Here is a 55,956-nt window from a genome sequence, read left to right on the forward strand (position 1 = left end):
TTCGAACTCGACCGATTATGGGCTGTCGTCCTCGGTATGCACGAATCGCATGGACTATGTCACGCGTTTCATCTCCGAACTCGAAGTCGGCAGCGTCAACGTGCGAGAGGTGCCCGGCTACCGGCTCGAACTGACACCGTTCGGCGGCATCAAGGATTCGGGCCTGGGCTATAAAGAAGGCGTACAGGAAGCAATGAAGAGCTTCACCCACGTGAAGACATACTCTTTACCCTGGAGCTGAAGGGCCACCCTCCCAGGGCGATTCCGTGGCGGCCCCGCCGGCGCCGTCCCTTGCTCAGGCCGCGGCCGGCGCCGGCACCGGGCGCGCGGCGAACCTGGCCACCCACAAGGCCAGCAGCGCCGCCGCGACGAAGCCCATGGCTGCCCCGAGCCAAGGCCCCTGGGTATAGCCGGCATCCAGCAACACCCCAAAACCCACCGGCCCCAGCGAAGACCCCACGTCCATGCCCGAATACACCAGGCCGTAGACCGTGCCGACCGCACCCTTGGGGGTGACTCTGCGGATCAGCATGTCGCGCGACGGCGATGACACCCCCGAGCAGAAGCCCGCCAGGGCCACTACCGCCACCGCCCACGACGAAGCCACCGTTCCGGAAGCCAGCCACACCAGCAGCAGCCCGGCCAGCACCAGCGACACGGCAATCGTGCGTTCGGTATTGGGCGTGGCCGCCACCAGGAAACCCCCGGCCAGCATGCCCAGCGCCGCGGCCAGCATATACGCGGACAGCGCCGAGCCGGCCAGCACCTTGTCCAGGCCGTACACCTGCCCCAGCATCGGAATCGTATAGTTCTGCACCGCCGACAGCGCCATCGCGGTGCAGGCGAAGAACAGGAAGGCCCCCCACAGGGCCGGGCGGCTGGCGAGCGTGGCCAGCGTGCGCAGCGCCGGCTCGCGGGCCGGCGCAGGACGAGCCTGGGCCGCACCCGCACCGTTCCCGTTCGCCGCGCCTTCAGCGGCGTCACCCGCAACACCACGCGCAGCCGCAGCGGCGTGGGAATCGTCGCCCCCCTCGAGCAGGCCGCGCCCCAGCCAGGTCAGCAGCAGCACGCAGGCCACCAGCGCCGCGGCGGCGAAGGCCGCCACGCGCCAATTGGCCACATGGATGATCCCCGCCATGAACACCGGGGTCAGCGCCCAGCCCAGGTTGCCCGTCAGGCCATGCGCGCTGAAGGCATGGCCCAGCCGGCGCATACTGACCCGATGGTTGATGATGGAATAGTCGACCGGATGGAACACCGAATTACCGGCCCCGCCCACCAGCGCGGCCAGCATCAGCATGGGGTAGCCCGCCGACGCGCCGATCAGCACCCCCGACAGCACGAAGCAGGCCAGGCCGAAACGCAGTACCGGCGCCGGGCCGATGCGATCCACCACAAAGCCCGAAGAGGCCTGCCCCAGGCAGGAAACCAGGAAAAACGCCGAGGCCAGCAGGCCCAGCTTGACGAAGTCGTAGCCGTACTGCGCCGCCAGCGACAGATACAGGGTGGGCAGCACCAGCTGGAAAAAATGCGAACACGCATGCGCCGCGCCGATCAGCCCGATGGTGCGCCAGTCCCGGCGCCGGAGATCGGCGCTGTCGAGCGGCACGTCGAGTGCCGGGGCGTTCATGTCAGCCTCCGCAAAACTGCCCGGCGAAGACTGAAACTCTCGTAGAGGGCAGCGAACGTGGTAAGCGTGAGGGCCATTTCATCAGCCTCCGCGGCTGCGGATTTCCGGCCACGCGCGGCGCAGGTAATAGCACATGGACCAGACCGTGAGCACGGCGGCGATGATGATCAGCACCCTTCCGACCCATTGCAGCGACACCCCGTGAATGGGCTGCCAATACAGCAGGCAGGGAATCGCCACCATTTGCGCGGCGGTCTTGAACTTGCCCAGCCAGTGCACCGCCACGCTGCCGCTGGCGCCGATTTTCGCCATCCACTCGCGCAGCGCCGAGATCGTGATTTCCCGCCCGATGATGATAAGCGCGATGAACGAATCGACGCGATTCAGATCCAGCAGCACCAATAGCGCCGCGCACACCATGAGCTTGTCGGCCACCGGGTCGAGGAAGGCGCCGAAGGCCGAGGTCTGGTTCCAGCGCCGCGCCAGCCAGCCATCGAACCAGTCGGTAAGCGCCGCCACGATGAAAGCCACCGCGGCGACCGCGTCGCGCGCCGGCACCCAGCCGCCAGGCAGGTAGAACAGGCCCACCACCAGCGGAATCATGGCTATGCGCAGCCAGGTAAGAAAAATCGGTACGTTCAAGGGCATAATGGGCACCATACTACATTATCTTCGGGGCTTATTGCCTGGCCGTGTCGCCGCGACGATAAGGGGCGGGCCACTCCGGGCCGCACTGGCTACCTGCCGCACGGCAAGCGCCGTACGGATACCGAATTCCCGCTTGCACATCGAACAAGCCAGACGCCAGACAGGGCATTGGCGGGATCTAGCGCAAAGCCTGGTAGATGCGCTCGGCCAGCTCGTCGGAAATCCCTTCCACCGTGCGCAGGTCGTCGACGCTGGCGCCGACCACCCCCGAAAACCCGCCGAAGCGCGCCAGCAGTTTCTGGCGCCGCTTGGCCCCGACCCCTTCGATTTCTTCCAGGCGCGACACGTTGCGCGCCTTGGCGCGACGCGCGCGCATGCCGGTAATGGCAAAGCGATGCGCCTCGTCGCGCACCTGCGCCACCAGCATCAGCGCCGCCGACTCCGGCCCCAGCGCAAGCGGCGCGCGGCCGTCGGCAAACACCAGCGTCTCCAACCCTACTTTGCGCCCTTCCCCCTTGGCCACCCCGACCAGCGTGTGGATGTCCAGGCCCAATTCCGCGAATACCTGGCGCGCCACCTCCACCTGGCCGCGCCCGCCGTCGATCAGCACGATGTGCGGCATGGGCGACTGGCCGTCGGCCACCCGGGCGAAACGCCGGTTCAGGGCCTGGCGCATGGCGGCATAATCGTCGCCCGGCGTGATGCCGGCGATGTTGTAGCGTCGGTACAGCGAGGGCTGCATCTCATGGTGCATGTACACCACGCAAGAGGCCTGCGTCGCCTCGCCGGCCGTGTGGCTGATGTCGAAGCACTCGATGTGCATGGCGTCCAGCGCCGCTTCGTCCGTGTCCATGTCGAGCAGGCTCGCCAGCTCCAGCGTGCGCGCGGCGCGCGCGCTGGACTCCGACAGCACGCGGGCGAGCGCCAGCTCGGCATTCTTCAGGGCTTGCTCGAGCCAGGTCTTGCGCACGCCTTGCGGCCGCAGCAGCACACGCGCCTTGACCCCGGTCTGCTCGGCCAGCAGGCTCATCAGGTCGGGATCCGATAGCGCGTGCGAACACACCAGCACGGCCGGCATGGCGCTGTCCAGATAATGCTGGCCGACGAAGGCGCTGAGCACGTCGCCCGGCGTATCGTCCTGGGCGTGCGACGGAAAAAAGGGCTTGTCGCCCAGATGGCGCCCGCCGCGCACCATCGCCAGGTTCACGCATACGCGCCCGCCCGAGCTCGCCAGCGCGATCACATCCACATCATCGTTGCCGGTCTTTTCCATGGTCTGCTGCTGCAGCACGCGCGCCAGCGCGCCCATCTGGTCGCGCAGCGCCGCCGCCTGCTCGAAGCGCAGCTCGTCGGAGGCCCGCTGCATGCGCTTCTCGATGTCGCGCAGCACTTCCGTGGCGCGCCCGTCCAGGAAGCGCAGCGCGCGATCCACGTCGGCCAGATATTCGTCGGGCGCGATCAGTCCCACACAGGGCGCCGAACAGCGCCCGATCTGATACAACAGACAGGGCCGCGAGCGATTGGCGTACACGCTGTCCTCGCAGGTGCGCAGCCGGAACACCTTCTGCAGTATCTGGATGGTCTCGCGCACCGCCCAGGCATTCGGGTACGGGCCGAAATAGCGCCCCTTGCCCTTGGTGCTGCCGCGGTAGTAGGCGATGCGCGGCGCGCGGTGGTCGGTAACAGCCAGGTAGGGGTAGGACTTGTCGTCGCGAAACAGGATGTTGTAGCGCGGCTTGAGGCTCTTGATGAGATTGTTTTCCAGCAGCAGCGCCTCGGCCTCGGAGCGCGTCACCGTGACTTCCAGCCGCGCCACGCGCGAAACCATCTGCGCGATGCGCGGGCTGGCCAGCGTCTTCTGGAAATACGAAGACACGCGCTTCTTCAGGTCGCGCGCCTTGCCTACGTACAGCACCTCGCCGGCGGCATCGATGTGCCGGTACACGCCGGGCAGGTGCGGCAGGTCAGCCAGAAACGATTTCAGATTGAAGTCTTCGGGCATATTGGTAGCGTTCATTGGCCTGCAGCTCGTCCCAGCCGGGCGCCGCCACGCGCGGCATCAGACGCCGCAGCCGCGCGATCGAGGCGGCCTGCGGTTCGATGCGCAGCCGCTGCAGCAGCTCGTCGGCCAGGTCTGGGCGATTGCACACCAGTACCATGTCGCAGCCAGCCCCCAGCGCCGCCTCGGCACGGGCCAGGATGTCGCCCGCCACGGTGGCGCCCTGCATGGTCAGGTCATCGGAAAACACCACGCCGTCGTAGGCCAGGCGCTCGCGCAGCACCGACTGGATCCAGTAGCGCGAAAAACCCGCCGGCTGCGGGTCGACTTGCGGATAAATGACGTGCGCCGGCATCACCGATGGCAGTACCATGTCGCCCAGCCAGTCGTAGGGCGCGGCGTCCTCGGCCAGAATCTCTTCCAGGCCGCGCGAGTCCACTGGAATTTCGTGGTGCGAATCGGCCTGCACCGCGCCGTGGCCCGGGAAGTGCTTGCCGCAGGCTGCCATGCCGGCCAGCGCCAGGCCCTGCACCAGGGCGCGCGCCAGTACCGCGACCACGCGCGCATCGCTATGGAAGGCGCGGTCGCCGATGACGCTGCTGACGCCGTAGTCCAGATCCAGTACCGGCGTGAAGCTCAGGTCGACCCCGCAGGCGCGCAGCTCGGCGCCCAGCACATAGCCAGTTTCGCTGGCCAGCCGCAAGGCGCGCAGCGCATCGCGCATCCACAGCTCGCCCAGGCGGCCCATGGCCGGAAGCGGCGTGAAGCCGTCGCTGCGGAAACGCTGCACGCGGCCGCCTTCATGGTCGACGGCGATCAACAGGGGTTCGTCGCGCAGCGCATGGATATCGCCACACAGCTTCTGCAGCTGCGCGCGGCTCTCGAAATTGCGCGCGAACAGGATCACGCCCCCGACCAGAGGATGGCGCAGGCGGCGCTTCTCGTGCGCGCTCAGGCCGGTGCCGGCCACATCGACCATGACGGGCCCGGGCGGCAGGATGGTGCGTTTTCTGGATTGGGGCATCGCTTGCTGCAACTCCTGGGTGTGCGGGAAAACTTGGGCAAAGGCGCCGCGGTAAAGGCCGCGAAGCAATAAAAGCTATGGCGTAAATATATAGAAAAAAATGAAAATATAGAGGGAAGAGCCCATGGAAGCGGCGCTCCAGGCAGGCGGCCAGTATAGCGGCCACCGCCGACCGGGGCCCACCCACCGCGCCGCGCAGCATCGGCCGAATCACGGATTTTCGCAGCTGGCGAGCCGGCACCCGCCTGGCTCGCCGCGCAACACCCGCCCGGAATCACCCATCGGCCGGCGCGGCGCGCGCCTCGACCACCACGAAGGCCGCCACCATATCACTTTCGTCGGTCATGGATACATGGGCCGCGCCGAAACGCTGCGCGTACCAGCCCGCCAGGGGCTCGGACAGGCTTACGCCCGGCTTGCCGCCGGGGCGATTGAGCGTCTGCATCAGCGTCCAGGACATCGGCGCGTGCATGCCCAGCCCTATGGCCTTGGAAAACGCCTCTTTGGCGGCGAAGCGCGTGGCGATGTAACGGATGCCGCGCTGGCTGTCGCGCTGGTAGCGGCGCTGGAAGACTTCGAGTTCCTGCGGGCCGAGAATGCGCTGGGCGAAACGCAGGCCGTGGCGCGCGTAGGCGTTCTCGATGCGCTGCACACGCAGCAGATCGACCCCTATGCCCGCCACATTACCCGTTTGCCCCAGCATCAGCCTGTTCCGTCCGGCATCACGCCGCGCCACCGCGGCGCAGCCGAATTCGCATCATACCGTGAGCGGAACAGAAACGGCCCCGCGCTGCGGCGCCTGCCGGCTGCCGGAATCCGCCGGCAAGCGCGGACGATATCTCCTTCCTACGCTCAAATGGTCTTGGCGAACAGCGCCACGCCGGGCAGGCCTTTGAAATGGGCATCGCAGGTGAGCAGTTCCGCTCTCTGACTGCGCGCCGTCGCGTAGACGACAGCGTCGGCAGTGGCGAGCTTGTATTCGCGGTGCAGATCCGCCGCGAACAGGGCGATGGCTGTATCCAAGGGCACGACGACGCACTTCTGCGTATAGGCGATCACCCCGTCGGCTTGATCCTCGCCCGCTACGCGCACCAGCCACTTCGACAATTCCAGCTGCACTATGGTCGGAACAATGCACTGCGGCTTGTCCGGGAATTGCTTGCCCAGCTTTTTGCCCAGCGCACTACCCGTAAGCCATTCGATCCAGGCCGAGGTATCGACCACACGCGACGGCGCCGCCATCAGTAGCGATCCTTGCGGTCGCGGTAGCCGTCCTTGTGAGCCCCCTTGGCGATACCGGCCAGTTCATCGAGCTCGGGCACGGGCATTACCAGCACGCCCTTGCCCTTGGGAATGAACACGAACTCCTGGCCGGCCTCCCAATGCTGCTTTTCCCGCACAGCCTTGGGAATGGAAATCTGGAATTTGCTCGACAGCGTGGCGGTAGCGGTCATTTTCGTACCCAATATTCATCGATATCAATTTGGTAAGAATAACTCCTTGCGCCCGCCAGGTCGAGCCGTGATCATCGACACCACCCCCTCCCCGGCTGCCGAAGACACTCTTTACTGCCCAGATTCGGCTGCGGCCTCACTTCAGGACGATATTGTTGGATTTGATCAGTGCCGCCCATCGCTTCGCCTGATCGGCCAAAAATGTCCGGAACTCCTCGGGCGTACTGCCAACGGCGCCAAGGCCCAGAGTATCCAGGCGTTCTAATATTGGCTTTTCGCGCGCGACCTGCTGAACGGCCTTGGACAGGCGCTGGACAATACCCTCCGGCGTCTTGCCCGGTAGGAAGAAACCGTTCCAATCGGAAATCACGAATTCCGGAAAACCCAGCTCTACGAAACTGGGAATCTTCGGCAGGACTGAAAGGCGTTCATTCGACGTAACCGCCAACGGCCGAAGTTTCCCCTGCCTGATGTATCCAATAGCCGAGGAGATGTTGCCGAAATAGGTGTCGACGCGCCCGCCCAACAAATCGACCACCGCAGGCGCCCCGCCTTTATAGGGCACGTGTATCAGTTTGACGCCTTCATACTTCATGAGCATCTCGCCGCAAAAGTGCGCGACGCCACCGATGCCGCCGGAGGCATAAGTCATCTTGCCCGGACGAGCCCGCGCCGCCGCCACAAATTCCTGTACTGATTTATAAGGCGACTTGGTCGATACCAACATCACGCTCGGCGCATTGACCGCCTGCGATACGGGCCGAAGATCCTTCTCGAAGTCGTAACTGAGTTTGTGCGCAATCGAATTAATGACAGAGGCGAAGGTATCGTAGAGCACCGTGTAGCCATCGGGCCTCTCATGCACCACCAGGTTCGAGGCGATCATGCCACTGGCTCCTCCCCGGTTTTCAATGACCAAGGATTGGCCCAGTGGCTCGTACATTGCCCTCGCGAACAATCTTGCCACGGTGTCAGCTCCGCCTCCGGCGGAAGAGCCGACAATCACATGAACCGAGCGATCCGGCCACGCTTCGGCGCTCATTGCCCGGGGAAGGACGGCGCCGCACGCCAGGCCCATCAAAAATCTGCGTCGATTTGTAGTCATCTTGTCTCCTTTTTTCCAATAACGATCAATGCGGGGATCGGATCACGAACGAGCGCTCGGCGTCGCGATAGCGGCGCTGCAACTCTTCCTCACTGAGCACGCTTCGTTCCAGCGCGTCGATGAACTCGTAGCCCATCAGCTCGGTGACGTCTTCAATGCCGGCCAGCAGATCCGGCCGATCGTGTATCGTGCCGGTCGCCGAACAATCGGCCCATAGCCCAAGCGCGATGTCCATGGCCTTGATGGCGGCCGCCGGCAGCATGCGAGCGCAGCTGACGCGCGCGACCCCCATCTTCTCGAGCTCGAGCGGGCTGATAAGCGGGGTTGTCGGCCGGCTACGCACGCCAAAACCCATGTTGACGTTAACGGGTGCTTGCACCGCATCGACGAAGCGCCGGATGTCGTCCGCCGAGGCGATCGCATCGGGGTAGACCATGTCGGCGCCCGCAGCGAGGTAAAGTTTGGCGCGCTTGATCGCACCCTCGAGGCCTTCGACCGCGATTGCATCGGTTCGCGCATTGATGATGAAGTTGGAGTCGCGCCTTGCCCGCACCGCCGCTTCGATCTTGGCCGCGGCATCTCGCGGGTCGATGACTTCCTTGCCACGCATGTGTCCGCAGCGCTTGGGGATCACCTGATCCTCGATGTTGATACCGACGATACCCGCCTCCTCGAAATACTGGACTGCGTGGTAAACCGTCACGGCGTTGCCGTAGCCGTTGTCAGCGTCGGCCATCATCGGGATCGAGACCGATTGCGCCAGGTGTTTGCAGCCGTCGACATTCTCGAGCAAGCCCATGATGCCGACGTCGGGTTGTGAAAACCGTGAATTGCTGAGGCCGGCGCCACTGACCGCGCATGCCTTGAATCCTTTTTTTTCAATAAGTCTCGCGCTGTAGCCGTCATAGCAGCCCGGCGAGACGATGATCTTGCCGGACTTCAGCATAGCGCGCATGGTCGCCATTTTCTGGGCTGCGGACGGCCTCTGAGGTAGATTGGATGTCTCGTTCATAGTCTTTTGGGCAGAATGATGAAGGGTTGGAAAGTCACGCGGTACGCGTGGAGAAATAGAGCCTTTCAGGATTGGCGACGAGAATCCGATGGCGAACCGACGCATCGGCCGTCCAGTAGGCGAGTATGTCCAGCAGCGCCGCATCGCTAGGCATGGCGCCTTTGAATGACGAGTGCGGCCAGTCGGTTCCCCACAGCAGCCGATCGGGCGCAAAAGCAATCAATTCCTGAACCGCGGATCGCAGCGAGGGATACGGCGGCGTTGGGTCGTCGAAGCGATTCACCGCCGACAACTTGACCCAGCAATTCTGCTCAGACAACATACGCAACAGCACCTCGTAGCCAGGATCCTGTGCAGCCCTTTTCAAGTCGACCCTGCCGAAGTGGTCAAGCACCACCGGCACAGGCAGGCCCGCTACCCACTCGCGCAAGCCCTGCAGCCGATTGCCGTGTACGTGAAGCTGCAGATGCCAGCCGAACGGCCCGATACGCTCAATGAGCGGATCAAGCTGCTTCATGATCCGGGCATCTTGACCTCTTGGTACTGAGGCCTCGCGCAAATGGATGCGCACGCCACGAATGCCAGCTGCGTCGAGGCGGGCGATCTCGGGCGAATCCACCGCTGGATCGACAAGCGCGATGCCACGGGCGTCGATACCCGCTGCACGCAAGACATCCATGCCGTCGAGGGTCACCTGGTTGTCCCGATAAATCGTGGGCTGCACCAATACCGCTCTCTGTATACCCAGAGACTGGAGCATGCGTACATAGTCCTGAACCTGGCTGTCCGCGGATGGGATATAGCGCTTATCGCCGCCGGGCTCATAGTGCGGTGGAAAACCGTAGACATGCGCATGGCAGTCGCAGGCACGCGGCGGCACCTCGAACGACGGCCGCACGGATGGCGGAATCGGCGAGACACAAGTGATTGCTTGCGGCGAAATAGGTTTGAACATTCAATTCATTACCCCAGCGAGCGGAGCACTGGCTCCGCAATCGCTGCTGGAGGATGTCAAAAATCGATTGTGTGATAAATTTATCTATATATCCAATTGGATTTTTTATTAAAAATTGATAAGAAAATTCGATGCGTCGCTTCTCCTTGGCCCAGTTGGAGGCTTTCCGCTGGATTTGCAGATTGGGCACTTTCCACGCCGCGGCCGAGCGTTTGAATGTGACTCAGCCCAGTGTGTCGCAGCGAATCCGCGAACTTGAATCGGCGATCGACGCGAAGCTTTTCGAGCGGCGCGGCAGCGGCGTTCGTCTGACGGCAGAAGGAGAAATCCTGCTGCGCTACACCGAGCAGGGGCTTTCGCTGTTTGACGAAATGGAAGATCGTTTGCGCACGGGCGATCCCTTGCAGGGAACTCTGCGCGTCGGCGCATCCGAAACCGTGGCCATGACATGCCTGCCGGACATGATCAGCTCGTTGGAGGCGCACTACCCAAAGCTGCGTGTCGAGCTCAACGTGCGCAACAGCACCATGTTGTGGGATTTATTGATGCGCAAGAAGCTCGATGTCGCGTTTCTTACAGATGCACGCCAGCACCGCAGCATCCATATCGAGCCGCTCGGGCGTACGGAGGTCGCGTGGTTTTCAAGCCCGGGCCGGCGCCTGGTCGAAGGCAGGCCATTGCGCCCGAGCGATCTGGAAGGCGTCAGCATTCTGAGCATGCCGGCCCCTTCACCGCTAAACGATATGCTGGTCAACTGGTGCACATCGAACGGCGCGCCGCCGCCAGCCTTTAGCACCTGCAACAACATCGCCGTCATCGCCCGGCTTTTGATCGCCGGCGTGGCGGCAAGCATCTTGCCGGTATGCACCGTTCAGAGTGAAGTCGATTCCGGAGCCCTGCTGCGCTACGACCCACACCCTACTCTGCCACCGCGAACGCTGTGCGCAGCCTACCCGGTATCCGCACGCGGCCCCGGCATGGACGCGCTGCTGGAAAACGCGCACCGCGCGCTCGCCGATACCGGGCTGTTCTATTCACCACATTAAGGACAGACGAAAAGGCTTGAGTCCGGTGCAGTACTGAACTCAGACCTCGATCAGCCAGCTTTTAACGACTCAATTTGGCGTCAGTCGCGCAAGCCTCTTTTTCGCCGGACTTTGGCCTTTGTCAGCCGCGCTTGTCGATGACGCGGCGCGCCTTGCCGGCGACGGTGCGCTCGATGCCGCCGGCGCCTTGCACGCTGATGCGGGCGCTTACGCCGATATAGGTCTTGATCGCGTGCCGCAGGCGGCCGGCCAGCGCGTCGCGTTCGGCCGCGCCCAGCGCGTCGTGCTCGGGACGCAGCTCGGTGATGACCTCGAGCTCGTCCAGATTGCTGCTGCGCGTAAGCACCAGCTGGTATTGCGCAGCCAGCTCGGGCGTTTTCAGCACCAGTTCTTCGACTTGGGTCGGGAAAAGATTGACGCCGCGCACGATCAGCATGTCGTCGCTGCGCCCGGTGATCTTGTCGATGCGGCGCATGCTGCGCGCCGTGGGCGGCAGCAGGCGCGTCAGGTCGCGCGTGCGGTAGCGGATCACCGGCATGCCTTCTTTGGTCAGCGAGGTGAAGACCAGCTCGCCGGGCTCGCCGTCGGCCACCGGGGCGCCGGTGGCCGGGTCGATGATCTCGGGCAGGAAGTGGTCTTCCCAGACCACCGGGCCGTCCTTGGCTTCGACGCACTCCATGGCCACGCCCGGGCCCATGACTTCGGACAGGCCGTAGATGTCGACGGCGTCGATGCCGCAGCGCGCCTCGATGTCCTGGCGCATCTGCCCCGTCCAGGGCTCGGCGCCGAAAATACCGATGCGCAGTGAGCTTTCATGCGGATCCATGCCCTGGCGTTCCATTTCCTCGATCAGGTTGCAGAAATACGAGGGGGTCACCATGATGATGTGCGGGCCGAAATCGCGTATCAGCTGCACCTGTTTCTCGGTCTGGCCACCGGACATGGGCACCACCGAGCAGCCCAGGCGTTCGGCACCGTAGTGCGCCCCCAGGCCGCCGGTGAACAGCCCGTAGCCGTAGGCCACGTGCACGATGTCGCCGGGCCGTCCGCCACCCGCCCAGATAGAGCGCGCCACCAGCTCGGCCCAGGTGTCGATGTCCCGCTTGGTGTAGCCCACCACCGTCGGCTTGCCGGTGGTGCCGCTGGAGGCATGGATGCGCACGATGTCCTCGCGCGGCACGGCAAACATATTGAACGGATAGTTGTCGCGCAGATCTTGCTTGGTGGTGAAGGGAAAGCGCGCCAGGTCGCCGAGCTCTTTCAAGTCGTCGGGATGAACCCCGGCGGCATCGAACGACTTGCGGTAATGCGGCACGTTATCGTAGGCGTGGCGCAGCGACCATTTCAGGCGCTGCAGCTGCAGGCTGCGCAACTCGTCCTGGCTGGCATGTTCGATGGCGTCGCGGCCTGCATGGTTTTTTGTGGTTACGGACATTTCGGGCTCCTGCCTGTTTCTATTCTGGGGTCGTTTCTATCGCGTCCACCACCTGACCCTTGATGCGGTAGGAACGCCCGCGGAACAACGCAATGCGCCGGCCTTCCTGGTTGGTGACGAGTATGTCGTAGACGCCGGTGCGGCCGGCCAGCGACGACTCGGCCGCCTCGGCCGTAAGCACGTCGCCCTCGAAACCGGGCGCCAGAAAGTCTATGGTGCAGCCCGAGGCCACCGTCGCCTGGTTGCGCGAATTGCAGGCAAAGGCGAAGGTGCTGTCGGCCAGCGCGAAGATGAAGCCGCCGTGGCAAGTCTGGTGGCCGTTGAGCATGTCGGCGCGCACTGTCATGCTCATGCGCGCATGGCCCGGGCCCACGTCCAGCAAGCGTACGCCCAGCGCCTGCGTGGCGGGGTCTTTCGCGTACATGGCGCGGGCGGCGAGTTCGGCCAGCTGCTGCGGATCGTCGGGCAATACCGCGGCGCTGGCCAAAGCCTGAGAGGTACTCATTACTTGCCCCCGAAAACCGGGGCGCGCTTGGCGAGGAACGCCGCCACCCCTTCGGCATAGTCGGCGCTGCGGCCCAGTTCGCGCATCAGGTCGCGCTCCATGTCGAGCTGCTGGTCGAGCGTGTGGTCGAGACTGGCGTCGATGGCGCGCTTGGTGGCGGCCAGGCCCTGGGTGGGCGCCGTAGCGAAATGCCGCGCCAGTTCGTCCAGGCGCGCCTCGAAGGCGTCGTCGTCCACGCATTCCCAGATCAAGCCCCACTGCTCGGCCTTTTCCGCGGACAGCTTGTCGCCCAGCAGCGCCAGCCCCATGGCGCGCGCGCGCCCCACCAGGCGCGGCAGCGCATAGGTGCCGCCGGTGTCGGGCAGCAGGCCGAGGCGGCAGAACGGCTGGATGAAACTGGCCGAGCGCCTGGCAATGACAATGTCGCCGGCCAGCGCCAGATTGGCGCCGGCGCCGGCGGCCACGCCATTGACACCGACCACCACGGGCATGGGCAGCGCATGCAGGCGCCGCACCAGCGGCGCGTAATAGGTCTCGACGGTATGGCCGAGATCAATGGGAGCGGCGCCCGCGCTCATTTGCCGTTCGGACAGATCCTGGCCGGCGCAGAAGCCGCGGCCGCGGCCGGTCAGCACCAGCACCCGCGCGCCCTGCGATTCGATGCGCGAGAGCGCGTCGGCCAGTTCGCCGTGCATGGCGGCCGTGAAGCTATTGAGCTTTTCGGGGCGATTCAGGGTGATGCGGGCGATGCCTTGTTCCAGCCCGAATTCGATACTCTGGTAGTCCATCGATCCTCCTCTGATCGAAGCTGTGCGGGCCCCGGCCTTTTCGGCCAGGGCTCCAGTGTCGCAAGTCCGGGCGCCTTGCGGCGCCGGATAAATAATATCCCCGCGCTGCCCGGTTCTGAAGAACGCGGGCTTGCGCCGGGGGGATTCAAGCGTGCCAGCGCGTCTGCACCACGCGATAACGGTTGGCCACGTAGGCGGAATCGGACAGCGCCGCATTGGCCGCCGGATTGGCGCCGGTGCCGTGGAAGTCGCTGAAGGCCGCGGTCTGGTTGACGAACACCGGCCCGGTCAGGTTCAGGGACAGCGACACGCCTGCCCGTTCCGCCGCGCGGCGCAGTGCCTGCGCCACGCCGTCGTCACTGGTATAGGCCGACATCGACAGCGCGCCGTGGCGCCGCACCGACGATTGTGCCAGTTCGATGGCCTGCGCGGTGGAATCGACCGCCACCAGGAAGGCGATCGGCCCGAACCATTCGCGCTCGAGGCTGGGATCGCCGGCCTCGGCGCGCAGCAGCAGGGGCGTGCGCACCACTGCCGATTCGAACTGCGGATGCGCCAGGCTGCGGCTGTCGCACACGACGGGCAGGCCCAGGCCGCGGGCCTGTTCGATCCGCGCCAGGGTGGCGGCGTTCTGAATGGCGCCGGTCAGTTCGACCGCCTTGGCCGCGTCGGCGCTCAGCTTGCCCAGGGCGCCGGCCAGGGCCTGCGCCACCTCGTCCAAGCTCAAGCGGCCCTCGGCGGTCTGGATGCCGTCGCGCGGCACGTAGATGTTTTGCGGCGCAGTACACATCTGCCCCGAATACAGCGTCAGGGAAAAGGCCAGATTGCGCGCCACGCTCTTGAAGTCTGCGGCCGAGTCGATGATGACCGGATTGACGCCGGCCTTCTCGGCATACACCTGGGCCTGGCGCGCATTCGACTCCAGCCACTCGCCGTGGGCGCTGCTGCCGGTGAAATCGATGAGCCGCACGGCGGGATCCAGCGCCAGCGCCTGCGCGGTGTCGTCGTCGGCGGCATGCGCGGCCAGTTGCACCACGTCCGGATCCTGGCCGGCCTCGGCCAGCACCTGGCGGGCGACCTGCACGGTGATGGCCAGCGGCAGGATCGCGCCGGGGTGCGGCTTGACGATGACGCTGTTGCCGGTGGCCAGGCTGGCGAACAGGCCCGGATAGCCGTTCCAGGTGGGGAAGGTCGAGCACCCTATCACCAGCGCCACGCCGCGCGGCACCACGGTGAACTGCTTGCGCATGCGGATCGGGTCGTGCTTGCCCTGCGGCTTTTCCCAGTCGACCAGGCCGGGGATGCGCGCCATTTCCTGCCAGGCATAGGCCACGGCCTCCAGGCCGCGATCCTGCGCATGTGGGCCGCCCGCCTGGAACGCCATCATGAAGCCCTGGCCGGTGGTGTGCTGCACGGCATGGGCGATCTCGAAGCTGCGCCGGTTCAGGCGCTGCAATATTTCCAGCGCCACGCCCACCCAGACACGCGGGCCGGCATCGCGCCAGGAGTCCAGTGCGGCCTCGGCGCGCGCCACCAGCGTCGCTGCGGGCACGCGCGGATACGTGATGCCCAGGGCCGGGCCGTAGGGCGACACCTCGCCCCCCACCTGGCCCTGCGCGCCTTGCTGATCCAGGGCGAAAGGCTTGCCCTGCAGGGCCTGGAAGGCCGCCAGCCCATCCTGCGCGGCGGTTTCGCCGTAAGCCCTGGGGCTGGGCGATTCGGAATACGGGCTCCAGTAGCCGCGCTCGGCCGTGGCCGCCACCGCGCGCTCCAGGACTTCCTGGTGGGTATCGAAGAAATCTACAGGCACTCTTGTTGCTCCTGGGGGTTGCGGGGCGCGGCCGGCCTGGATGCTGGAGGCCGGCCGCGCCATGGGTTCATACGGACTTGCAATCGAATACGGAATTGAAATCGAAAGCGGCAAGTCGATCGGGAAAACGTCGACTGGAAAATAGGCAAATCAGGAAATCGGGCAAGTACATGGTCGGAAAATCAGGTTTCCTGGTCGAAGTCTATGACCAGGCGGTCGCTGACCGGGAAGCTCTGGCAGCTGAGCACGAAGCCGCGCGCCACCTCGTAGTCTTCCAGGGCGAAGTTGGCGTCCATGTCGACCTCGCCCTCGATGACCTTGCAGCGGCAGGTGGAACAGACCCCGCCCTTGCACGAATACGGCAGTTCCACGCCCTGCGCCAGGGCCGAGTCCAGCACGCTGTCCTTGTCCTTTTCTATGGTCAGGGTGCGGGTGAAGCCGTCCTGGATGACGGTAAGTTCGCATTCATGGCGCCCCGGCGCCTTGCGCGCTTCCTGGCCGGTGCGCAGCGCGCGCGGCCCCTTGGGCGAGCCGAACAGCTCGAACTTGATCTGCGATTTTTCCAGGCCGGCGTCCTGCAGCGCCTGGTTGACCGACTCGATCATGTCTTGCGGGCCGCAGATGAAAGCCATGTCGATGTCTTCGGGGCTGAGCCAGCTGGCCAGCAGGCGCTCGACCTTGGCGCCGTCGAGGCGGCCGTTGAACAGATCGATGTCTTGCGTCTCGCGGCTCATGACATACACCACCGAGAGCCTGTCCATGTAGCGGTTCTTCAGGTCTTCGATTTCTTCGCGGAACAGCACCGCCGACGAGGCGCGGTTGCCGTAGAACAGCGAAAAGCGGCTGCCGGGCTCGGTGTCCAGCGCGGTCTTGACCAGCGACAGAATGGGAGTGATGCCACTGCCCACGGCAAAAGCCGCGTAGCCGCGGCTTTGCTGCGGCGCGAAGTCGACCGTGAAGTGGCCGTCCGGGGGCATGACCTCCAACGTCTGGCCGCTGGCCAGGTGTTCGTTGGCCCAGCTGGAAAACGCGCCGTCGTTCAGGCGCTTGATGGCCACCCGCAGCTCGCGGTCGTGCGGCGCGGCACATATGGAATAAGAACGGCGCAGCTCTTCGCCTTCGACCTGCGTGCGCAGCGTCAGGTACTGACCCGGGCGGAACGCGAAGGTATCGTGCAGCTCGGCGGGCACGTCGAAGGTAACCACCACTGCATCGCGGGTATTTCGGGCGACCGCGGCCACCTTGAGGGGATAGAACTGAACCATGGATCGTGTCGTCTTCTATATGCTTCTGGCCGGCCCCGGCTGCCTGCCGGCCCCGGAGCCTGTTGCGTCCGTCGTTGCCACGGCCAGCACACCTGGCCCACGCGCCGATTACCTATCTAATCTACTAATGCGCTAATGCGCCTTGAAATAATCGAAAGGCTCGCCGCAGGCCACACAGCGGTACAGCGCCTTGCATGCGGTGGAGCCGAACTGGCTGATGAGGCGCGTGCGCGGCGAACCGCAATGCGGGCACTCGGGCGCGGGCGCAGCGCTGCGGCGCGACAGGCCCGAGATATCCACCGCCTGCTCGCGCGGCGGCGCAATGCCGTAGCCCTTGAGCGCCGCCTTGCCGGCCGGTGTCATCCAGTCGGTGGTCCAGGCCGGCGCCAGCCGGGTCTCGATGCGCACATCGTCCACGCCATGGCGCGCCAGCTCGGCGCGTATGCCGGCAGAGATTTCCTGCATGGCCGGACAGCCCGAATACGTGGGCGTGATAGTGACCACGCAGCTCGCGCCATCCCAGCGCAGCTCGCGCACGATGCCCAGGTCGAGCACCGACAGCACCGGAATCTCCGGGTCGGGCACGCCGGCCAGCCAAGTGCGCAACTGCTGCGTGGAGGGGCGCTCGAGGGTGTCGGGCAATGTGTTCACCATGAGGCCCCCGGATAAGTGCGCTGCAGATGCTGCATTTCGGCCAGGACATAGCCCAGCGCCTCGGTGTGCCGGCCCGAGGGGCCGCCCTGGTAGGCCGGATGGCGGGCGTCCGCCGCGTCCGGCAGGCGCAGCGTGGCCTCTTGCAGCACCGCCGCCACATGTTCGTGCCAGGCCGGCCAGAGCGCCTCGTGCGACACGGCGATGCCGCGCCCGGCCAGATCGGCCACCACATCATCGTCGACGAACAGCTCGCCCACGTAGAACCAGATTTCTTCCAGCGCGGCCTGCATGCGCCCGTGGCTGAGCTCGGTGCCGTCGCCCAGGCGCACCACCAGGTCGGCCGAACGGCGCGCATGATAGGTGACCTCCTTGAGCGACTTGGCGGCAATCGCCGCAACGCGCTCGTCGGCCGAGCTCGCCAGACCCTGCAGCAGAAAATAATGCCAGACGTCGAACAGGAACTGGCGCGCGATGGTGTCGCCATAATGGCCGTTGGGCCGCTCGGCCAGCAAGTAGTTGCGGTACTCGGGCGCGTCGCGCAGATAGGCCAGGCGGTCTTCGTCGCGGCCGGCGCCCTCGACTTCCCCGGCCAGCGTCAGCCACAGCCGCGCCTGGCCCAGCAGGTCGAGCGACAGGTTCGTCAGCGCCAGGTCTTCTTCCAGCGCCGGGCCGTGGCCGCACCATTGCGACAGGCGCTGCGACAGAATCAGCGTGGTGTCGCCCATGCGCAGCGCATATTGGAACAGGGAACTATCCATGGCCGCCCTCTTTACATGTGCTTGACTTCTTCCGGCATGGGGAAGAAGGTGGGATGGCGATAGACCTTGCTATTGGCCGGCTCGAACAAAGGCTCTTTGTCGGCGGGGCTGCTGGCCACGATGTCGGCGGCGCGCACCACCCAGATGCTCAGGCCCTCGTTGCGCCGCGTGTAAACGTCGCGCGCATTATTGATGGCCATTTCGGCGTCGGATGCCCGCAAGCTGCCCACATGCTTGTGGGCCAGGCCGTGCTGGCTGCGGATGAAGACCTCCCAAAGAGGCCATGCGTCCTGTCTCATTGCTTTGCTCCTGGGCGCGGCGCCTGCGGCGGGCGCGCCGTTCATGTATCAGTTTCTGCTAGCCGTGCCCTGCATCGGGAATACGCGGCAGCACATCTATATTGCCGTTCGAATACCGCCGGCCTACAACGACGGCCGAGCCATCACGAGGCTGGGCCTCTGGCCTGGCGCGGCCGGCAAGGCTGGTAGCGCCGCCACGCGTACGCAGATGACGCAATTTCATGAGTGCGAATTTCCGAGACACCACGCTAGGCCGCGGCCGGCACCCGTTCCTGCTTGGCGGCATAGGCCGACAGCGCCTCGCGCACCCAGGCGCCCTCTTCGTGGGCCGCCACCCGCGCGGCCAGCCGATCACGATTGCACGGGCCGTGGCCCTTGATCACCGCATGGAACTCGGCCCAGTCGATCTCGCCGAAATCGTAGTGGCCGCGCTCTTCGTTCCACTTCAGGTCGGGATCCGGCACCGTCAGGCCCAGGTACTCGGCCTGCGGCACGCTTTGATCCACCATCTTCTGGCGCAGATCGTCGTTCGAGAACAGCTTGATGCGCCACTGCATGGACTGCGCGCTGTTGGTCGATTCCGCATCCGAAGGGCCGAACATCATCAACGCCGGCCACCACCAGCGGTTCAGCGCATCCTGGCACATGGCCTTCTGCTCGGGCGTGCCGTGCAGGCACATCTGCATCAGCAAATCGTAGCCCTGGCGCTGGTGGAAAGATTCTTCCTTGCACACACGCACCATGGCGCGCGCATAGGGCCCGTAGGAACAGCGACACAGGGGAATCTGGTTGATGATGGCCGAGCCGTCGACCAGCCACCCTATCATGCCTATGTCAGCCCAAGTGAGCGTCGGGTAATTGAAGATGCTGGAATACTTGGCGCGGCCCGAATGCAGATCATCGACCAGATCGTCGCGCGACACACCCAGAGTTTCGGCAGCGCTGTACAAGTACAACCCATGGCCAGCCTCGTCCTGCACCTTGGCCAGCAGTATCGCCTTGCGCTTGAGCGTGGGCGCGCGGGTGATCCAGTTGCCCTCGGGCAGCATGCCGACGATCTCGGAATGCGCATGCTGCGAAATCTGCCGCACCAGCGTCTTGCGGTAGGCCTCGGGCATCCAGTCTTTGGGCTCGACGCGCACGCCCGCGTCGATGCGTTCCTGGAATTCGCGTTCCGGGCCGCTGAGTTCGTCGGTGCTGCGCACGCGCTTGACGCCGGTTTCGACTAATTGCGCATACATGGCGGGCTCCTGTGGTCGGGGTTTAGGTTCTGCCGGCGCCGGCCCGGCACCAATCACCGGGCCGCCGCAACGGCGCACTTCTTTACTCATGTCGCCTATACCGAGTATTATTTATTACAGAAAAATTGATGTCAATCAAATTTCAGTATCAAATAGGGCCGATACGGGTTAATCCGGAGGCCGCAAGCGCAAGTCGACGCACTGCGCCGGCTGCCGGCCTTGGAACACCTATGATCCAGCGAACCAGCCGCCACGTCTGCCCCACCCTCCACCCGTTTAGAGACCGAGCGGAGAGAACGGGGTGCCTCCTGGAGGCGAGTGGGTCATCGAGCCGGAAGGAGGTACCCCGTTCTAGGCCGCGCCTCAAGAACCCAACCGCCGACGCACAAACCGCAAATTCATTCCAGGCCACACAAAAAAACCAACCCGCCAACGCACCAAATCGAATATTGCCCCAATCCGCGCTACATCTTAGGTCTGGTATAAGATGTGCCCCGAACCTGTGTATCAACCCGATCAGGAGACCTAACCCGCCATGCCCCAAGCCTCGAGCACGCTGCCCAGCCTGCTCCACGCCTTGTTGGAACGCGACCCGCCGCGCGCCAAATCGCTCAGCGTCACCCTATTGGGCGACGCCATAGGCCCGCACGGCGGCAGCATCTGGCTTAGCGACCTGATCGAACTCGTCACCCCGCTGGGCATCAACGAACGCCTGCTGCGCACCAGCGTATTCCGCCTCGTGGCCCAGGACTGGCTGCAGTCCGAGCGCCACGGGCGGCGCAGCCTGTACCGCCTTAGCCAATCCGGCCTGGCGCAGACCCAGGGCGCCTCCGAGCGCATCTACAGCGGCCCACGCGAAGACTGGGACGGCCACTGGACACTGGTGGTACTGCCGCGCTTCGGCAACAGCAGCCTGGACGGCCGCGGCCAACTGCGGCGCGAACTGATCTGGGCCGGCTTTGCCGCCATCGCACCGGGCGTATTCGCCCTGCCGCGCAACCAGGCGGCGCGCGCGCGCAAGGTACTGGACAACGTGGGAATACGCGACAAGGCACTGATCCTGGACGCCAGCGACCTGGGCCTGGATCAAGAATCGAGCCTGGCCGGCCTCGTGCCGCAATGCTGGAACCTGGACGAAGTCGCGCAGCACTACCGCAACTTCTCGGCCACCTTCGCCCCGCTGCTGCGCGCGGCGGGCCGCAACGCGCCCCCCGGCCTGGCTTTCGCCCTGCGCGCCCTGACCCTGCACGAATGGCGCCGCATCGTGCTGCACGACCCGCAGTTGCCCGCGCAGATGCTGCCGGCCGCATGGCCGGGAGTGGCCGCGCGCGAACTCTGCGGCGAGCTTTATTGGACGGTATTCGAACGGGCCGAAGAACACCTGGTAGCCGTCATCAGCCGCGACCCGAGCCACTACAGCGAGCTGGATCCGCAGGTTTACCAGCGCTTCGCCAGCCACAGCCCGGATGGCGCGCGCCGCCCGGCCGCGGCCTGAGGCCCGAAATCCGCAACCCGAACCACAAGCGCCTTGCAGGGCCTGGGGCCTGCCCACCCTAAAAGGGCGCGCGACCGCGGGCAATCCCAGCGGCAGGCGCCCCCGGCGAGCTTTCCAAGCGCAGCCGCATCACAGCTTGATGAAGTGCTCGCGGTAGTGCTTGAGTTCGTCGATGGACTCGTAGATGTCGGCCAGCGCCTCGTGCCGGCTTTGCTTGGTGAAGCTGCGGTAGACCTCGGGCTTCCAGCGCAGCGACAGCTCCTTGAGCGTGCTGACGTCCAGATTGCGGTAGTGGAAATAGGCCTCGAGCCGCGGCATGTACTTGAACATGAAGCGCCGATCCTGGCTTATGGTGTTGCCGCACAGCGGCGACTTGCCGGCCGGCACGTAGCGCGGCAGGAATTCCAGCAACTGGTCTTCGGCCTGGGCCTCGGTCAGCGTCGAGGCCTTGACCCGGTCGATCAGGCCGCTCTTGCCATGGGTGGATTTGTTCCATTTGTCCATGGCGTCCAGCAAGGCGTCGTCTTGGTGGATGACCAGCACCGGGCCTTGCGCCACCAGGCTCAGGTCGGGCTCGGTCACGACCACGGCCACTTCGATGATGCGCTCTTTTTCGGGATCCAGCCCGGTCATTTCCATATCGAGCCACACCAGGCGCTGATCATTAACGGCCATATATAATCTTCCTCAAAAAAGAGATTTTCGCACACACGCCCGCGACTCGGCTCACGGCGCAGCCTTCGGGCGGCCCCGCCAGCGCCGCGCCGGCCACTCAGGTATCCGCTACTGCCCTATCCGTTTATGTTCACCCTGCTGTTCATTGCCTTTCTGCTCGCCGACGTCGCGGTGCGCCTGTGGCTGGCCACGCGCCAGATCCGCTACGTGCAGGCGCGCCGCGGCGAGGTGCCCGCCGAATTCGCCGCCAAGATCGGCCTGTACAGCCACCAGCGCGCCGCCGACTACACCGTGGCGCGCATGCAGCTGTCCATTCTCGAGCGCGTGGTCGACGCCGCCGTGCTGGTCGGGCTGACCCTGCTGGGCGGCCTGCAATACCTGAACGTGGCCCTGGGCCGCGCCATCGCCGGCGACATGTGGCGCCAGCTGGCGCTAATCGGCTGCGTACTGGCGATACTCGGGCTGATCAGCCTGCCGTTCTCGCTGTGGCGCCGCTTCCGCCTCGAAGCGCGCTTCGGCTTCAACCGCATGACCCCGAAGCTGTTCGCGCTGGACGCCTGCAAAGGGCTGCTGCTGGGGCTGGTGCTGGGCACGCCGCTGGCCGCGCTGGTGCTCTGGCTCATGGCCCATGCCGGCGCCTATTGGGGCTGGTGGGCGTGGCTGGTGTGGGTGGCCTTCAACGTGCTGATGCTGTGGCTGCTGCCCACCGTCATCGCGCCCATGTTCAACCGCTACACGCCGCTGGACAACCCGGAAATCTCCGAACGCATCGGCGCCCTGGCGCAGCGCAGCGGCTTCACCCTCAGCGGCCTGTACGTCATGGACGGCTCGAAGCGCTCGGCCCACGGCAACGCCTACTTCACCGGCTTCGGCAAGTCGCGCCGCATCGTCTTCTTCGACACCCTGCTGGCGCGCCTCGCCCCCGAAGAGATCGAGGCAGTGCTGGCCCACGAGCTGGGGCACTTCAAGCACCGGCACATCATCAAGCGCATGGTGCTCAGCTTCGCGCTGGCCCTGGTATTCTTCCTGGTGCTGCAGTGGCTGTCGGGCAGGGTGTGGTTCTACACCGGCCTGGGCGTGCTGCCCCAGATCGGCCGCGCCAACGACGCGCTGGCGCTGATCCTGTTCTTCCTGGCCACGCCGGTGTTCACCTTCTGGGCCGGCCCGCTGGCCAGCCGGATGTCGCGCCGCGACGAATTCCAGGCCGACCGCTACGCCGTGCAGCAGTGCACCGCCGCGCCGCTGGCCAGCGCCCTGGTCAAGCTGTACGACGACAACGCCGCAACACTCACCCCCGATCCCCTGCACTCCGCGTTCTATGACAGCCACCCGCCGGCCATCCAGCGCATCCGCCAGCTGCAACACGGCTGAAGGGCGCGTCGTCGCCGCCCATGGGCGCCACTACGAGGTCGAACTGGCCGACGGCCGCCATCTGAAGTGCTTCCCGCGAGGCAAGAAGGCGCTGGCCACGGTGGGCGACCGGGTGCGCATCAGCCTGCAGGGCGCCGATGAAGGCGCCATCGAGCAGGTGCTGGAGCGCAGCAACCTGCTGTACCGCTCGGACGATATGCGCAGCAAGCAGTTCGCCGCCAATGTCGACCTGCTGCTGGTGGTGGTGGCAACAGAACCCGCCTTCTCCGACGATCTGACTGGACGCGCGCTGGTAGCGGCCGGCAGCGCCGGCATCGATGCGGCGCTCATCCTGAACAAGGCCGACCTTGCGGCCGGGCTCGACGCGGCGCGCGCGCGCCTGGCCGGCCTGGCGGCGCTGGGCGTACCGGTGATCGAACTAAGCGCCCTCGACCCGGCCCAAGTTCATGCCAGGCTGCTGCCGCTGATCCGCGGACGCACCTGCCTGCTGCTGGGCCAGAGCGGCATGGGCAAGTCTACTTTGCTCAACGCCCTGGTGCCCGAGGCCCAAGCGGCCACCCGGGCCCACTCGCAGGCACTAGGCACCGGCCGCCACACCACGACCAGCACGCGCCTGTACCGGGTGCCCGAGGCCGATGCCGACCTGATCGATTCCCCCGGGTTCCAGGCCTTCGGCCTGAACCACCTGAGCGCCCACGAGATCGAGCAAGGCTTTCCCGAATTCAAGCAGGCCATCGAGCACTGCCGCTACTACAACTGCACGCACCGCCACGAGCCGGGTTGCGGCGTCCTGGCTGCCTTGCAGCGCGGCGAAATCTCGCCCGAGCGCCACGCGCTGTACCAGCGCATCCTGGCCGAAAACGAATCGAAGAACCGCTATTGATATAAGGCCCCTACACATTAAAAGGGGAACCACAACGGCGGCCAAATGGGCGCCGGGCAAGACCGCCAGGCAGCACACCGGCCGCAACCGCGTTTCGCGTCTTGACGGGCGGGTTCTCTTTGTAGCCATACGGCCCCCTTTGACGTGGACACGCCCCGATCCGCTGCGGCCAGCGTCGAGCTGGCCAACTCCCTGAATGCCCTGAACCTCTTCATCAGCAAGACGCTGATATTCATTTCCTGGTGGCGCAGCCGGCACATCGAGCCGGCGATCTACTTCGCCGCCTTCATCATTCCCGCCGCCAGCTCCCTGATAAACACGATGCCGAACCAGGGGCTGCTGCCGCGCAACGCGGCGCCGCCAATTTCTACCAGCCCGCCTCCGCTGGTTCGCGTCGTGGTCATGTGCTTCGGCCCCGCGCAAGAGGGACAGCAAGCCGAGGTATTCCTGCCATAGGGCCAACAGGCCACAGGAAAACAGTGGATAAAAACAACAGATAAAACACTTGCGCCAACTACTGTTTTTTTGTACAGTTCAACAAACGAAAACTGTGTTTATAACCAGTGTTCGATTGCGGCTCGCCCTAGGCGCGGCCGCCTCCAGAGGCGCAAGGGGCCAGCAGGCTTTACCAGCTCCATGTTCCTCGTCCACTGTCGCGAGGCTCTCATGCATAGGCAACACGCTCAAACTGCTCCGGCCAAATGGCCTTTCCCGCCCATTCCCGGCGGCGGGAAAAAAACTCCCAAGCTTACCCGCGGCGCAATGCTGGCCGACATCTGTCTGGTACTGGTCTGGGGCGCAATGATCCCAGGCATGATGTGGCTGGGGGTCGCGGTGGGCTTCTAAGGCCTGCTTTTAAGGGCTGCTTTTAAGGCCTGCTTCTAAGCCCGGTTTCTAAACCTGCTTCTAAGATCTGTTTCTAAGATCTGCCTCCAGGGCTTGTTTCCAGGGCCTGCCCACACCAAAAGGCCAGCCCCATTCCAGGCCAAAATCGGAACGCTCAGGCGTGCAGACACGCCATACATACGGCGACCACACGCTTCCAGATTTCAGTGTAAAATAGCAGGCTTTGCAAACTTCATCCTCTGGCGCCAGGCCAAGAACATGACGGGTGCGCAGCAGGGTAGGCCTTCTTACCCAGCAAGCCGCGATGCGGCGGCGTACTCAGGCAGCAGCCTACACATCAAGGTGGATGCATTCCGGTCTTTGTTTCCGGCTTCATCCTTCCTGGCGGATCACGATGACACTTGGAGTTCACCATGAACCTTATCGCTCTCATCGAGCAAGAAGAAATCCAGCGCCTCACCGGCGGCCAGGCCAAGCCCAGCTTCGGCCCTGGTGACACGATCGTCGTCAACGTGAACGTCGTCGAAGGCAGCCGCAAGCGCGTGCAGGCCTACGAAGGCGTGGTCATTGCCCAGCGCAACCGCGGCCTGAATTCCGCTTTCACGGTACGCAAGATCTCTTCCGGCGTGGCGGTGGAACGCACCTTCCAGCTGTATTCGCCCCAAATCGCCTCCATCGAGGTCAAGCGCCGCGGCGATGTACGCCGTGCTAAACTTTACTACCTGCGTAATCGCTCGGGTAAGGCTGCTCGCATCAAAGAGAAGCTGGTTCGCAACACGGCAAAAAAGGCTAGCGCCAGCGCCGAATAAGCAGTTCCTGCTGATCCTTGGCAAGCAATAAAATAAGGGCACCCGCAAGGGTGCCTTTGTTGTTTTATGGATGCTCATGTCGCATAGCACCGATACGCCCCCGCAAGCCCGCCCTCCCCGCAGGCCCAGTTTCGATCCGCTGACGCAGCCCGTCGTTGCCGTTGCCGATATTCCGCCAGCCCTGCTGCCTTCCACCCTCGAGCTCGATTTCATACGCTTGGCATTCGGGCAGACCGTGCCATGGCAAGTCGAGCCGGTCTTCGCCGACTCGTTCGGCAGTGATTTTTCGCATTTCACGAACACCGTGCAGGCAGCGGTATTCATCCCGCTGGTACAACGCCCCAAGGGCCTGCAAGTGATTTTTACCCGGCGCGCGTCGCACCTGCACGACCATGCCGGGCAGATCAGCTTTCCCGGCGGCCAGGTAGACCGCCTGGATCGCGATGCGATAGCCGCCGCGATCCGCGAAACCCATGAAGAAATCGGCATCGCCCCGCGCTACCTCGAGCCCATCGGCACCCACCCCGTATACCTGACTTCCACCCGCTACACCATGCTGCCGGTCATAGGGCTGGTGCTGCCGGGCTTCAGCATCGCGCCCAACAAAACGGAAGTGGCGGAAGTCTTCGAAGTACCGCTGGCGGTGCTGATGAACCCCGGCGCGCACCGCCTGCACAAGGCGCAGCTGCCTGACGGAAACTACCGCTATTATTTCTCCATCACCTGGCAAGGCCATTTCATCTGGGGCGCCACGGCCGCGCTGATCCGCAACCTGTACCACTACCTGGCAGCCGCCCAGGCCTGCCAGGCCATCTCCCGGCCATAGGGCCTTGTGGGCATAAATACCAGACACTAGCCCTGCCAGATCGTGCGCGCGCCGTATCGCCTCGGGAGCCGTGGGCACCTGGTTTCGCAGCCGACCCTTAGCGCGACATCGTCTCCGATGGCGTAGCGCACCGCACGCGCCGGAAGAAACAAAAAACGCACATACGAAAAAGGCGCCAGGCTCGCACAGAGCCGGGCGCCCTACAGGCATAGTCCACTACGCCGGGGGTGCGGGCCGGAGGCGTCGGCACCCTGCCCGCAACGGCCCCAAAGCCGTCTACAAGCCGCGCATATGGACGATTACAGATTGGGCTGGGGCGTGGTGCGCAGGTACGGGCGCACTTCCTTGTAGCCCTTGGGGAATTTTTCCTTCAGGGTAGCTTCGTCCTTGATCGCCGGGGAGATGATGACGTCTTCGCCGAATTCCCAGTTCACCGGCGTGGCCACGCTGTAGTTGTCGGTAAGCTGCAGCGAATCGATGACACGCAGGATCTCGTTGAAGTTGCGGCCGGTGCTGGCGGGGTACGTGATGGTCAGGCGAACCTTTTTGGCCGGATCGATGACGAACACCGAGCGCACCGTAGCGGTGACGCTGGCGTTGGGATGGATCATGTCGTACAGCGTCGACACCTTACGGTCGGAATCGGCCAGAATCGGGTAGTTCACCGTGGTGCTTTGGGTGTCGTTGATGTCTACGATCCAGTCGTTGTGCGACTTGGCGCTGTCCACCGACAGGGCCAGCACTTTGACATTGCGCTTGGCGAACTCGTCGGCCAGCTTGGCCGTGTAGCCCAGCTCGGTGGTGCAGACAGGGGTGAAATCGGCGGGATGCGAAAACAGCACGCCCCACTTGTCGCCCAAGTACTCGTGGAACTTGATCTTGCCGATGGAAGAATCCTGCTCGAAATCGGGGGCGGTATCGCCCAGACGCAAAGTCGTCATATTAAGCTCTCTTGACAGTCGTTCAAACGAATGACGTGCCCATATGCCCGCGCCGCGCAACCGCCGCGCGCTATATAAGCACACCATATAAAGGTTGGAACTCAAATTGTGTCAGCAAAGCCTACGGTACGGAAATACCGTTTATGAATATCCTTATTCGGCGTTTTCCGCGGCCCGGGCGTAGCGCGCCGCAACGCCGCCTTCCAGTATCGATGCCGACAGCGCCTGCGCGCGCGGCAGCAGGTGCGCCGCGTAAAACACCGCCGTGGCCAGCTTGCGGGCATGGAACGGCTCGGCATCGCCGTCTTGCAGGCGGGCGACGCATGCCAGTGCCGCGCGTGCCATCTGCCAGCCGGCCAAAGTAAGGCCAGCCAGCATCAGGTAGGGTACGCTGCCCAGGAATACTGCGCGCTGATCCTCGCGCGCGTGGGCCACGATATAGGCCACGGCCTGCTCATAGGCCTCGACCGCCGCCGCCAGCCGGCGCGCGATCAAGGCCAGGCCAGCGCCATGTTCGCCGGCCTCGGCCTGGCGCGCCTCGAGTTGCGCAACCGTGGCGCGCACCTGCTCGGCCAAGGCGCCGGCCACCGCGCCCGCGTCGCGCAAGGTCTTGCGTCCGACGAAATCGTTGGCCTGGATCGCCGTCGTGCCTTCGTAGATGGGCAGAATGCGCGCATCGCGGTAATACTGCGCGGCCCCGGTTTCTTCGATGAAGCCCATGCCGCCGTGCACCTGTATGCCCAGGGACGCGACCTCTACCGCGCTCTCGGTGGAAAAGCCCTTGACCACGGGGACCAGGAAGTCATAGACGGCCTGGTGGCGCGCACGCGCCTGCGGGTCGGCGGCATGGCGCGCGCGATCGCATTCGCCCGCGGCCACGTAGGCCAGTGCACGCGCGCCCTCGGTCAGCGCGCGCATGGTCATCAGCATGCGCTGCACGTCGGGATGATGGACGATCGCCACCGGGCCGTCCGAACCTTCCAGCGCGCGCCCCTGCAGGCGCTCGGCGGCATAGGCGCCGGCCTGCTGCAGGGCGCGCTCGGCCAGCGCAATGCCCTGTATGCCCACCGCGAAACGCGCGGCGTTCATCATGATGAACATGTATTCCAGGCCGCGGTTTTCTTCGCCGATCAGGTAGCCGACGGCGCCCGGCCCGGCCTCGCCCTGCCCGGAACCATACAACAGCACCGCGGTCGGGCTGCCATGTATGCCCAGCTTGTGTTCGAGCGAGGCGCACCACACGTCGTTGCGCTTGCCCAGCGTGCCGTCGTCATTGAGCAGGAACTTGGGCACGAGGAACAGCGAAATGCCCTTGACGCCGGCCGGCGCCTGCGGCGTGCGGGCCAGCACCAGGTGCACGATGTTCTCGGCCAGATCGTGCTCGCCGTAGGTGATGAAGATTTTCTGCCCGGACAGCCGGTAGCTGCCGTCGTCCTGCCCGACGGCGCGGGTCTGAACCAGGGCGAGGTCGGAGCCGGCTTGCGGCTCGGTGAGGTTCATGGTGCCGGTCCAGCGGCCCTCCAGCATGGGCGGGATGTACAGGTCTTGCTGGGCCTGGCTGCCCACCATCGCCAGGGCTTCGATCACGCCGTCGGTCAGCAGTGGACACAGCGAGAACGCCAGGTTGGCGGAGTTGATGTTCTCGCCGGTGGCGGCGGCCACCAGCTTGGGCAGGCCCTGGCCGCCCCAGCGCGGCTCGTGCTGCAAGCCTTGCCAGCCGCCGGCCGCGAATTCACGGAATGCTTCCTGGAAGCCGGGAGAGGTACGCACTTTGCCGTCGTCCCAGGCGGCCGGCGTGGTGTCGCCGGCGCGGTTCAGCGGCGCCACGGCCTGTTCGACGAAGCGCCCGTTCTCTTCGAGCACGGCGTCGACCAGTTCACTATTGACCTCTTCGAAGCCGGGCAGCGCCAGCACGTCATCCAGGCCGGCCAGCTCACGGAATACGAAACGGATGTCCTGTGTGGGGGCACGATAGTTCATGGAGTCTCCATAGCGATGTAGCTATCGCGGCTGGGCCGCGGCCGAGCGAGGCGATGCCGAAGCTTTGAGAATAGCAGCTATCGAGCGTGGATGGGGGACGTGGAGCGCGGGGGCAGGAGGCCATGAAGCGTCACGGTGCGGGATTCTTGATCCGCTGGCGGATTTGCTATTTATGCGTCGTCGGCCGGGTTCTTGATCCGCGGCCTAGAACGGGGTGTCTCCTTCCGGTTCGATGGCCCACTCACCTCCAGGCACCCCGTTCTCTCCGCTCGGTTTGTAGACGAGTGGACGGCGTTTGGCTCTTGTAGGGTGCCGGTTTTTTGTTTTTCGATCCGCCGGCCGCTCCCGCTGCAGGCGGGTGAGAGCCTGGTATCAGCTTGTCGCACCGGATAGGGGCTCGCACAGCCACGGCCATCGGCTGTGGCCACTTTCCAAATTCCGTGACTGGCTTCACGCTGCGAGCACGGCATATACAGGCTCAAGTCAATAACGAATGGTCAGGAGGCGCTCTTCCATCATTTCCTTGATCGCATAACGCGGGCCTTCGCGGCCAAAGCCACTGTCCTTGACGCCGCCAAACGGCATCACGTCGACTCTTGCCGAAGACGCTTCATTGATGTGAACGGCACCGAAACGCAACTTTCGCCCAGCCGACAGCGCAATGCCGACATTGGATGTGAACAAGCCCGCCGCAAGCCCGAACGGCGTCGCATTCGCTGCGTCATAAGCCTGCTGCAAGTCGTCGAATTCGTTCAAACACATCACGGGCGCGAAGATTTCTTGGCACATTACCTTCATGTCGTCTCTGACGTTTGCCAACAAGGTGGGCGCAAGCACGGCTCCTGTGCGAGTGCCGCCACATAGAACCTCGGCGCCGGCCGCCTGGGCCTCAAGAATCCAGTCCAAGGCTCTTTGCGCATGCTCGACCGACAGCATCGGGCCGACAATGGTCTCTGGCTTTGACGGATCCCCATACGGCAGGCTGCGCACCGCCGCCACAAGCTGTTTCGTAAAGTCGGATGCGATGCCGCGTTGCACATAAAGGCGCTGCACCGATGTGCAAACCTGCCCGGCCTTTCGAAAACCGGCCGACACGCACTTGGCGACAGCCGCGCGCAAGTCCGCATCCTCGCAAACGATCGTACTGGCGATGCTGCCGAGTTCCAACTGAGTCCGACGCAAGCCGGCACCAGCCTGGATTTCCTTGCCAACGCGGGTACTCCCGGTGAAGGCATAGAAAGCAATACGCGGATCAGCCACGAGCGCACGACCGATCTGCGGCCCGCCATGCAGCAGCGTTATGAGCCCTGGAGGAAGCCCGGCTTCTATCAATACCTTGCACAACTCGACCGACGTCAGCGGCACGTGCTCCGACGGCTTGAGAATCACCGCGTTGCCGGCAGCGACCGCAGGCGCGACCTTATGAACAACAACGTTGAGCGGCGAATTGAAGGGCGTAATGGCGCAAACGACCCCTAACGGAACCATTACCGTAAACCCGATCCGGTCTTTCAGCCCTGGCGCCGCGTCCATCGGAACCATCTCTCCAACTACACGGCGCGCCTCTTCGGCGCAGAGCTGGAGCGTCTGGACTGTGCGGCCGACCTCGTTCTCGACGTCGACGCGCGGGAAACCCGTCTCGGCAGACACGAGGCCCATGAATTGCTCTCGACGCTCTTGCACCAGCGCGGCGGCGCGACTGAGTATATGGTATCGGTCGCTCGGAGTAAGCGCGTTCGCGTCAAATGCCGCCTGTGCTGCCGTGACGGCAGCGGCCACTTGTTCAACGCTGGCCACGGCCATTTTGTCGAGCGCCTCGCCCGAATAGCGGTGCGTCATTTGCTGCTCTGAACTGCCGTGAACCCACTGCCCGGCGATCAAAAGTTTAGCCACGTTGGTTCCTTCGCGTTGGACGCGCTTTTACACGTGTGATTTCCATGGAATCACTTCTTGATTACGGACATTGTGATTACGGATATTGCAAGTGTGCAGCGCGGCTTCGATCGCAGAATTGGCGCTTCGCCCACCCACTCGGCGGGCACACCCATCCACGCTCTACCGATGCAGCGCTATTTTTTCGCCCCACGCCAATGCATGGCCCGGCCTCATGTTGAGGATAAGCCCTGGTACTTAAGTACGAGATTGGAGTAGTCGTCAACCTGCCCAGACCAGCCAGGAGGAACGACGGCCGTGCTTTCCTTCTCTTCGACCACCGCCGGCCCTTCCAATGTAAACCCGGGCGCCATGGAATACCGGTCATATACCTTGGTGTCGATAAACCCGCCAATCTCGGGAAAGTACGCCGGGCGCGAGCCCTTGAGCGCAGGCTTTGCATCGCCTTCAAGCATCGAATGTGAAATGCGAATGTTGCCAGCCGGCCCGGACACCACGACCCGCCATTTCACGGTTTCGATGATCTTCGATTTCTCGACCCGGCCGTACAAACGTTCATACTCCGCCTCGAACAAATCGACGATCGCGGTGCGCAGCGCGTCATCATTTATGCCCGCGGGAAGCATGACCCCAACCTCGTACCCTTGGCCCGCGTACCGCAGCTCAACGAAGCGCGTCACGTGCACGGCATCCGGCGCGACCTGGGCCGCACTCAGCAATTGCCTGCCGCGCACTTCCGAGTCGTGAAAAAATTTCTGCACTTCGTCCAGATTGCAGTCGGACAAATGAGCCACATCGGTGTGGACGAAGTCAAACGCCGTTGGAGCCAGCAGCAGTCCAAGTGCGGACAGGGTGCCGGCCCCCAAGGCGCAGATGACGGTTTTGATTCCCAAATTGCGCGCAACACGGCACGCGTGGACGGGGCCCGAGCCGCCGAAGGCAAACATCGCGTACTTGCGGGCATCACGGCCTTTTTCAAGCAGGTGAGTACGCGCAGCCGCGGCCATGCTTTCGCTTACCACTTCGTGGATGCCCCAGGCGGCTCTTATCGTGTCCACGCTGAGAGAGCCGGCGAGCCGGCTGATCGCGCCCTGCGCCAGTTCGGTGCCCAGCTGCATTTTTCCACCCAGGAAAAAGCCGCCATCGAGATATCCCAGAGCCAAATTCGCGTCCGTGACGGTCGGTTCTGTGCCGCCAAGGCCATAACATGCCGGCCCGGGATTCGACTCCGCGCTATCCGGCCCCACCTTCAATAGCCCGATCTGGTCAATGCGGGCAATACTCCCGCCACCCGCACCGATCTCGATCATGTCGATCGAAGGGGCCTTGAGAGGGATGCCGCTGCCCTTCTTGAACCTGTGAACCCGTGCCACCTCGAAATGGTCATAGTTGATAGCCGGCTTGCCGTGGTCGATAACGCAGGCTTTGGCGGTCGTGCCGCCCATGTCGAAAGCAATGAGATTATCTATCCCACACAGGGTGCCGTAGTAAGCGGCGGCTATCGCGCCCGCAGCGGGGCCTGACTCGATCAAGCGGATGGGCAATTCACCCGCCTTTTTGAAATCGGCGGTGGCGCCGGTCGAAAGCATCATGTCACACGCCGGCTTGAGGCCTTGGCGCTTGAGTTCGGCCTCCATTTCCCTAAGGTAGTTTTCGACCCGCGGGCGAATATACATATTGATGCTGGAAGTCGCAAATCGCGTGAACTCACCGAGATCGGGGCTGATGTCCGATGAACAACTGACGACCAGGTTCGGAAAGGCTTTCTTGAGAACAGCAACGGCTTGCTGCTCATGCCCCGGCTGAGAATAGGAATGTAAAAAGCACACCAGCAGTGCACGGGCGCCCTTCTCGACCAGATGATTTCCCGCCGCAATAACCTGATCCTCGTCCAGGGGAGCCAGAACCTTGCCGTCCTTCGTGACGCGTTCGTCAATTTCCACCCGCATATGGGGCGGAATCAAGGGTTCCGGGTAGTCGATGCCCAAGTCATAGATGTCGTATTTGACCTTTTCCTGAATATCCAGAGTATCGCGGAAGCCTCTGGTGGTCAGCATCCCGACCTTCGCGCCGCGGCGCGTCAGAATAATATTTGTAGCCACCGTCGTGCCATGCACGAAGGCCTGCAGGTCTTGCGCGCTATGGCCATTATTTTTAAGAATGTCTTCGGTTCCGGCCAACACACCTTGAGACGGATCTTCTCCTGTCGTCAGGCTTTTGCCGATGTGTACCTGGCCATCTGAAGAAACCATCAGGAAGTCAGTGAATGTCCCGCCCACATCAACGCCAAGCTTGATGCCGGATTTATCTATGCTCATGTCAGTATCTCGGGTTAGGTTGATCAGGCGTACACCGCACGCAGCTCAGCCGTTTCTTCGACGTCGATCTGCATAGTTTGCGGATCGATCTTCACTCCATACACATCACGGGCCGCATCGACGGAAACCCAGCCATTCAATACATCGCTCAAGACCGCTTCCGGCGCCCTTAGGCGTGGCTCCCCCACCCCGCCGCCTCCTGCAGTCTTGAAAACAATCCGCTCGTTGGGCGCGAGTTCATGGATTTTGTGGGGATCGAGTATGGTGCCGTCGGCCCGGCCCACATAGCCCCGAGAACCGGGCAAGCCACCCTCGAGGCCTTCGGCGGGGTTTTCAATGCGTTCGCACCTGAGCGAAGCCATCATCGTCGTGCCCGACACGTTTTCCGCCTCGAATTCAAAACCCATACCACCCCGATACTGGCCGGGGCCGCCCCCATCTTTCACCAGGCACCAGCGGCGGATCAGCAACGGAAAGCGATGCTCTTGAATTTCCACGGGAACGTTGACAATCACACTGGGGAAATCGATGGCGGAAATGCCATCTTTGTCTTGCCTTGCACCCATGCCGCCGGTCATCATCGGCGTGTGGGATATATGCCGCCCGTCTGGCTCGGAATACTTGAAAGAAGAGCACCAAAGCGGGGCAGAACCGCTATCCGCAATCACTTTTTCAGGAATCATCTTTGCCAATGCGCGCATCACCGGAATCGGCAGGAACTTGCCTATCTGGGAACGCGCGGCGACCGGCGCCGGATAAACGGGGTTGACGATCGTGCGCTCTGGCGCATTGATCTTGATAGGCCGGGTGCAACCCTCGTTGTTGGGGATTTGCGGCGCAATGACACACTTGATCGTATAGACGGTATAAGCGTAGGTGTAATTCAACACCGAGTTGATCGCCCATCTCGACTGCGCATCCGTGCCGGTGAAGTCAGCGAAAATCTCATCTCCCTTGACCGTGAGAGTGACTTTGATCTTGACCTCCTCTTCCACGCCATAGGTAATGGATTCATGGGAATAGCTACCGTCCGGAATCGCCGAAATTGCCTTGCGCATCGCTATCTCGGAACGATCCTGAATTGCCGTGGCAAGTTCATTGAAATCGTCGATATTGCTTTCTTTCATGAACTCCACCAAGCGGCGCGAGCACACCTCGTTGGAGGCCACCTGGGCATGTATGTCGCCCATCACCTGGTCGGACATACGCACGTTCTGTTCGATCATGCGATAAATGTCTACCTTGGGAACGCCTTTTTCGTGCAGCTTGAGTATGGGAATCTGAATCCCTTCTTCGTAAATCGAAGCGGCCTGCGTACCCATGCCACGCCCGCCAATGTCGGCCACGTTAGCGGCATTGGCTGCGAACGCAACCACTCTTCCGCCAAACCAGATCGGGGTAATGATGACGACGTCGTTCAAATGCCCGATCGCGATCCATGGGTTATTGGTGATCAGCACGTCACCCTGCTCGAGCTTTTCGATCGGGTATTCCTTCAGGCATTCGCGCACCGTATAAGGCATGGTCGCAGCGAATGCGGGCAAACTATGCGGCGCCTGCGCGAGCAATTGCCCGGTTGAGTCCGTCATGGTGCAGGTAAAATCGCGCGAATCGCGCACGATGGCAGAGTAGCACGTGCGCAAAAGCGTAGTCGCAGCTTCTTCAATAATGGAAATCAGCTTACTGTTGATAACTTCGAGCGAGACTGAATCAAATCGAGCCATAAGATTCTCCTGCCTGTTGGAATGTTCTGATCTATGTTCTGCCCGATAAGATCGAGCGGATTGGATATTGTTGGATTGTCTTCAATGCGGCCTGGGATAAAGATCTATCTTGTATTGATACTTTTTCGGGTTGTACACGGCCACGACAACCGAAATTGGCCTGGAGTCCGAAATCAGATACGTCCTGACAACCTCGAGAATGGGCGTACCCTTTTCCACATTCAGGCACCGGGCAATTTCGGAACTGGCAAGAATCGGAGCGATGGTTTGCTCTGCCTTTTCCACCCGCACGTTCAGAAGAATTTCCGCCGCGTTGATCGGCACTACCGATTCCCTTACCGCCTGCTGAATCTGCACACCAATGTCAGCCGGGAAATACATCCGCGAATGGGAAAAAACATCGCCCGCAGAAGCGTGAAGGGATTCAAAGCAGATGACATCGCTATCTGACTGGAAGCGTTCCGCCACCACGTCAGGCGGCGATACAATTTCAGTCCCCAACAGCTGCCTGGTCGATTTCTCAACCGGCGCGAGCATCTCTTCGAGCGAGCCAGTCAGCCTGACGGCCTTGGACGGCTGTGTGCGGTCGGACACAAAGCTTCCGACGCCACGCTTGCGATGGATCATGCCATCCCTCACCAAGGCATCCAGCGCCTTCCCAACCGTAATCCGGCTGACCGAGAACTCAGCGCACAATTGCGCTTCGCTGGGCAGCGAATCACGCGGCTTCAACTCTCCATTTAATATTCTCGATCTCAGTTTTTGCTGAATCTGAAAATAAAGAGGCGTCGGCTCTAAAGTTAATTCCATGCGGGCGATTCCTTGTTTTCCAAACGTATAGCCTTGAATCATGTAGCATTCGAGTTGTCATGATAGCATGTTGACATGTCAATTACATAGATACATACCCTAGGAAGCAAGGGCGCAAGGCCAGTTGAAAGGCCGCTTCGGCTATTGCTCGTTCAGCTCGCACATTTCACGCGCCGGCGCCGGCTCGCTCCACTGTGGACATGACCCAATCATTCAATGCTATTGCAGCCTGCTCCCTACCTATAAAGAACGGATTTCGGCGATCCGCCAACACTTTGCCCAATGTCCTGGCATCCACTCCTTCCACGGCGGCTCTTCGGCGCAGCGTTGCCCTGCGTAGGCACATCTGGCCCTAAATTTGCACCCCCCCGTTCCAAGAGAGGTAAAGGCATCGCCCTGGAGCACAATCCGATTCTTGGGCGCGTCCGGATCGGGCTTCGGGCTGGCGGCAAGCAGCGCCTCGGTATAGGGATGCAACGGCTTGTCGTAGATCTCGGGATTGGCCGCATACTCTACAAGCTGCCCGAGATACATGACGACGACTTCATCGCTGATGTGCTGCACGAGATTCAAATCGTGCGATACGAACATATACGTCAAACGCAATTCGTGCTGAAGATGGAGAAACAAATTAATGATCTGTGCCTTGACCGACACGTCAAGCGCGGAGACCGGCTCGTCGCAAACGAGAAAATCCGGCTGTAGCGCCAATGCGCGGGCAATGCCTATCCGCTGGCGCTGCCCGCCACTGAATTGATGCGGGAAGCGTTTTCTATGCGCACTCGGAATACCGACGAGGTCGAGCAATTTCGTGACGCGCTTTTCTCGTCCCGCCGAGGATTCTCTTTCGTGAATGACGATAGGCTCCTCTATGATGCTCTCGACGGACTGTTTCGGATCGAGGGAGCCATACGGATTCTGAAACACAATCTGCATTTGGCTGCGCAAGCGTTTCATTTCCGAGGCATCAAGGGCGAACACATCTTTCCCCTTGAAAAAGACTTTTCCCGCGCTCGGTTGGATCAAACGCATAATCAAGCGACTCAGAGTCGTCTTGCCACTTCCACTTTCGCCTACGACGCCAAGCGTTTGGCCCGGCATTATGGTGAAACCCACACCGTCCACCGCACGCGTAACATGAGCGGGACGCAAAAACGCGCGTTTGACGAAATGCTTCTTCAGCCCTTCGACACGCAGCAAAGGCAAATCGGACTCAGACATTGGAGAGCGCTCCTGCCTCGGCGCGAGGTTCGACCCGCATGGGCGAGTTTTCGACATGCAGCCAGCAGCGAACCAACCGTCCTGGCTCAAGCTCTTCGAGCGGCGGCCGATGTTCCTTGCACAACATCGTGGCATGCCTGCAGCGGTCAGCAAAGCGGCAGCCGCCTGGCAACTGCCCCAATCCCGGAACCATCCCACTGATAGCAGGCAGCATCGTCTTTCTATGCACGGCCCCTTGACCTATGGACACCGACTCCAGCAGCCCGATCGTGTACGGGTGCAATGGTTCGCGAAAAATGCAGCGCACGGGCGCGCGCTCGACAATTTCCCCTGCGTACATGACGCAAACATCATCGGCCATTTCAGCCACGACACCCAGATCGTGGGTGATGAGTACGATCGCAGTCCCGGTGCGATCCCGCACATCCCTCATTAAATTGAGAATCTGTGCCTGGATCGTGACATCCAGCGCTGTCGTCGGCTCGTCGGCAAGCATTACCTTGGGCTCACACGCCAGCGCCATGGCGATCATGACCCGTTGGCACATACCACCGCTCATCTGATGGGGATATTCTCTGGCGCGAAGCTCCGGATCTCCGATACCGACAAGCGTGAGCATCTGAATCGCGCGATCCCGGGCCTCTCTGCGGCTTATCCGCCGGTGGAACCGCAGGCCTTCCACAATCTGTTCGCCAACACGCATCACGGGGTTGAGCGATGTCATCGGATCCTGGAAAATCATCGCGAGATCCCCACCTCGAATACTTCGCATTTCCCGTTCGGGGATCGATCCGATATCCCCATGGCCGTCCAGCTCAATGACACCGCCGGCCAGCCTGCCCGGGGCAGGCACCAGACGCATGATAGAAAGGGCCGTCATGCTCTTACCACATCCGGACTCGCCGACGAGGCCGACGATGCGGCCACGTCCGACAGTAAAACAGACCCTATCGACCGCATTGACCATGCGGTCGCCGAACGGAAACGCCGTTTGCAGATCATCGACGCGCAGGACGTCCCCTGCCGCACTAGAATCCGGTCGGGCCGCCGACTCACATTCGGACATCGAGCGAATCACGTAGCCAGTCTCCAACAAGATTGACACTAAGCACCACTACGGTAATGGCAAGCCCCGGTACGGTCGTAAGCCACCATGCGACATCCAGATAGGAGCGGCCCTCACTGACCATTGAACCCCACGAGGGCGTGGGCGGCTGCACCCCCAAACCGAGAAAACTCAAAGAAGCTTCCATCAAGATAAGGCGTGGAATCTCGAGTGTCGCAACCACGATGATTGGCGAGGCGACATTCGGCAATATATGATGCCGCACGATGCGCCACGCCCCGGCGCCCAGGGCATGTGCCGCTTCTATGTAGTTCAATTCACGGACGACCAGCGTTTCCGCGCGCACGACTCGCGCGAATCGCACCCAACTCGTCAGGCCCAGAACAATTATGATGTTGAATAGACTCGGGCCAAGCGCCGCTACAAGCGCGATCGCCAGAATAATGAATGGCAGGGAAAGCTGTATATCGGCGAGACGCATGATCAAGGCGTCGACCCTCCCGCCGATGTACGCGGCGATGATTCCCAGCATAGTTCCCACGGTTCCGGCGATGAAAGTACACACGAAACCGACAAGAAGCGTGATCCGGGCTCCGTACAAGAGGCGAGCCAGAACGTCTCGACCGAGCTGGTCGGTGCCGAGAAAATGCGCGGTCGAACCTAATTTCTCCCAAAAAGGAGGGAGCAGCCGATGGCTCAAGTTTTGCGCGAGCGGATCCGCGGGGCTCAGATACGGGGCCGCCACCGCAGCAACTATCACCGCGAGCACAATCGCAACCCCGACCATCGCCTCGACATTTGAACCCAAGCCTCGAATGTAGCGGGCAACGCCGATAGGCTTCTCGTCGACCATCATCGCAACCTAATCCTTGGATCCAGCGCCATATATAGAATATCCATCACGAAATTGATCGCGACGAATAGAACGGCGATAGTGAAAACGGCGGCCTGGATCAGAAATATGTCCCGGTTGTAGATCGCTTGAACGACAAGGCGGCCGAGTCCAGGCCACGCGAATATCGACTCGGTAATCACGGCTCCTCCAAGTAGAGTGCCAAACTGCATCGCGACGAGCGTCACCACAGGCAACAAGGAGTTGCGCAGGACATGACGCAACGTGACGACCAGAGCCGAAACGCCCTTGGCCCTCGCGGTGCGCACAAAATCCTGCGTGAGCGTGTCCAGCACGCTTGCCCGCAATAGTCGTGTAATGCTCGCAGTGGAGTATGCGGATAGAGTTAAAGCCGGGAGGGCAATACTCATCCAGCCATTGTCCCGGCCCGAACTGGGAAACCACCCTAGCTGAACCGCAAAAACCTGTATAAGAAGGATGCCGATCCAAAACACCGGCGCCGACTGTCCCAGAAGCGCGATGATGCGTAGTAGCGCATCCCTCCAGGTACCTCTCAGGATGGCCGCAAACAGACCCGTTGGAACGCCGATGAGCAGCGCCACGCCCATCGCCGCAAAAGTCAACTCCAGGGTTGCGGGCAATCGTTCCAGAACAATAGGAAGAGCGGGTTCTTGATACCGTAACGAGTTGCCGAATTCAGCATGCAATAACACGCCCCGGGCAAAACTCAGAAACTGGATCCATAGCGGACGATCAAAACCCATGTCATGGCGGAACGCGACGATTTCCTCGTGTGTACTATCGGTGCCCAACGCCAGCGCCGCCGGGTCGCCAGTGAGATGCACGATCAAGAAGACGAGGATCAACAGTGCTGCAACCACGAGCGCGGCGTGAAAAAACCTCCCCATAACGAAGCGCATCATAGATAGCCCCTCTTGCCGGCTGTGGCTGCAACAGAACTAGACTCTCTTTTGTCAATGACCAACTACAGTGATCTGATCCAGATCGATTTTTTCATCGATCGTCGGCTTCCACTGTATGCGGTCACTTCGAATGCCATAAATGTTGGGCTGCTGGTACAAGGGCAGAATCGGCGCGTCTTCCTGGATAATGTGCTGTATGTCGCTATAGATCTTCATCCGGGCCGCGACATCGGTCGTCTTGCGGCCGGCAAGAATCAGTTTGTCCAGTTTGGGGTTGCTGTAGAAGCCGCCGTAATTCGCATTCGTGATCAAGCGCGACGTCAGCAACTGGTCGGCGTCAAACATTTCATCTCCCGCCCCGAGAATGGCAAGGCCGGAGAATTTCCGAGCGGCCCACCGCTTGACGAAACCGCCCCACTCGTAGCGATGGATTTTCGCTGTCACTCCAACTGCAGCGAGTTGACCCGCGATAGCCTCCGCGATTTCGTCGATCTTCACATAGCGGCCGCTCGGAACATCGAATCCGACTTCGAATCCTTTGGGGTAGCCCGCTTCAGCCAGCATTTTTTTCGCTAGCGCCGGGTCGTACGACAAAGGCTTGACGGTCGGATCGAATCCAGCCGTTTCCGGAATGAACAATGTTGCGATACGGCGGCCATGCCCGCCAAGGATGTTCTTGATCAAGCCATCGACGTCGACAGCATGCGTCAGGGCAACGCGGACTCGCCGGTCGGCCAGCGGGCCGCCGTTGAGGGGGTTGAAAACTATGTGGATATTGCGCGAGCTCATCATGACCTTGACGCTCACGTTTGCAGTCTCTCTCAAGGATTTGATCTGATCCGGAGGCACATCGCTGATAATATCCGCCCTGCCGAGCTTGAGATCCGCAATACGCGTCGTTATTTCCGAAACCGGCTTGAATGTGACGCGCTCGATTCCCGACTTCCTTCCCCAATACTGGTCATTAGCCTGGAGCACAAGACTTTCGTCCTTGTCCCATCGCACAAATTTATAGGGGCCAGTACCGACCGGCTTGGTCTTCAGGATGTCATTGCCGTATTTTTTTATGTATTTGGGAGGAAGCATCACTCCGAACAGGCCCGTAAGCCTTCGGATGACGATAGGATCCGGCTCTTTGGTCTTAATCCGAACCGTGTAAGGGTCGACCACCTCGACATCAGCGAATGTCGTGTAGTACGCGGCGAGACGCGGCCGCGGCTTGATACTCTGATCACGAGACCGCTCGATACTGAACTTTACAGCCTCCGCGTTGAAATCCTCGCCGTCATGGAATTTCACACCGTGCCGCAAATTGATTTCCCAAGTCAGCGGATCCACCAATCGATACGACACTGCGAGATGCGGCACCGGATTGCCGTCCGGGCCAACGCGAAACAGCGAGTCATAGATATTCTGCGTGACTCGGCCTGTGGCCGTGTCGATTTCAAGCTGAGGATCCAACGATACAATGTCCGACCCCTGCTCAATAACGAGATTCTTCAGCGTCGGTTGAGACATTGCGGGCTGCGCCCCGAAACCGACTCCTAATAGCAAAACTGCCAAACTTAGCCAGTGCTTCATTTGGAACCTCCTCCTATTGAACCTAGATTATTAGGGCCGCCAGACGTATCTCTTGCGAATCACCTTCAGTAACCCGCGGCCCAGCAGCCATGACGCGCAGGGCCTGAAGCAGAAACATGCCGGCTGCCTTGATGATCGAAACGGCTTTTCTATTTAAAGTTTCGAAATCAACCGTGTCATAGACGGCAAAGACATTTGCACCTCCTTTGAATTTATAGGTGGCAGCGCCAAGACGGAAAAACTCAGGGGCTGGGCAGCAGGAGTACTGAATATCTAAAGCGCTGCGGGTGATACCAAGCGACAACAGTTGCGATAGGTTGATCGCTGTCCACGAAGTAAGTGCGCGTAACGCGTAACAATGGCGTCCCCGCTTTTATTTCGAGGTGGCTTGCAACGGCGCGGCTTGCCCGATCGGGATCTATCGCTTGTTCGGCTCTGCCAATCTGACGGTTGAACACGTCCTCTGCGACACAAACAGCCGGGCGGCCCTCCACTAGGCGTTTGGGATCCAACTGCCGCCCTACGTCGGGCGTGACGTACATGAAAGAAAAACTGAACGGCCCCTCGCGGCCGCAATGCAACATGTTGCAAGCCATGACTGGCTCATCTTCGGCCAGCCGCAACCCTGCCGCGATCTCTCCCGTTGCCTTGACGATCTCCATTCCCAACACAACCTGAGACAGCGAAGGCGCAGGCGCGAGCATAGTTTCAAGCGATGCCGTCAACTGCACGAGCTTCGATGGCGCATGGCTGACGAAGGTGCCAACGCCTTGCTTCCTTACTACCACCCCTTGACTAACAAGGCGTCCCAAAGCACGCCTGACAGTAATTCGGCTGACCCCATATCGCTTGCAGAGCTCGACCTCGGTTGGCAACTCTGCTCCGGGAGCGATCAAACCGTCATCAATTGATTGCCGTATACGCTGCTCCACGCGGAAATACAGCGGTGTGGGGCTGGCTGGCAAGGCGGATTCTGGGCTCATGAAAAGAAGTTCACATGGCTACATATCTTTGTGTTGTTATGACAATATAACTCTTGTAAGGCCTTAACAATAAGTAGAAACGCTAACCATGGGCTGCGCCAAAGGGCGCAACAGGCGAGTGCCCGGCCACGTCCTTCCGCCCATGGGAAGTACCGGGAAGTACAGGCAGCGGCGGCCGCTGACGAGCCCTCCGGCCCGACAATAAGGGGCGGCAGCGCTATCCGACGCCGCGCTAGGCTGTGCTTCCGTGTTCTACTTGAGGATCTCGGCGGCCAGCCCACTGCTGGTGGGCGCCCGACAGAATTGCGCTTTCCCGCGCAATCCTAAGCCGCTAGCCCTCGGGCTGGCCAATTAGCGGCTGCGCGGCAGCCAGCCACGGGAAGGCGCAAATGACAATCACAAACCTTGGAATACCGACGATGGAAAAGACGGCTAGCGGGTGGATCAGCGGTTTTATCGGCGTGCTGATCTTTGCCGGCTCATTGCCGGCGACGCGCGCCGCGGTCATCGACCTCGAGCCCGTGTTCGTGACCTGTGCGCGGGCCAGCATTGCGGCGCTGCTCGGCCTGACGCTGCTGCTGGCCTGGCGTCAACGCCGCCCGGACAAGTCGCAGATACCCTCGCTGGCGATCATTGCGCTGGGCGTGGTGGTCGGTTTTCCGCTGCTGACGGCGCTGGCCTTGCGTCATATATCGTCCGCCCATTCGATCGTTTTCCTGGGGATGCTGCCGCTGTGCACCGCCGCTTTCGGCGTGCTGCGCGGCGGCGAGCGCCCCCGGCCGGCGTTCTGGCTGTTCGCACTGCTGGGCAGTGCCTTCGTGGTCGGCTACGCCTTGTCCAACGGCATGCGAGGATCCGCATCCATGCAAGGCGATTTACTGATGCTGGGCGCGATTATCGTGTGCGGCCTGGGCTACGCCGAAGGCGCCAAACTGTCCCGCAAGCTGGGCGGCTGGCAGGTCATCAGCTGGGCGCTGGTGCTGGCGCTGCCGGTCATGCTGCCGCTGGGCCTGTACACCATGCCGGCATCATTCGCCGGCGTAGGCACCTCGGCCTGGGTCGGGCTCGCGTATGTGTCCATCTTCAGCATGCTGATAGGCTTCATGTTCTGGTACCGCGGCCTGGCCCTGGGCGGCATCGCCGCAGTGGGCCAGCTGCAGCTGTTGCAGCCCTTCTTCGGCCTGGGCCTGGCCGCCCTGCTTTTGCACGAAACGGTAAGCTGGGCCATGCTCATCGTGACGCTGGGCGCAGTCATTTGCGTCGCCAGCGCCAGAAGGTTCGCTGCCTGAGGCGCAGTGGCTATCATGCTCTCGATGGCCCGTTGCGCAGGGCACGATAATAGTCACCAGCGCGCCCACGCATGCCCGGATTGTGCGATGCCTCGGCGCGGCCCGTCCGGGGCGAACGGCCCTCGCGGCCAGATGGAATTCGACCGCAAGGATCGGAGTTTCATCAAAGCAGCCTATCCCTAGACTGATGGTATGTCAACGACTTCGGCAGATGCCTTCATGAGCCTCCACCGGCAATCCGCTATCGATTTTCGCTTCCCCTCTGCTGGCCCTACCACCGCCGGGCTCGCGCAGGACTGGGACGGCATCGAGCGATCGCTGGACGAGAGCGGGCTTGCGCTACTGCCGGGCCTGCTGAATCGCGCCCAGTGCGAGGCATTGGCCGCGCTCTATGCGCAGGAAGACGGCTATCGCGCGCGCATTGTGATGGCCCGCCACGGTTTCGGGCGCGGTGAATACAAATATTTCGCCTACCCTCTGCCGCCCCTGGTCGACAGCCTGCGAGTTGCGCTTTATCCCCGTCTGGCCCCCATCGCCAATCGCTGGCGCCGGCAACTGGGCAGCGACGTGCGATACCCCGCCGGCCTGGATGACTTCCTGGCGCAATGCCACGAGGCAGGCCAGACGCGGCCTACGCCTTTGATTCTGGAATACCGGAAAGGCGACTACAACTGCCTGCACCAGGACTTATACGGCGAGCACGTGTTTCCGCTGCAAGTCGTCATTCTGCTGTCCGAGCCCGGGAAGGATTTTTCCGGAGGCGAGTTCGTCATGACCGAAACAAGCGGTTCCGGCCAGCGCGCCGAAGTGATTCCGCTGCGCCAGGGCGACGCGGCGGTCTTCTCCGTACACCGGCGGCCGGCGCCGGGCAAGCGGGGTGGCATACGCAAAGCCGAGATGCGCCATGGCGTCAGCCTCCTGCGCAGCGGCACGCGCCATACCGTAGGCCTGATCTTCCACGATGCGCGTTGAAGGAATCAGGACGGCCTCATGTTCGAACACGGCTTGCCCATGACCCCATCGACGGCCTCATTCCGGGCCACGCTGAAAAACCTGGATTGGCCGGGCATCATCGCCCAGCTGGATGCCGAAGGCTATGCCGTGCTTCCCGGTTTGCTCGAACCCACACAGGCACAAGGCCTGGCGCATCGGCTCAACGGCTGCGCCTGCGCGGCTCTGCGCCGCGTGTCTTTGGCTTCCTGCGGCCTGGGGCGCGGCGAGCTGCATTTTTTCGGGAACCAGCTGCCCGAGCCTCTGGCGGCATGGCGGGTGGCGTTCTATGAACACCTGACCCCCATCGCCAACCGCTGGAACGAAACACTGGGCCTGGATTACCGCTACCCGGCGACATTGCACGAGTTCCAGCAGCGCAATCGCAAGGCCGGCCAGACGCGGCCCCTGAGCCGCTACGACCGACTGGGCGAATCGGACTTTGTGGCACTACATCAGCAAAGCAAGGGCGCACATGTGTTTCCCATGCAAATCGTAGTCCTGCTGGGGGTACCGGGCGCAGATTACACCGGCGGCGAATTCGTGATGACTGAACAACGCCCGCGCATGCAGTCCCGCCCGATAGTCGTACCGCTGCGGCTGGGCGATGCCGCCATCATCGCTACGGCGCAGCGGCCGTTCAAAGGCAGCAAAGGCCATTACCGGGTCAATCTCAAGCATGCGATCGGCCGCGTGCGCAGCGGGCAGCGGATCGGCCTGGAACTGTCGTTCCACGACGGCCCGTAGAGCGGGCTCACGCAGGCATCGGCCAGGCATGCGCGCGCCCGATGCTGGGCAATATGGAATGAAAAACCCCGCCCAGGTATTTCCGGGGCGGGGCTTGTCGTGCGCGCGGCGCGACTGCCGCGCGGGACTGCGGTATTACAGGGCGGAGACCAGTTCCGGCACGGCCTGGAACAGATCGGCCACCAGGCCGTAGTCGGCCACGCCGAAGATCGGCGCCTCGGCGTCTTTGTTGATGGCCACGATGACCTTCGAGTCCTTCATGCCGGCCAGGTGCTGGATCGCCCCCGAAATACCGATGGCCACGTACAGCTGCGGCGCCACGATCTTGCCGGTCTGGCCCACCTGCCAGTCGTTGGGCGCATAGCCCGCGTCCACCGCGGCGCGCGATGCGCCCAGTGCCGCGCCCAGCTTGTCGGCCAGCGGATCGAGAATCTTGAAGTTCTCGGCGCTGCCCATGCCGCGCCCGCCCGACACCACGATCTTGGCCGCGGTCAGTTCGGGACGGTCGCTCTTGGCCACTTCACGCCCGACGAAAGACGACAGGCCGGAATCGGCCACCGCCGCCACGGACTCCACCGCAGCGCTGCCGCCTTGGGCGGCTACCGCGTCGAAACCCGTGGTGCGCACCGTCAGCACCTTGACCGGATCGGCAGACTGCACCGTGGCAATCGCGTTGCCGGCGTAGATCGGACGCTGGAAGGTATCGGGCGCATCGACCGCGATAATGTCGGAGACCTGCGCCACGTCCAGCTTGGCGGCCACGCGCGGAGCCACGTTCTTGCCCGAGGCCGTGGACGGGAACAGGATGTGGCTGTAGTCCTTGGCCACCGCCAGCACCTGCTCGGCCAGATTCTCGGCCAGCCCGTCGGCCAGTTGCGGCGCGTCGGCCAACAGCACTTTGGAGACGCCGGCGATCTGCGCAGCCTGCTCGGCCACAGCCTGCGCGCCGCTACCCGCGACCAGCACGTGCACGTCGCCGCCAATCTTTGCCGCCGCGGCCACCGTGTTCAGCGTAGCGCCTTTGAGCTGGGCGTTGTCGTGTTCGGCTATTACCAGATTCGTCATGATCAGATCACCTTCGCTTCGTTCTTGAGCTTCTCGACCAGAGTAGCCACGTCGGGCACCATCACGCCCGCGGAGCGTGCCGGCGGCTCGGTGACCTTGAGCGTCTTCAGGCGCGGCGCCACGTCCACGCCCAGGTCGGCCGGGGTGTAATTGTCGAGCTGCTTCTTCTTGGCCTTCATGATGTTGGGCAGCGTGACGTAACGCGGCTCGTTCAGGCGCAAGTCGGTGGTGACGATAGCCGGCAGCTTCAGCGTGATGGTTTCCAGGCCGCCGTCCACTTCACGCGTGACGGTGGCACTGTCGCCGGAGACTTCCAGCTTGCTGGCGAAGGTAGCCTGGGGCCAGCCCAGCAACGCGGCCAGCATCTGGCCCGTCTGGTTGGCGTCGTCGTCGATCGCCTGCTTGCCCAGGATCACCAGTTGCGGCTGTTCCTTGTCGACCAGCGCCTTGAGCAGCTTGGCCACCGCCAGCGGCTGCAGCTCGGCATCGGTCTGTACCAGGGCGCCGCGGTCGGCGCCGATGGCCATGGCGGTGCGCAGGGTTTCCTGGCATTGCGCCACGCCGCAGGACACCGCCACCACTTCCGTGGCCGCGCCCTTTTCCTTCAGGCGTGTGGCTTCTTCGACGGCGATCTCATCGAACGGATTCATCGACATCTTCACGTTGGCAATGTCCACACCGCTTTGATCGGACTTGACGCGCACCTTGACGTTGTAGTCGACGACGCGCTTGACGGGTACTAAAACCTTCATCCAGCATCCTCCAGGGAATTGTCAAAAGTCAAAAGAAATCTGTCGCTCTCTTGCGGCGCCGCAGCATCCTTGTTGTGTCGGGACAGGCCCGGCTCGGATCGCATAAATTGCTGCGGCGCAATGCCGTAAACGACCATTCTACAACTTTGCCAGCGCGCGCACGTGCGCGGCAGCGCTGCGCCCCAGTGCCGACAGGTTGTAGCCGCCTTCCAGGAAGCTGGCGACGCGCCCTTGCGCCGTTACATCGGCCAATGCAACCACCTGTTCCGTGATCCAGGCGTAGTCGGCATCGCTCATGGAGAGCTGGCCCATATCGTCTTCGCGATGGGCGTCGAAACCCGCCGATATGAAGACGAATTCGGGCCGGAAGGCCTCGAGGCGCGGCAGCCAGACGTCGCTGACGATTTGCCGCAGCATATCGCCACCGGTATAGGCCTGCACCGGTATGTTGAGCATATTGGGCGCCGCCGGCGGCGCCCCGCTGCCCGGGTAGAAGGGGTGCTGGAAAAAACTGCACATCAGCACTCGCTCGTCGCCGGCGAACATTTCCTCGGTGCCGTTGCCATGATGCACGTCGAAATCGATCACCGCCACGCGCTGCAAGGCATATTTATCCAGCGCGTAGGCCACCGCCACTGCGATATTGTTGTAGATGCAGAAACCCATGGCCTGGCCCGGGCGCGCATGATGCCCCGGAGGCCGCACCGCGCAGAAGGCCGTGGCGGCCTGTCCCTGCATGATGGCATCGACCGCGGCCAGGCCGGCACCGGCCGCCACCTGCGCCGCTTCCAGCGTGTGCGCATTGAGCAGCGTGTCGGGATCCAGCTCGAAATAGCCCTGCGCCGGCGCATGGGCCTGCAGATAGTCGAGATATTGCGCGGTATGCACGCGCAGCAGATCGGCGCGCTGCGCCTGCGGCGCCTGAACCTCGCGCAGGAAGTCGAGCAGGCCGCTGGCCAGCAGCTGGTCATTGATGGCATCCAGGCGCGCCGGACACTCGGGATGCCATTGCCCCATTTCATGCAAACGGCATGCCGGGTGGGTAATATATAGGGTCTCCATAAGGATGATTATGTTCAGACCCTTTCGTATTTTGCAAGCCGCCGCGCTGGCTCTGGCCCTGAGCGGCTGCGCAACGACGAAAACCCGCCCCGCCACCGCCCCATCGGCGCCGGCGCAGCCCACGGCCGGCACGGGCACGACGGCAACGCCATCCATCCAGGCAGGCAGATCCATCAGCGGCTCCACCAGCTTCCAGGATGCCGGCGGCCGCTTGCGACCCGACATCCAGGCCTATGCGCGCGAAGTCTCGCAAACTCGCGGCGTGCCGCTGCCGCGCGTGGAAACCGTGCTCAAGGCCGCCCGCTACAACGCCACGGTGGCGCGCCTGATGCGGCCGTCCAATATCCACGTGCGCCGCAGCTGGGTTACCTACCGCAAGCGCTTCGTCGACCCGATACGCATACGCGCCGGCTCGCAGTTCTGGATGGAAAACCAGGCCACCCTGGACGCCGCCGCCCGCCGCTACGGCGTGCCGCAATCCATCATCGTCGCCATCATCGGCGTCGAAACCATTTACGGCAGGCAGACCGGCGGTTTTGCGGTCATCGACGCGCTGGCCACGCTGGGCTTCAGCAATCCCGATGACGCGCGGCCCGAGCGCAGCCTCATGTTCCGCAACCAGCTGGCCGACCTGATCCAGCTCGACCACGAAAAGAAGCTCAACGCGCTCGAAGTCGAAGGTTCTTATGCCGGCGCCATCGGCCTGCCCCAGTTCATGCCGGGCAGCATCATGCGCTACGCCGTCGACGGCGATGGCGACGGCCACATCGACCTGCTCTACGACCCGAAAGACGCCATCCCGTCAGTGGCCAACTACCTGCGCCAGCACGGCTGGGTGCCCGGCCTGCCGGTCTTCGCCCCGGTACTGCTGCCGCCCGACGCCGGCGCGCTGGTGGGCGGCGGCATCGTGCCCAGCACAGACTGGGCGAAACTGCAGGCGCGCGGCGCCCGAGTGCGCCCCGGGGCGGCGAACACCGCCTGGGAGCAGTATCCGCTGGGCGTGGTGGACTTGGTCGACGAGCCTCGCAATCTCAAGGAATACCGTACCGGCACACCGAATTTCTTCGCCATCACGCACTACAACCACAGTTATTTCTACGCGGCGTCCGTTGCCGACCTGGCCCAGGCCATCGCCGACAACCTGGGGCTGCCCGGCCCGAACTGAGGCACACGCATCAAAACCTCGCCAGCAGCCCCAGACTGGCAAGGCTCATTAGCCGCAGCCGTAAACGATGTAGCGGTGCGGCGATATTGCGTTGCGGCGTTGCGGCGCTGCGGCGATGTAGCGATGTAGCGATGTAGCGATGTAGCGATGTAGCGTTGCGGCAGGATGCTAATTGAACACGCCGGTCGACAGGTAGCGGTCGCCGCGATCGCAGACGATGAAGACGATGGTGGAATTTTCGACCCGCGCGGCCACGCGCAGGGCCGCCACGGCCGCGCCGGCCGACGAGATGCCGCCGAAGATGCCCTCTTCGGCCGCCAGCCTGCGGGCCATTTCCTCGGCCTCCGACTGCTGGATCAGTTCGAATTCATCCACCTTGCTGGCATCGTAGATTTTGGGCTGGTAGGCTTCGGGCCACTTGCGTATGCCGGGGATCTGCGAGCCCGGCGCGGGCTGAGCCCCCACCACGCGGATGCCGGCATTGCGCGAGTGCAGATACGTGGCCACACCCATGATGGTGCCGGTGGTACCCATGGCGCTGACGAAGTGCGTGACCTGGCCGTCGGTCTGCTGCCAGATCTCGGGGCCGGTGGTCTCGATGTGCGCACGCGGATTGTCGGCGTTGGCGAACTGATCGAGCACCTTGCCCTTGCCCTCGGCCTGCATCTTCAAGGCAAGGTCGCGCGCGTATTCCATGCCGCCCTCGCTCGCCTTGGTAAGAATGAGCTGCGCCCCGTAGGCCGTCATGGCCGCCCGGCGTTCCTGCGTCAGGTTGTCGGGCATGATCAGGATCATCTTGTAGCCGCGTATGGCGGCGGCCATGGCCAGCGCGATGCCGGTGTTGCCGCTGGTGGCTTCAATGAGCGTGTCGCCCGGGGCGATATCGCCGCGTTCCTGCGCGTGGCGGATCATGGAGCTGGCCGCCCTGTCCTTGACCGAGCCAGCCGGGTTGTTGCCTTCCAGCTTGGCCAGAATGACATTGCCGCGGGCCTCGCCAGCCTGGCCGGGTATGCGTTGCAGGCGCACCAGGGGAGTTGCGCCTATGGTGTCTTCGATGGTCGGGTATTTTTTCATGCGGAAATCATACACCGATAGCCGCGCGCGACGCAGGCTTGCGCGACGGGCAGCGCCCACCCCGTGCAGATGTGCAGATGAACGCGCGGCGGGCGACAAGCCTGCACCGCATGGGGTGCAGGCCTCATCACGCGCGAGGCGACGGAGCGTCAGCGTCCGGCGGACTTGCCGGATCGACCCGAAGCCTTGGCTCCGCCCTGCGCCTTGCGGCCTGAAACCGCTTTGGCCTGGGCCGAAGCAGCGGCCGCCTGCGCCGTGCCCGCGGCCGCTCCGGCCGCCCCCACCGTCAGCCCCGAGGCCTGCAGGGTCACGGCTTTCTTGGGCCCTATGCCCTTGACGCGCTCGGCCAGGTCGTCGAAGGATTCGAAACGCCCGCCGCGCGCCCGCTCTTCCAGTATGACCTGGGCCGTCTTGGGGCCTATGCCGCGCACGGTTTCGAGCTGTGCCTGGGTGGCGGCGTTGACATCCACCGCCTGGGCCGCCGGCGCCAGCATCAGGCCCGCGGCCAGGCCCAAAGCGCCCAGAGCGGGACGCCAGAAAGGCCTGCGGCCGCGCCGCACGGCGCCGCGCACGGGCGCGCATTCGCTCGCGTCCAGCGGACGCGCGACAGTCGATTCGGTAAAGGGATTCATGGGATCTCCTGGTGATGGAACAAGCATGAAGGCCCGGTGCCCCGTTCGGTTAGTCCGTGGGATTGAATTCGAATGAACGCGCCGTCCAGACGAGGCGCAAACCGCGGCGATAATCGATAACTACCGCAAGGGTTTGCTACGCCGCAGGGACGGCGCGGGCGCCGAATTCATACATGGGCATCAAGCAAACAGGGCACCGCCCTTCATGGCTTCCATCATGGGCGAGCCGGCCGCCCCGGTCGAGGGCGCCGGCACCACAAGATCCATTGGTAAAGCTACCGCCGCGCCGGCTTCACAGCCGGCCCTGCTCCAGCAGCGCGCGCACATAAGACGCAACCCCGTCGCCCACATCGCGGAAGGGCTGCGTGTAGCCGGCGGCGCGCAGCTGCGTGAGATCGGCCTGGGTGTGGCTCTGGTAGCGGCCCTTCAGGTCGTCGGGGAAGTCGATATAATGTATCAACTGCTGCTCGACCATTTCCTGCAGCGACAGCACAGGCTGGTTTTCCGCGGCACGCAGCGTGTTGACCACGGTGTGCGCCACATCGTTGAAGGGCTGGGCGCGGCCCGTGCCGCAATTGAAAATGCCCGATTTGTCGGGGTGGTCGAGGAAGTACAGGTTGACGTCCACCACGTCGTCGATGAAGACGAAATCGCGCAGCTGGCCGCCGTCGGCATAGCCGTCCCAGCCGCCGAACAGGCGCACATGACCTTCTTTGCGGAACTGGTTCATGTTGTGGAAGGCCACCGAAGCCATGCGGCCCTTGTGCTGCTCGTTGGGGCCGTAGACATTGAAATAGCGCAGGCCGGCCACGGGCGCCGCCAGCGCGTCCAGATGGCGGCGCAGCACCTGGTCGAACAGATATTTGGAATAGCCGTACACATTCAGCGGCGACTCGTACACCGGGTTTTCCGCATACACCGGGCCCGCGCCGTACACCGCGGCCGAGGACGCATACACCAACGGTATTTTCTGCGTCTGGCAGTATTCGAACAGCTCGCGCGTTACGGTGTAGTTGTTGTCCAGCATGTACTGGCCATTGCGCTCGGTCGTGTCCGAGCAGGCGCCCTGGTGCAGCACCGCCTCTATGCCCGACAACTGGCGCCGCGCCACCCGCTGGCGGAATTCGTCTTTGTGCAGGTAGTCGGCGATGCGGCAATCGACCAGGTTGACGAACTTGTCGCCCTGCGTCAGGTCGTCGACCACCATGATGTCGGTATAGCCGCGGCGGTTCAGGCCCGCCACCAGGTTGCTGCCTATGAAGCCGGCGCCTCCGGTTACTATGATCATGCCAATTCTCCTGCCGTCACCACCGACGTTCCAAGTTTGCCCACCACGATGCCGCCGGCGCGGTTTGCCCAGCGCATGGCATCTTCCCAGGACAAGCCCGCGGCACGGGTCACAGCCAGGGTGGCGAGCACGGTGTCGCCTGCCCCCGACACATCGAACACTTCGTGCGCCAGCGCATCGACATGCGCGCGCCCGGCCTGCGTGAACAGCGTCATGCCCTGCTCGGAGCGCGTCACCAGCAAGGCCTCGAGCTGCAATTCGCCGCGCAGCGCCTGGGCGCGCTCGGTAAGTTCGTCCTCGGTCTGCCAGCGCCCCACCGCCTCCTGCATTTCGGCGCGGTTGGGGGTCACCAGGCTGGCGCCGCGATAACGCCGATACAAATGCCCTTTGGGATCCACCAGCACAGGCAGGCCGGCCTGGCGCGCGGCGGCTATCAGGCCTTCCACCTGGCCCAGCACGCCCTTGGCGTAATCGGACAGCACCAGCACGTCGTGGTCGCGCAGCAGCGCGGACATCTCGGCTTGTACCCGCTCCAGGCTCTGCGGCGCCGGGCCTTGCTCGAAATCTATGCGCAACAGCTGCTGCTGGCGCCCCAGCACGCGCATCTTGGTGGTGGTGTGCAGGCTGGCGTCATCGACCAGCTTCGTGCCGATGCCGGCCTCGGCGGCCAATTGCGCCACCTTCTGCCCGGCCTCGTCCGTGCCGACCACGCCCAGCAAGGTGGCCTGTCCTCCCAGGGCGACAATATTGCGCGCCACGTTGGCCGCGCCCCCCAGGCGGTCTTCGCGCCGCGCCACGCGCACTACCGGCACCGGCGCCTCGGGCGAGATCCGTTCCACCTCGCCGAACCAGTAGCGATCCAGCATCACGTCGCCCACCACCAGCACCCTGGCCCGGCTGACTGCGTCCAATGGGAATTTCATTATGTCAGCTCCGCCGCGCCAGGCGCCATGCGGGCCACGAGGCAAGCAGGCCCAGGCACGGCATGCCCCGCAGGGGCTGTGCCATGCCTGGCGAATCCGAACGGCATGCGGGCAGCCAGAGCCAGGCGGGCAGCGCGCGTCAGCGGAGGCGGGAATCGTTTCACTTCAGCTCCTCGAGACGGCGCGGCTCGTAGGTTTCCCAGGAATTGCAGCCTGGGCATTGCCAATAGAAATGCCGCGCCTGGAAACCGCAGACGCGGCACGCGTAGCGATCCAGGCGCTGGGTATGCTTGTGGATCAGCGAGCGCAGCAGGCTCAGGTCGGCGCCCTGCGGCGCGCCCGGAGGCGCTGCGGCATCGCCGCTGGCGAGTTCCGCCTCGAGCAGGCGATCCAGGCCCAGCAGCGAGGGATGGGCGCGCAAGGCCTCGCGCGCAAAGGCCCAGGCAGGTGTATAGCCGGACTGGTTGCGCAGCTCGCGAAACACCACATTGAACAGATCGAGTTCAGGATAACGCGAATAGTGGTCGCGCAGCAGCGCCAGGCCTTCCGCCTGGCGCCCCGCGGCACGGTACAGCTCGAGCAGCTTGGCCGCCACCAGGCCGGCATATTCGGGCGCGGTGGACAGCACGGACTCGAGATAAGCGCGCTCGCGCTCGGGGTGCTGGTTGAGCTTGGCCAGATTGGCGCGCAGCATCGCGATGCGTGCCTCGCTCGCCTGCCCCACACCCTTGCGATTGAGCGCCCGCGCGGCATTGTCGGCCGCGTCCAGCGCCGTGTTGGCCAGATCCATGTCGGGCGGCTTGGCCGCCATGGCCGCCTGCGCCCGCTCGCACTCGTAATGCACCAATTGCGGTACGGGCTCGTCGACCAGGGCGCGCAGCCGCTTGACCGCATCGATGGCCTTGGGCCAGTCGTGCTCGGATTCGTAGATGCGGATCAGCGCGCGCACCGCCGGTATGGCAAAGCGCGTTTCCTGCACGATCTCGAATGCCTGCTCGGCGCGATCCAGCATGCCGGCCTTGAGGAAGTCCTGGGCGATCTCGTGCTGCGCGTGCTCACGGTCTGCCAGGGGCAGATCGGCGCGCGACAGCAGGCTTTGATGCACGCGGATGGCGCGCTCCATTTCGCCGCGCCGGCGGAACAGGCTGCCCAGGGCGAAGTGCAGTTCCGTGGTTTCCGGGTCGAGCTTGGCCACCTCGACAAAGGCGTCGATGGCACGATCGGGCTCTTCATTGAGCAGGAAATTCAGGCCCTTGAAGTACGAGTCGGGCAAGGCGCGCGTCTCGGACAGCATCTGGCGTATGTCGACGCGCGCCGCGATCCAGCCCAGGGCGAACAGGATCGGCACGAAAATCAGCCACCATGGTTCGAAATCCACTCTGAGACCTCGGCTGCTGGTTTACAGGGGGGCCATGGGCGCAATGGTTTCCGGCGCCACCGCGGCGGTGGGCGTGACCGGATGCTTGAGGCGGTCTTCCAGCCGGTCGAGCTCGCGGCGCAGCCGGCGCGCCTCGCGCCCGCGGCGCATCAAGGCCGGCATGGCGGCCAGCAGGCCGAACAAGGCGCCCAGCACGAACAGCACCAGCATCACCACGATCAGCGGCACGCCCCGGATCGCGTATTCCGCATACAGGCCCACGTCGACCGGCCCGGTGTTCTTCAAGGCAAACAGCAATACCAGAATGAACACCACTATCCGCAACACCCAGACCAGGTAACGCATAACTCGAACTCCATAACGGCGGAACCACCGCCGGGATGCCCGCGGCGGCCGAAACCCAGATTGTAAAGGGGAAACGGCCATGCCATGGCTGTGCAGCCAGAGGGTCGTCGTGCCAGCGCTACCGCATGCCCGACTATCCGTGGCCACATGGCTGCGCAAACTTCGACAGCCGCACACTCGCTGCGGCGGGCGCGCCGGACGTGCGCGGATAAACGGCACGGCCATTTTCGAGCCTGCATCGAGTATTGACACCTTGTATCAAGATATCTAGAATGTTCTTCCAGAAGGTATATTTGTTCTGTTAGAAAGAACAAATAAATAGAAAGGAGCGAACACCAAGCCAAGTCCGGCAGCGCCCTAAGCCTCAGCGGCAGGCAGTCACTTAGCTGCTGGCGCGAGCCGAAAAGGCGTATGCACACC

At 63.1% G+C, this 55,956-nt stretch carries 54 protein-coding genes (1 of these 54 running past the window's edge); 13 read left to right on the top strand and 41 right to left on the bottom strand.

Annotated features, from left to right (window positions below):
* Nucleotides 1-241, top strand: the 3' end of a protein-coding gene (gene phnY / locus CEY11_RS03230; protein WP_088601906.1) for a phosphonoacetaldehyde dehydrogenase. It extends 1,217 nt beyond the left edge of the window; the window shows 241 of its 1,458 coding nt (coding positions 1,218-1,458); the start codon falls outside the window, past its left edge; its stop codon occupies nt 239-241.
* A gap of 54 nt (nt 242-295) precedes the next feature.
* Here the strand turns inward: phnY and CEY11_RS03235 are convergent, their stop codons facing one another.
* The 10 genes from CEY11_RS03235 to CEY11_RS03280 form a co-directional block, all read right to left on the bottom strand.
* Entirely contained in the window at nt 296-1,630 is a 1,335-nt protein-coding gene (locus CEY11_RS03235; protein ID WP_088601907.1) for an MFS transporter, read from the bottom strand.
* Nucleotides 1,631-1,711: 81 nt separating this feature from the next.
* Nucleotides 1,712-2,278 (bottom strand): CDP-diacylglycerol--glycerol-3-phosphate 3-phosphatidyltransferase, encoded by a 567-nt coding sequence (gene pgsA / locus CEY11_RS03240; RefSeq protein ID WP_088602036.1) that lies wholly within the window; start codon nt 2,276-2,278, stop codon nt 1,712-1,714.
* Between the two features lie 178 nt (nt 2,279-2,456).
* Nucleotides 2,457-4,280, bottom strand: coding sequence for an excinuclease ABC subunit UvrC (gene uvrC / locus CEY11_RS03245; RefSeq protein ID WP_088601908.1), 1,824 nt, complete (start codon nt 4,278-4,280; stop codon nt 2,457-2,459).
* The gene (gene nagZ / locus CEY11_RS03250) at nt 4,243-5,301 is read right to left on the bottom strand and encodes a beta-N-acetylhexosaminidase (RefSeq protein WP_088601909.1); all 1,059 of its coding nucleotides are present in this window, start codon (nt 5,299-5,301) and stop codon (nt 4,243-4,245) included. The genes uvrC and nagZ overlap by 38 nt, the downstream gene beginning before the upstream one ends.
* Nucleotides 5,302-5,575: 274 nt before the next feature.
* Complete coding sequence (gene acpS / locus CEY11_RS03255) at nt 5,576-6,004, bottom strand: holo-ACP synthase (protein ID WP_088601910.1); 429 nt, start codon at nt 6,002-6,004, stop codon at nt 5,576-5,578.
* 149 nt (nt 6,005-6,153) lie between these two features.
* Nucleotides 6,154-6,543 carry a type II toxin-antitoxin system VapC family toxin gene (locus CEY11_RS03260; protein WP_088601911.1) on the bottom strand — a complete coding sequence of 130 codons (390 nt, stop codon included), beginning with the start codon at nt 6,541-6,543 and terminating at the stop codon, nt 6,154-6,156.
* Nucleotides 6,543-6,755 carry an AbrB/MazE/SpoVT family DNA-binding domain-containing protein gene (locus CEY11_RS03265; protein ID WP_088602037.1) on the bottom strand — a complete coding sequence of 71 codons (213 nt, stop codon included), beginning with the start codon at nt 6,753-6,755 and terminating at the stop codon, nt 6,543-6,545. The genes CEY11_RS03260 and CEY11_RS03265 overlap by 1 nt, the downstream gene beginning before the upstream one ends.
* Nucleotides 6,756-6,891: 136 nt before the next feature.
* On the bottom strand, nt 6,892-7,860 hold the full coding sequence (locus CEY11_RS03270) for a Bug family tripartite tricarboxylate transporter substrate binding protein (RefSeq protein WP_088601912.1): 969 nt from the start codon (nt 7,858-7,860) through the stop codon (nt 6,892-6,894).
* A 25-nt stretch (nt 7,861-7,885) separates the two neighbouring features.
* Nucleotides 7,886-8,824 carry an isocitrate lyase/PEP mutase family protein gene (locus CEY11_RS03275; protein ID WP_233154695.1) on the bottom strand — a complete coding sequence of 313 codons (939 nt, stop codon included), beginning with the start codon at nt 8,822-8,824 and terminating at the stop codon, nt 7,886-7,888.
* Nucleotides 8,825-8,906: 82 nt separating this feature from the next.
* Nucleotides 8,907-9,827, bottom strand: coding sequence for an amidohydrolase family protein (locus CEY11_RS03280; protein WP_088601914.1), 921 nt, complete (start codon nt 9,825-9,827; stop codon nt 8,907-8,909).
* Between the two features lie 131 nt (nt 9,828-9,958).
* Between CEY11_RS03280 and CEY11_RS03285 the strand changes: the two genes are divergently transcribed.
* On the top strand, nt 9,959-10,873 hold the full coding sequence (locus CEY11_RS03285; RefSeq protein ID WP_088601915.1) for a LysR family transcriptional regulator: 915 nt from the start codon (nt 9,959-9,961) through the stop codon (nt 10,871-10,873).
* A gap of 121 nt (nt 10,874-10,994) precedes the next feature.
* Here CEY11_RS03285 and paaK read toward each other — a convergent pair whose 3' ends face one another.
* The 9 genes from paaK to paaA all read right to left on the bottom strand — a co-directional run bounded on the left by paaK (nt 10,995) and on the right by paaA (nt 19,628).
* The gene (paaK, locus tag CEY11_RS03290; RefSeq protein ID WP_088601916.1) at nt 10,995-12,308 is read right to left on the bottom strand and encodes a phenylacetate--CoA ligase PaaK; all 1,314 of its coding nucleotides are present in this window, start codon (nt 12,306-12,308) and stop codon (nt 10,995-10,997) included.
* A gap of 19 nt (nt 12,309-12,327) precedes the next feature.
* Entirely contained in the window at nt 12,328-12,813 is a 486-nt protein-coding gene (paaI, locus tag CEY11_RS03295) for a hydroxyphenylacetyl-CoA thioesterase PaaI (RefSeq protein WP_088601917.1), read from the bottom strand.
* Nucleotides 12,813-13,601, bottom strand: coding sequence for a 2-(1,2-epoxy-1,2-dihydrophenyl)acetyl-CoA isomerase PaaG (paaG, locus tag CEY11_RS03300; RefSeq protein WP_088601918.1), 789 nt, complete (start codon nt 13,599-13,601; stop codon nt 12,813-12,815). Before paaG ends, paaI begins: the two co-directional genes overlap by 1 nt.
* Before the next feature lie 145 nt (nt 13,602-13,746).
* Nucleotides 13,747-15,411 (bottom strand): phenylacetic acid degradation protein PaaN, encoded by a 1,665-nt coding sequence (gene paaN / locus CEY11_RS03305; RefSeq protein WP_088601919.1) that lies wholly within the window; start codon nt 15,409-15,411, stop codon nt 13,747-13,749.
* Between the two features lie 182 nt (nt 15,412-15,593).
* Nucleotides 15,594-16,676, bottom strand: a complete 1,083-nt coding sequence (paaE, locus tag CEY11_RS03310) for a 1,2-phenylacetyl-CoA epoxidase subunit PaaE (protein ID WP_088601920.1) — start codon at nt 16,674-16,676, stop codon at nt 15,594-15,596.
* A gap of 132 nt (nt 16,677-16,808) precedes the next feature.
* Nucleotides 16,809-17,330: a 1,2-phenylacetyl-CoA epoxidase subunit PaaD gene (gene paaD, locus CEY11_RS03315; RefSeq protein WP_088601921.1), complete on the bottom strand. Its 522-nt coding sequence runs from the start codon at nt 17,328-17,330 to the stop codon at nt 16,809-16,811.
* The gene (gene paaC / locus CEY11_RS03320; RefSeq protein WP_088601922.1) at nt 17,324-18,088 is read right to left on the bottom strand and encodes a 1,2-phenylacetyl-CoA epoxidase subunit PaaC; all 765 of its coding nucleotides are present in this window, start codon (nt 18,086-18,088) and stop codon (nt 17,324-17,326) included. The genes paaD and paaC overlap by 7 nt, the downstream gene beginning before the upstream one ends.
* 11 nt (nt 18,089-18,099) lie before the next feature.
* Nucleotides 18,100-18,387 carry a 1,2-phenylacetyl-CoA epoxidase subunit PaaB gene (gene paaB, locus CEY11_RS03325; RefSeq protein WP_088601923.1) on the bottom strand — a complete coding sequence of 96 codons (288 nt, stop codon included), beginning with the start codon at nt 18,385-18,387 and terminating at the stop codon, nt 18,100-18,102.
* A gap of 248 nt (nt 18,388-18,635) precedes the next feature.
* Nucleotides 18,636-19,628: a 1,2-phenylacetyl-CoA epoxidase subunit PaaA gene (gene paaA / locus CEY11_RS03330; protein WP_088601924.1), complete on the bottom strand. Its 993-nt coding sequence runs from the start codon at nt 19,626-19,628 to the stop codon at nt 18,636-18,638.
* 535 nt (nt 19,629-20,163) lie between these two features.
* On the opposite strand from paaA, the gene paaX reads away from it, so the two are divergent.
* The gene (gene paaX, locus CEY11_RS03335; protein ID WP_088601925.1) at nt 20,164-21,123 is read left to right on the top strand and encodes a phenylacetic acid degradation operon negative regulatory protein PaaX; all 960 of its coding nucleotides are present in this window, start codon (nt 20,164-20,166) and stop codon (nt 21,121-21,123) included.
* A gap of 129 nt (nt 21,124-21,252) precedes the next feature.
* Here paaX and orn read toward each other — a convergent pair whose 3' ends face one another.
* Complete coding sequence (gene orn, locus CEY11_RS03340) at nt 21,253-21,798, bottom strand: oligoribonuclease (protein WP_088601926.1); 546 nt, start codon at nt 21,796-21,798, stop codon at nt 21,253-21,255.
* Between the two features lie 126 nt (nt 21,799-21,924).
* Here orn and CEY11_RS03345 point away from each other — a divergent pair, with 126 nt between their 5' ends.
* From CEY11_RS03345 to CEY11_RS03370, 6 genes are all read left to right on the top strand, one after another.
* Nucleotides 21,925-23,169, top strand: coding sequence for a M48 family metallopeptidase (locus CEY11_RS03345; protein WP_088601927.1), 1,245 nt, complete (start codon nt 21,925-21,927; stop codon nt 23,167-23,169).
* A complete protein-coding gene (rsgA, locus tag CEY11_RS03350) occupies nt 23,117-24,052 on the top strand; it encodes a ribosome small subunit-dependent GTPase A (RefSeq protein WP_088601928.1) in 936 nt (311 codons plus the stop codon). Before CEY11_RS03345 ends, rsgA begins: the two co-directional genes overlap by 53 nt.
* Before the next feature lie 144 nt (nt 24,053-24,196).
* Entirely contained in the window at nt 24,197-24,508 is a 312-nt protein-coding gene (locus CEY11_RS03355) for a hypothetical protein (protein ID WP_088601929.1), read from the top strand.
* Nucleotides 24,509-24,718: 210 nt separating this feature from the next.
* The gene (locus CEY11_RS03360) at nt 24,719-24,898 is read left to right on the top strand and encodes a hypothetical protein (protein WP_143322671.1); all 180 of its coding nucleotides are present in this window, start codon (nt 24,719-24,721) and stop codon (nt 24,896-24,898) included.
* Between the two features lie 413 nt (nt 24,899-25,311).
* The gene (gene rplS, locus CEY11_RS03365) at nt 25,312-25,707 is read left to right on the top strand and encodes a 50S ribosomal protein L19 (RefSeq protein ID WP_088602038.1); all 396 of its coding nucleotides are present in this window, start codon (nt 25,312-25,314) and stop codon (nt 25,705-25,707) included.
* Nucleotides 25,708-25,783: 76 nt separating this feature from the next.
* Nucleotides 25,784-26,533: a CoA pyrophosphatase gene (locus tag CEY11_RS03370; protein ID WP_088601931.1), complete on the top strand. Its 750-nt coding sequence runs from the start codon at nt 25,784-25,786 to the stop codon at nt 26,531-26,533.
* Between the two features lie 299 nt (nt 26,534-26,832).
* Here CEY11_RS03370 and CEY11_RS03375 read toward each other — a convergent pair whose 3' ends face one another.
* From CEY11_RS03375 to CEY11_RS03430, 12 genes are all read right to left on the bottom strand, one after another.
* Complete coding sequence (locus CEY11_RS03375; protein WP_088601932.1) at nt 26,833-27,474, bottom strand: peroxiredoxin; 642 nt, start codon at nt 27,472-27,474, stop codon at nt 26,833-26,835.
* 153 nt (nt 27,475-27,627) lie between these two features.
* Complete coding sequence (locus tag CEY11_RS03380) at nt 27,628-29,454, bottom strand: acyl-CoA dehydrogenase (RefSeq protein ID WP_088601933.1); 1,827 nt, start codon at nt 29,452-29,454, stop codon at nt 27,628-27,630.
* Nucleotides 29,455-29,937: 483 nt separating this feature from the next.
* Nucleotides 29,938-31,347 (bottom strand): aldehyde dehydrogenase family protein, encoded by a 1,410-nt coding sequence (locus CEY11_RS03385; RefSeq protein WP_088601934.1) that lies wholly within the window; start codon nt 31,345-31,347, stop codon nt 29,938-29,940.
* A gap of 212 nt (nt 31,348-31,559) precedes the next feature.
* Nucleotides 31,560-33,665, bottom strand: coding sequence for a hydantoinase/oxoprolinase family protein (locus CEY11_RS03390; protein ID WP_088601935.1), 2,106 nt, complete (start codon nt 33,663-33,665; stop codon nt 31,560-31,562).
* A gap of 23 nt (nt 33,666-33,688) precedes the next feature.
* Nucleotides 33,689-35,389, bottom strand: a complete 1,701-nt coding sequence (locus tag CEY11_RS03395) for a hydantoinase B/oxoprolinase family protein (protein WP_088601936.1) — start codon at nt 35,387-35,389, stop codon at nt 33,689-33,691.
* A gap of 81 nt (nt 35,390-35,470) precedes the next feature.
* Nucleotides 35,471-36,241: a GntR family transcriptional regulator gene (locus tag CEY11_RS03400; protein ID WP_088601937.1), complete on the bottom strand. Its 771-nt coding sequence runs from the start codon at nt 36,239-36,241 to the stop codon at nt 35,471-35,473.
* 198 nt (nt 36,242-36,439) lie between these two features.
* The gene (locus CEY11_RS03405; RefSeq protein ID WP_088601938.1) at nt 36,440-37,420 is read right to left on the bottom strand and encodes an ABC transporter ATP-binding protein; all 981 of its coding nucleotides are present in this window, start codon (nt 37,418-37,420) and stop codon (nt 36,440-36,442) included.
* A complete protein-coding gene (locus CEY11_RS03410) occupies nt 37,413-38,498 on the bottom strand; it encodes an ABC transporter ATP-binding protein (protein WP_233154696.1) in 1,086 nt (361 codons plus the stop codon). The genes CEY11_RS03405 and CEY11_RS03410 overlap by 8 nt, the downstream gene beginning before the upstream one ends.
* Nucleotides 38,473-39,342 carry an ABC transporter permease gene (locus tag CEY11_RS03415; protein WP_198958820.1) on the bottom strand — a complete coding sequence of 290 codons (870 nt, stop codon included), beginning with the start codon at nt 39,340-39,342 and terminating at the stop codon, nt 38,473-38,475. The genes CEY11_RS03410 and CEY11_RS03415 overlap by 26 nt, the downstream gene beginning before the upstream one ends.
* Entirely contained in the window at nt 39,339-40,262 is a 924-nt protein-coding gene (locus CEY11_RS03420; RefSeq protein WP_088601940.1) for an ABC transporter permease, read from the bottom strand. Before CEY11_RS03420 ends, CEY11_RS03415 begins: the two co-directional genes overlap by 4 nt.
* Nucleotides 40,263-40,313: 51 nt before the next feature.
* On the bottom strand, nt 40,314-41,843 hold the full coding sequence (locus CEY11_RS03425) for an ABC transporter substrate-binding protein (protein WP_088601941.1): 1,530 nt from the start codon (nt 41,841-41,843) through the stop codon (nt 40,314-40,316).
* A 242-nt stretch (nt 41,844-42,085) separates the two neighbouring features.
* Nucleotides 42,086-42,826 (bottom strand): GntR family transcriptional regulator, encoded by a 741-nt coding sequence (locus tag CEY11_RS03430; RefSeq protein ID WP_088601942.1) that lies wholly within the window; start codon nt 42,824-42,826, stop codon nt 42,086-42,088.
* A 419-nt stretch (nt 42,827-43,245) separates the two neighbouring features.
* Between CEY11_RS03430 and CEY11_RS03435 the strand changes: the two genes are divergently transcribed.
* From CEY11_RS03435 to CEY11_RS03445, 3 genes are all read left to right on the top strand, one after another.
* The gene (locus CEY11_RS03435) at nt 43,246-44,115 is read left to right on the top strand and encodes a DMT family transporter (RefSeq protein WP_088601943.1); all 870 of its coding nucleotides are present in this window, start codon (nt 43,246-43,248) and stop codon (nt 44,113-44,115) included.
* Between the two features lie 219 nt (nt 44,116-44,334).
* Nucleotides 44,335-45,087: a 2OG-Fe(II) oxygenase gene (locus CEY11_RS03440; RefSeq protein WP_088602040.1), complete on the top strand. Its 753-nt coding sequence runs from the start codon at nt 44,335-44,337 to the stop codon at nt 45,085-45,087.
* Nucleotides 45,088-45,105: 18 nt separating this feature from the next.
* The gene (locus tag CEY11_RS03445; RefSeq protein ID WP_233154697.1) at nt 45,106-45,852 is read left to right on the top strand and encodes a 2OG-Fe(II) oxygenase; all 747 of its coding nucleotides are present in this window, start codon (nt 45,106-45,108) and stop codon (nt 45,850-45,852) included.
* A 135-nt stretch (nt 45,853-45,987) separates the two neighbouring features.
* Here the strand turns inward: CEY11_RS03445 and CEY11_RS03450 are convergent, their stop codons facing one another.
* The 3 genes from CEY11_RS03450 to CEY11_RS03460 all read right to left on the bottom strand — a co-directional run bounded on the left by CEY11_RS03450 (nt 45,988) and on the right by CEY11_RS03460 (nt 48,731).
* On the bottom strand, nt 45,988-46,917 hold the full coding sequence (locus tag CEY11_RS03450) for an electron transfer flavoprotein subunit alpha/FixB family protein (RefSeq protein WP_088601944.1): 930 nt from the start codon (nt 46,915-46,917) through the stop codon (nt 45,988-45,990).
* Between the two features lie 2 nt (nt 46,918-46,919).
* Nucleotides 46,920-47,669 (bottom strand): electron transfer flavoprotein subunit beta/FixA family protein, encoded by a 750-nt coding sequence (locus CEY11_RS03455; protein ID WP_088601945.1) that lies wholly within the window; start codon nt 47,667-47,669, stop codon nt 46,920-46,922.
* A 138-nt stretch (nt 47,670-47,807) separates the two neighbouring features.
* Complete coding sequence (locus CEY11_RS03460; protein WP_088601946.1) at nt 47,808-48,731, bottom strand: histone deacetylase family protein; 924 nt, start codon at nt 48,729-48,731, stop codon at nt 47,808-47,810.
* Nucleotides 48,732-48,741: 10 nt separating this feature from the next.
* Between CEY11_RS03460 and mltB the strand changes: the two genes are divergently transcribed.
* Entirely contained in the window at nt 48,742-49,896 is a 1,155-nt protein-coding gene (mltB, locus tag CEY11_RS03465) for a lytic murein transglycosylase B (protein WP_088601947.1), read from the top strand.
* A 168-nt stretch (nt 49,897-50,064) separates the two neighbouring features.
* On the opposite strand, the gene cysM is transcribed toward mltB, so the two are convergent.
* The 6 genes from cysM to CEY11_RS03495 form a co-directional block, all read right to left on the bottom strand.
* Nucleotides 50,065-50,970 carry a cysteine synthase CysM gene (gene cysM, locus CEY11_RS03470; RefSeq protein WP_088601948.1) on the bottom strand — a complete coding sequence of 302 codons (906 nt, stop codon included), beginning with the start codon at nt 50,968-50,970 and terminating at the stop codon, nt 50,065-50,067.
* Nucleotides 50,971-51,119: 149 nt separating this feature from the next.
* Nucleotides 51,120-51,602 carry a ComEA family DNA-binding protein gene (locus CEY11_RS03475; RefSeq protein ID WP_233154698.1) on the bottom strand — a complete coding sequence of 161 codons (483 nt, stop codon included), beginning with the start codon at nt 51,600-51,602 and terminating at the stop codon, nt 51,120-51,122.
* 292 nt (nt 51,603-51,894) lie between these two features.
* Nucleotides 51,895-52,890, bottom strand: coding sequence for an ADP-glyceromanno-heptose 6-epimerase (gene rfaD, locus CEY11_RS03480; protein ID WP_088601950.1), 996 nt, complete (start codon nt 52,888-52,890; stop codon nt 51,895-51,897).
* On the bottom strand, nt 52,887-53,813 hold the full coding sequence (rfaE1, locus tag CEY11_RS03485; RefSeq protein WP_198958821.1) for a D-glycero-beta-D-manno-heptose-7-phosphate kinase: 927 nt from the start codon (nt 53,811-53,813) through the stop codon (nt 52,887-52,889). The genes rfaD and rfaE1 overlap by 4 nt, the downstream gene beginning before the upstream one ends.
* Before the next feature lie 160 nt (nt 53,814-53,973).
* Complete coding sequence (lapB, locus tag CEY11_RS03490) at nt 53,974-55,191, bottom strand: lipopolysaccharide assembly protein LapB (protein ID WP_088601951.1); 1,218 nt, start codon at nt 55,189-55,191, stop codon at nt 53,974-53,976.
* 21 nt (nt 55,192-55,212) lie between these two features.
* A complete protein-coding gene (locus tag CEY11_RS03495) occupies nt 55,213-55,536 on the bottom strand; it encodes a LapA family protein (RefSeq protein WP_088601952.1) in 324 nt (107 codons plus the stop codon).
* Nucleotides 55,537-55,956 lie beyond the last annotated feature (420 nt).

Source organism: Candidimonas nitroreducens (assembly GCF_002209565.1).
GTDB classification, from domain to species: Bacteria; Pseudomonadota; Gammaproteobacteria; order Burkholderiales; family Burkholderiaceae_B; genus Candidimonas; species Candidimonas nitroreducens.

What these genes read in the sequence shown, in the direction of transcription:
- CEY11_RS03235 (WP_088601907.1), bottom strand. Translation starts at nt 1,630, where the DNA reads ATGAACGCCCCGGCACTCGACGTGCCGCTCGACAGCGCCGATCTCCGG.
- pgsA (WP_088602036.1), bottom strand. Translation starts at nt 2,278, where the DNA reads ATGCCCTTGAACGTACCGATTTTTCTTACCTGGCTGCGCATAGCCATG.
- uvrC (WP_088601908.1), bottom strand. Translation starts at nt 4,280, where the DNA reads ATGCCCGAAGACTTCAATCTGAAATCGTTTCTGGCTGACCTGCCGCAC.
- nagZ (WP_088601909.1), bottom strand. Translation starts at nt 5,301, where the DNA reads ATGCCCCAATCCAGAAAACGCACCATCCTGCCGCCCGGGCCCGTCATG.
- acpS (WP_088601910.1), bottom strand. Translation starts at nt 6,004, where the DNA reads ATGCTGGGGCAAACGGGTAATGTGGCGGGCATAGGGGTCGATCTGCTG.
- CEY11_RS03260 (WP_088601911.1), bottom strand. Translation starts at nt 6,543, where the DNA reads ATGGCGGCGCCGTCGCGTGTGGTCGATACCTCGGCCTGGATCGAATGG.
- CEY11_RS03265 (WP_088602037.1), bottom strand. Translation starts at nt 6,755, where the DNA reads ATGACCGCTACCGCCACGCTGTCGAGCAAATTCCAGATTTCCATTCCC.
- CEY11_RS03270 (WP_088601912.1), bottom strand. Translation starts at nt 7,860, where the DNA reads ATGACTACAAATCGACGCAGATTTTTGATGGGCCTGGCGTGCGGCGCC.
- CEY11_RS03275 (WP_233154695.1), bottom strand. Translation starts at nt 8,824, where the DNA reads ATGGCGACCATGCGCGCTATGCTGAAGTCCGGCAAGATCATCGTCTCG.
- CEY11_RS03280 (WP_088601914.1), bottom strand. Translation starts at nt 9,827, where the DNA reads ATGTTCAAACCTATTTCGCCGCAAGCAATCACTTGTGTCTCGCCGATT.
- CEY11_RS03285 (WP_088601915.1), top strand. Translation starts at nt 9,959, where the DNA reads ATGCGTCGCTTCTCCTTGGCCCAGTTGGAGGCTTTCCGCTGGATTTGC.
- paaK (WP_088601916.1), bottom strand. Translation starts at nt 12,308, where the DNA reads ATGTCCGTAACCACAAAAAACCATGCAGGCCGCGACGCCATCGAACAT.
- paaI (WP_088601917.1), bottom strand. Translation starts at nt 12,813, where the DNA reads ATGAGTACCTCTCAGGCTTTGGCCAGCGCCGCGGTATTGCCCGACGAT.
- paaG (WP_088601918.1), bottom strand. Translation starts at nt 13,601, where the DNA reads ATGGACTACCAGAGTATCGAATTCGGGCTGGAACAAGGCATCGCCCGC.
- paaE (WP_088601920.1), bottom strand. Translation starts at nt 16,676, where the DNA reads ATGGTTCAGTTCTATCCCCTCAAGGTGGCCGCGGTCGCCCGAAATACC.
- paaD (WP_088601921.1), bottom strand. Translation starts at nt 17,330, where the DNA reads ATGGTGAACACATTGCCCGACACCCTCGAGCGCCCCTCCACGCAGCAG.
- paaC (WP_088601922.1), bottom strand. Translation starts at nt 18,088, where the DNA reads ATGGATAGTTCCCTGTTCCAATATGCGCTGCGCATGGGCGACACCACG.
- paaB (WP_088601923.1), bottom strand. Translation starts at nt 18,387, where the DNA reads ATGAGACAGGACGCATGGCCTCTTTGGGAGGTCTTCATCCGCAGCCAG.
- paaA (WP_088601924.1), bottom strand. Translation starts at nt 19,628, where the DNA reads ATGTATGCGCAATTAGTCGAAACCGGCGTCAAGCGCGTGCGCAGCACC.
- paaX (WP_088601925.1), top strand. Translation starts at nt 20,164, where the DNA reads ATGCCCCAAGCCTCGAGCACGCTGCCCAGCCTGCTCCACGCCTTGTTG.
- orn (WP_088601926.1), bottom strand. Translation starts at nt 21,798, where the DNA reads ATGGCCGTTAATGATCAGCGCCTGGTGTGGCTCGATATGGAAATGACC.
- CEY11_RS03345 (WP_088601927.1), top strand. Translation starts at nt 21,925, where the DNA reads ATGTTCACCCTGCTGTTCATTGCCTTTCTGCTCGCCGACGTCGCGGTG.
- rsgA (WP_088601928.1), top strand. Translation starts at nt 23,117, where the DNA reads ATGACAGCCACCCGCCGGCCATCCAGCGCATCCGCCAGCTGCAACACG.
- CEY11_RS03360 (WP_143322671.1), top strand. Translation starts at nt 24,719, where the DNA reads ATGCATAGGCAACACGCTCAAACTGCTCCGGCCAAATGGCCTTTCCCG.
- rplS (WP_088602038.1), top strand. Translation starts at nt 25,312, where the DNA reads ATGAACCTTATCGCTCTCATCGAGCAAGAAGAAATCCAGCGCCTCACC.
- CEY11_RS03370 (WP_088601931.1), top strand. Translation starts at nt 25,784, where the DNA reads ATGTCGCATAGCACCGATACGCCCCCGCAAGCCCGCCCTCCCCGCAGG.
- CEY11_RS03375 (WP_088601932.1), bottom strand. Translation starts at nt 27,474, where the DNA reads ATGACGACTTTGCGTCTGGGCGATACCGCCCCCGATTTCGAGCAGGAT.
- CEY11_RS03380 (WP_088601933.1), bottom strand. Translation starts at nt 29,454, where the DNA reads ATGAACTATCGTGCCCCCACACAGGACATCCGTTTCGTATTCCGTGAG.
- CEY11_RS03390 (WP_088601935.1), bottom strand. Translation starts at nt 33,665, where the DNA reads ATGAGCATAGATAAATCCGGCATCAAGCTTGGCGTTGATGTGGGCGGG.
- CEY11_RS03395 (WP_088601936.1), bottom strand. Translation starts at nt 35,389, where the DNA reads ATGGCTCGATTTGATTCAGTCTCGCTCGAAGTTATCAACAGTAAGCTG.
- CEY11_RS03400 (WP_088601937.1), bottom strand. Translation starts at nt 36,241, where the DNA reads ATGATTCAAGGCTATACGTTTGGAAAACAAGGAATCGCCCGCATGGAA.
- CEY11_RS03405 (WP_088601938.1), bottom strand. Translation starts at nt 37,420, where the DNA reads ATGTCTGAGTCCGATTTGCCTTTGCTGCGTGTCGAAGGGCTGAAGAAG.
- CEY11_RS03415 (WP_198958820.1), bottom strand. Translation starts at nt 39,342, where the DNA reads ATGATGGTCGACGAGAAGCCTATCGGCGTTGCCCGCTACATTCGAGGC.
- CEY11_RS03420 (WP_088601940.1), bottom strand. Translation starts at nt 40,262, where the DNA reads ATGATGCGCTTCGTTATGGGGAGGTTTTTTCACGCCGCGCTCGTGGTT.
- CEY11_RS03425 (WP_088601941.1), bottom strand. Translation starts at nt 41,843, where the DNA reads ATGAAGCACTGGCTAAGTTTGGCAGTTTTGCTATTAGGAGTCGGTTTC.
- CEY11_RS03430 (WP_088601942.1), bottom strand. Translation starts at nt 42,826, where the DNA reads ATGAGCCCAGAATCCGCCTTGCCAGCCAGCCCCACACCGCTGTATTTC.
- CEY11_RS03435 (WP_088601943.1), top strand. Translation starts at nt 43,246, where the DNA reads ATGGAAAAGACGGCTAGCGGGTGGATCAGCGGTTTTATCGGCGTGCTG.
- CEY11_RS03440 (WP_088602040.1), top strand. Translation starts at nt 44,335, where the DNA reads ATGAGCCTCCACCGGCAATCCGCTATCGATTTTCGCTTCCCCTCTGCT.
- CEY11_RS03445 (WP_233154697.1), top strand. Translation starts at nt 45,106, where the DNA reads ATGTTCGAACACGGCTTGCCCATGACCCCATCGACGGCCTCATTCCGG.
- CEY11_RS03450 (WP_088601944.1), bottom strand. Translation starts at nt 46,917, where the DNA reads ATGACGAATCTGGTAATAGCCGAACACGACAACGCCCAGCTCAAAGGC.
- CEY11_RS03455 (WP_088601945.1), bottom strand. Translation starts at nt 47,669, where the DNA reads ATGAAGGTTTTAGTACCCGTCAAGCGCGTCGTCGACTACAACGTCAAG.
- CEY11_RS03460 (WP_088601946.1), bottom strand. Translation starts at nt 48,731, where the DNA reads ATGGAGACCCTATATATTACCCACCCGGCATGCCGTTTGCATGAAATG.
- mltB (WP_088601947.1), top strand. Translation starts at nt 48,742, where the DNA reads ATGTTCAGACCCTTTCGTATTTTGCAAGCCGCCGCGCTGGCTCTGGCC.
- cysM (WP_088601948.1), bottom strand. Translation starts at nt 50,970, where the DNA reads ATGAAAAAATACCCGACCATCGAAGACACCATAGGCGCAACTCCCCTG.
- CEY11_RS03475 (WP_233154698.1), bottom strand. Translation starts at nt 51,602, where the DNA reads ATGAATCCCTTTACCGAATCGACTGTCGCGCGTCCGCTGGACGCGAGC.
- rfaD (WP_088601950.1), bottom strand. Translation starts at nt 52,890, where the DNA reads ATGATCATAGTAACCGGAGGCGCCGGCTTCATAGGCAGCAACCTGGTG.
- rfaE1 (WP_198958821.1), bottom strand. Translation starts at nt 53,813, where the DNA reads ATGAAATTCCCATTGGACGCAGTCAGCCGGGCCAGGGTGCTGGTGGTG.
- CEY11_RS03495 (WP_088601952.1), bottom strand. Translation starts at nt 55,536, where the DNA reads ATGCGTTACCTGGTCTGGGTGTTGCGGATAGTGGTGTTCATTCTGGTA.